The sequence below is a fragment of the Pseudoduganella sp. GW821-FHT12E03 genome (genome assembly GCF_058807115.1).
This window is the reverse complement of record NZ_JBXAQJ010000014.1, coordinates 84,212-141,031: the sequence shown is the minus strand read 5'-3', so window position 1 is coordinate 141,031 and position 56,820 is coordinate 84,212. Positions and strand designations below refer to the sequence as shown.

Sequence of the window (56,820 nt, the reverse complement as noted above, 5' to 3'; positions counted from 1 at the left end):
GACCCGGGCCGCCGCGGCGCGCACGCTGTCGTCGAGCGCGGTGCGCGCTGCCGCATCGCGCACCGCGTCGCGGCCACTGGACTCTTGCGCGCGGCGCTGCAACTGGCCTTTCAATATGGGCGCGATATTCGATTCTTGCCCGGCGCGCCGGTTGCGCGCGGTCCGTGCCTGGCGGCGGTCGTGCTGGTCGCGCAACTCGCGCAGGCCGCGTTCGCGCGTGGTGCGGGCGTGGTCGAGCGCCGCCTGCGCGGCGGCCTGGCCCGCATCGCGCATCGCCGCGTAATGGGTGTAATTGCCGGCATGAACCACCAGCGTTCCCGCTTCCAGCGCGGCGATCGCCTCCATCCGGTCCAGCAAATCACGGTCATGGCTGATGACGAGGGCGCCGCCGCGCCAGGCGGCGAGTTGGCGCCGCAGCCAGCCGCGCCCGGCGTCATCGAGGTGGTTGCTCGGCTCGTCAAGCACCAGCCACGGCGCGCCGGACAGAAAGGCCCCAGCCAGCGCCACCCGCATCAACTGGCCGCCGCTCAGCGCTTCGGCCGGATGGTCCAAGGCATAGCCCGGCATGCCGGCCTCGGCCAATGCGTCGCGCAATGCGTCGGCAACATGCCAGCGGCCGTCGAGCAGGTCGAAATCGCTGTCGCCGGCATCGCCGCTGGCGACCCGCGCCAGCGCCCTGGCCAGCGGCGCCAACCCGGCCACGCCGGCCACGGTGGCGCCGGGCAGGGGGCGGATTTCCTGCGGCGTCCAGGCGCACCGGCCCGGCCGCAGCACGGCGCCGGCGGATGGCGGCAGCAAGCCGGCCAGCAGGCGGCCCAGCATGCTTTTACCGGCGCCGTTCGGGCCGACGACGCCGGTTTTGACGGCGGAGAATACCGCATCGAGGCCGCTGAACAGCGGGCGGCCGGACGGCAGCACACAGGCAACCGCGCGCAAGGTCAGCGGCATGCCGGACGTATTGCCGTCGGTAATAACAAGGGAAGCCGCGCCAGCGGCGGGCAGCAAGGAATCTCGCACAAGTCAGCTCCGGAATTCGGTGGGCGGGCACAGCGCACGGCTGTGGACACGATCGAATCGGCTTACTTGGTCATCGGCGAAGACTCCGTTGGAGAAAGAGGTGAAAAAGTGAAAAACGCCGCCAGTTGATCAGGCGGCGTGCGCAGTATAACGAAAGTCCAGGGCAATTGCAGCGCTTTCGCCACGTCCGGCCACGGCACGTACTTGGCGTTCCGCGGGCCTGACGCGCAGCCGATGTGGCCGCGCCGCAGAACCTTTCACGCCACGCCGATCTTGCATTGCCGGCAACAAGCGGTAAAATGGGCCTTCCGCATCCATCCCTCGGCGATGAAACTACGTACACATTACTGGTTGCTGGCGTTCTGTATCGTGTTTCCGATCGCCGTGTTTTTCAGCATCGCCCTGGATATGCTGCTGACCGCGCAGCGCGAAGTGGCGATGCGACACATCGAGGAAAGCGCGCGCTCGGCGCGCCAGGAACTCGATGCGGAAATCCGCCGCGCGCAGTCGGTGCTGCGCGCGCTGGCTTATTCGCAGGCGCTCGACAGCGCCGACTATGCGCGCTTTTACCGTGAAGCGCTGGCCGCCAACGCGGGCCAGGGCGCCTGGATGATCCTGTACGACGAGGAAGGCCAGCAACTGCTCAACACCCGGCTGGCCCATGGCGACGTCTTGCCGAAGCGGCCCGATGTGAATGTCTTGAAAGGGATGCTGGCGACCGACAAGGGCCTGGTGTCCAGCGTCAAGTGGGGCCCGGCGCTGAAACAGCATTTCGTGACGGTGGAACAGCCGGTGACCACGGCGTCGGGCCGGCGCCACGTGTTGTCGCAGGCGTTCACGCCTTCGTACTTTACCCGCACCTATGTCGGCCGGGTGATCCCGGATTCATGGTCGGTGTGGGTGATCGATGGCAAAGGCACGATGATTTCGCGGCGCGACCTGGGCGAAGCGAAAACCGGCAATCCGGTGCCGTCCGACGTCCTGATGGCGATCCGCGCCGCGCCATCGGGCACCCTGCGCCATACCACGGTGGAAGGCACGGACATCCACGGCTACTTTGTGCATTCTGCGTTGTCGGACTGGTCCGTCGTGGTGGGCGCGCCGGTGTCGGAAGTCAATGACGCCGTGCTGCGCGGCATGTCAGTCGCGGTGGCGGGCTTCCTGCTGGCGATTGCCGCCGCCGTGGGGCTCGGCGTGCACACCGGCAAGCGGCTGGTGCGTTTCGTGTCGAACGCGTCGCGGGCGGCGCGGGCGCTGGGCGGCGAATCGGCGGTGACGGTGCTGCGCAAGTCGAACATCGGTGAGATGGAAGCGCTCAATGACGCCATCCGTGAAGCCGATGCGCGCTTGCGGCGGGAAATGGAGTCGCGCGCCCAGGCCGAGCGCGAACGCAATACATTGCTGGACCGGGAGCGTTCCGCGCGCACCCACGCGGAAGAACAAAATGCGGCCAAGGATGAATTCCTTGCCATGCTGGGCCACGAACTGCGCAACCCGCTGGGCGCCATCACCAGCGCGGTGGCGGTGCTGGACCACGCGTGCATGCCAGGCATGCCGGCCGAAGCGTCGGACCGCGCGCGCGACGTGCTGCGCCGCCAGTCCGCGCATTTGCGTTCGCTGGTCGATGATTTGCTGGAAGTGAACCGCGCGCTGATGGGCAAGCTGGCGCTGAACCGCCAGCGCATGGACCTGGGCGAAGCCGTGCGCAGTTGCGTGGAAATGGCGCAATCGAGCGGCAAGCTGAAAACCCACACGATCGATACCGAACTGTCCCCGGCGCCGGTGCTGGCGGACGGCACCCGGCTGGCGCAAGTCATCGACAACATCCTCGACAACGCCGTCAAATACAGCCCGCCCGGCACCCGCATCGCGATCTCGGTGCGGCAGGAAGGCGACGAGGCGGTGATGTCGGTGCACGATGAAGGAGTCGGCATCACCCCGGACTTGCTGCCGCACGTGTTCAAGGTCTTCGTGCAGGGTAAGCAGACCTTGCAGCGGGTGCAGGGCGGCCTGGGAATCGGCCTGACCCTGGTGCGGCGGCTGGTGGAAATGCATGGCGGCGTGATTGCCGTCATGAGCGACGGCGCCGACCAGGGCGCCACGGTCACGGTGCGCCTGCCGCTGGCGGACACGCCGCAAAAGGCGCTGCCGGTGATGGCGGGCGACGATGCGGGGGCGTGGTGGCGGTAGGGCGCTTGGCGGTTATTGATAAGAAATCTGCGGGGTGTAACCATGCAGATATTGCGTCAGCGGATGGACCCGCTGGCGCGATATCTTGGTGCATTTGGCGGTGATTTCCGCCACGGTGTCTTCAAACGACAGCACATAACCGCCATTGACGTAGATGTCGATATTCTGGCGCGCGCCCCCGTAAGTAATACCGATATAAGTAATGTCGTCATGCTGGTTGGGACCGGTCGTCGCCACATGGATATGCGGGTATTCGACGGCGACATCGCGCCGGATGTCGGTGTCCTGGTCATCCAGGTCGTCGTCGCAGCGGATATAAAAATTGGTGGCGTTGCCACGTAACATACTTGCACCGAGCTGGCGAACTTTTGGCATGCTTTTTCTCCTTCACGAAATAAGAAATACTGCTTGACCGTCACAACCTGAATAGCTGGCTGAATATCCGCGCCGCCATCAACCCCACCGGCGTATGCTGTTCGCCCGGGGTCATCAGCCGCGCCAGAATTTGCATGGCTTCCTCTTTGCTTTCCGAACCGGCCAGCCGCGCTTCGAGCAAGCGCAATTCACTGCCGATGGCTTCCCACGCGTGCTCATCGTCCGGGAACGCGTGGCGGATCACCGGGCGTTCCGGCTGGCGCAGCGGCGCCGGCGTGTAGTTGGCGGTACGTGGCGGCGGCGCGTCCAGCGCATCGCGCGGCGGCATCACGGCCTGCGGCCCTGGCGCGGCGTTGGGCAGCGCCAGGCGGCCGGCCAGCGCGTGCAGCCGGTAGCCATTGTCGACGCGGCGGTAAAAGCCCGCCGGGTCGGTGACCCGCGCCATCACGCCGCGCAGGGTAAACAGCGCGGAAGGGGTACTGCCGGCCGCGTCGGCGGCTTGTGCAAAAGCGTCCGCATCGGCGCCCAGCTCATTCAATTCGTGGCGCGCCGCCAGCAGGGCGGCGGATGGCTGCTGGCGTCCGATGTTATAGCCGATCAGTTCGGCCAGATGGACGTCCGCGTGCCGGGCCAGGGCCAGTTCAATGGCCGCGCCGCGCCGCAAGGTGGCATCGTCGGCGTGCCGCGCCAGTGCCTGCTCGATGGCCGCGCCATCCTGCGGCGCCTGCGGCAGCGCGCCATGGGCTTCCAGCAGCGCCAGGTAGCGCAGGTACTGGTTGTGGCCGGGGATGCCATGGCCCGTGTAATCGAGATAGCTGGCCACCATCGGCTGGAAATCCTCATCGTCCCAGCGTTGCAACACCCCGTACAGCGAGGCGCCCGCCGCCAGCCGGGCCGGTGCGGCGCTGGTGAGAAATTGCCGCATTTGCGCGAGATTGGCGAAGTGGCGGCGTGGCGCGCCGTCGGCGCGCTGGTGCTGGTAACCGTGGTGGGCGGCGAGCGCCTGTTCCGCCTGCTGGCCCAGCCAGTCGCCCAGCAAATCGTAATGCGGCGGCAAGCCGTCCGGCAGGGCGCTGGCCAGGTCCAGTTGCAGGCGCAAATACTGTTCAGCATCGTCCGGCCACGCGAGGTGGTCCGACAGTGTGGCGAAAATGCGGCACGTGGTGTCTTGTGCCGGTGCGGCGGAAGGCAACATTGGGTCTCCTCTCCCTATAGTTTTTTCCAGTATGCAATTTCGGCAATCAACTGCGTAGCAGAGTGTGGCGCGTTATGCTGTAAGACTACGCCGACAGTAGTTAAAAATCATGTAAAAAGGTTATTCACTGATGCGGCGGTGGTACACTGTCATGATCGCAGTCAATATTCGTATATCTAGTTCAAGTACTGCGAATTCATGCAGCACATACGACCAACGTTTCAGGTGTCATTATGGATCTTCAGCCACTCGCCGTGCCCGGCGCCACCGTCCTGTGTCCCGAGGGACGGATTGACCACACCCACGCGGATTCCTTCAAGACCGCGCTCGATGCGCACCTGGGCGCCTGTACCGCTGGTGGTCCGCTGCTGGTGCTGGACTTTGCCCAGGTCAGTTACATTTCCAGCATCGGCCTGCGGGCGCTGATGCTGGCGATCAAGCAGGTCAAGGCGCAGGGCGGACGGATGGTGCTGGCAGGCTTGTCGCCACTGGTGCTGGAAGTGTTCAAGATCAGCCGGTTCGACATGCTGTTCCAGATCTTTGCCGACCGTGAAGCGGCGCTGGCTGGGCTGGCGGCCGCATGAAAGCCATCATTTGGGGCGCGCGCGGTTCGCTGCCGGTGGCGCTGACCCACAAGCAGATCCGCGCCAAGCTGGTGGCGGCGCTGGAGGGCGCCATTGGCCGCGACCTCGACAGCAGCGACAAGATCGCGCACTACGTCGACAACGAGCTGGGCTTCGATGTGCGCGGCACCTTTGGCGGCCACTCCAGCTGCGTGGAAGTCCAGGCCTGGGACCAGGCCACCACCACCGAACACGTGATCCTCGACATGGGCAGCGGCCTGCGTCCGCTGGGCGGCGCGAAAATGGCGCGCTATGGTCCGGCCAAGCCGCAGACGTACCACATCTTCATGTCGCACCTGCACTGGGACCACATCATGGGGTTCCCGTTCTTCACGCCGGCCTACATCCCCGGCAACCGCATCATTATCTATGGTTGCCACGAACAGCTGGAAACCGCGTTCCGCCGCCAGCAAGAGCCCATCAGCTTTCCGGTCTCGTTCGACCAGCTGGGCGCGACCATCGAATTCCGCCACATGACGCCGGGCCAGCCGATCGAGATCAATGGCTTGAAAGTCACGGCCAAGCTGCAGCTGCATGCGGGCGATTCATATGGCTACCGCCTGGAACATGGCGGCCAGACCCTGATTTACAGCACCGATTCCGAACACAAGCTTGACAATGAAGCGGAGCGCCAGGCGTTCGTCGATTTTTTCCACGAAGCGGACCTGGTGATCTTCGACGCCATGTATTCGCTGGCCGACGCGATTTCCGTCAAGGCCGACTGGGGCCACTCCAGCAACGTGGTCGGCGTGGAACTGTGCCAGCTGGCCCGGGCGCGCCGCCTGTGCCTGTTCCACCACGAACCGATCTACGATGACGCGCAAATTGCCCGCGTGCTGGCGGAAACCCGCCGCTATGCGGAAATCACCGGCGAAGCGCCGCTCGAGGTGGTGGCCGCCTATGACGGCATGGAAGTCGACCTGACGGCGCCATGAGGACCCGATGCCGCGCCTGCTGACCCGTTTTGTCGCCGGGCTGCGCCGGCGCGGCCGTCCCACCGCCACGGTGCTGGCGCTGGGCTTTGTGGCGCTGTTGCTGTGGTTGCCGGAAGGGCCGGTGCCGGGCCTGCAATCAACCCTATTCGACGGCTACCAGAAACTCATGCCGCGCGAGCGCAAGAACACCGCCGTGCAAATCGTCGCCATTGATGAAGCGTCGCTGAAGCGCTATGGCCAGTGGCCGTGGCCGCGCGACCGGCTGGCGGCATTGCTGGACAAGATGGCCGAGCAGCAGCCGCTGGCCATCGGCCTCGATATCTTCATGCCGGAATCGGACCTGACGTCGCCCGAAGCGCTGGCCGCGCGCTTGCCCGGCGCGGACGCCGCGGTGATTTCCGCCTTGAAAGCCATGCCGCGCCATGATGTGCAGCTGGCGAAATCGATGCGCCGCATCCCGGTGGTGCTGGGGGCGGCGGGGTTGCGCACGCCGATTCCCGGTTCCACCCCGGTGCTGCGCGCGTGGCCGGTGCAAGCCCAGGGGGGCGATCCGCTGCCGTTCCTGCGCACCTATCCGGAAGCGCTGGCCAGCCTGCCGATGCTGCAAGGCGCCGCCAGCGGCCAGGGGCTATTGACGGCGGAACCGGAAAACGGTGTGCTGCGCCGGGTGCCGCTGGTGGCGGCGGTGGGCGGCACCATGCTGCCATCGCTGTCGATTGAACTGATCCGGGTGGCGGTCGGCTTGCCGGCCGTGACGGTGGACGTCACGCCGCAGGGCGTGCGCAGCGTGGAACTGGGGGATTTGAAGGTGCCGACCCAGCCCGGCGGCGAAGTGCTGGTGCATTTCGGCCGCCATGCCAATGACCGCTATGCGTCGGCGCTGGATATCATGGATGGCAAGGCGCCATCGGACTTGCTGACCAACCGGATCGCCATCGTGGCGTTGACCGGCCTGGGCCTGGTCGACATGCAAACCAATGCGCGCGGCGAGTTGCTGCCGGGCGCCGACGTGCATGCACAGTTGACGGAAAGCCTGTTTGACGAGCGCTGGCTGCAGCGCCCGCAAGCGCTGCACCATGTGGAAGCGGGGGCGCTGGCCGTGTCCAGCCTGTTCCTGATCTGGTTGCTGCCGCGGGTCAGCCTGCGGGTCGCCGTGCTGGCTTGGATGACCTTGTCGGCGCTGCTGTTTGGCGGCGGCGCGGCGGCCTTTGCCCGTGGCGGCATGCTGTTCGATGCGGCGTCGGTATGGCTGGGCATGACGGCGGCCAGCCTGTCGCTGCTGGCCAGCCTGTTCGTGCATGAAGCCAGCGAGCGGCGCCGCAGCGACCGCGCGCTGCAGGTGGCGCGGGAATCGGCCGCCAAGGCGGCCGGTGAATTGTCCGCCGCGCGCCGGATCCAGATGGCGACCTTGCCATTGCCGGCCACGGCATTCCCCACCGAACAGCGGTTTACCGTGGCGGCGCTGCTGGAACCGGCGCGCGAAGTCGGGGGCGACTTGTACGATTTCTATATGCTGGACCAGCGCCGTATGCTGTTCATGATCGGCGACGTCTCCGGCAAAGGATTGCCCGCCAGCCTGTTCATGGTGGTGGCCAAGGCGCTGTCGAAGAGCGTGGCGCTGGGCCAGGCGTCGCAGCCGGACATGGCCGCGATCCTGAACCGCGCCAACCGCGAACTGTCGCGGGAAAACCCGGAAATGCTGTTCGTCACTTGTATCGCCGGTATCCTCGACGCCGACACCGGTGAAGTCACCCTGTGTAACGCCGGACACGACGCGCCGCGCAAGGTCAACGCGGGCGGCGCGCTGGAACGCATGCAGCCGGCCGATGGGCCGCCGCTGTGCGTGCTGGAGGATTTCGAGTATCCGGTGCAGCACTACCGCATGCTGCCGGGCGACAGCCTGTGCCTGACCACCGATGGCATTTCCGAAGCCATGAACGAGCAGGGCGACCTGTACGGCGTCGAACGGCTCGATGCGCTGCTGGCGCAGACCCATGGACTGGGGCCGGAAGCGCTGGTGGCGGCGGTGCGGGAAGATGTGCGGCGCCATGTCGGCACGGCGGAACCGTCGGATGACCTGACCCTGCTGGTGGTGCGCTGGAACGGACCGCTGTAACGGACCGCTTTAGCGCCGCGCGGCGTCAGGGCAGCGGCGGCATGGCTTCGCCCAGGACCTGGCGCTGGATGCGCTCCATGACTTTTTCCTTTTGCATCTGCTGCAGCACGGCGGTCAGGCGCGGCACCAGCGCTTCATGCTTGCGGTGCACGTAGTGATAGACCGGGAACGCGGCCAGCGCGGGCGCGAGCACGCGCAAGTCGTCGATTTTCAGGGCTTTGGCGGCGGCCAGGCCGGACGCGCGGTTGCCGACCACGACGTCGGTACGGCCCATCGTCATTTTTTGCAGCGCTTGCTGCATGGTGGGTACGGCTTCGGTGCGCATACCGACCGTGGACGCCTCGACGATCTTGATGCCCCGCACGAAGCCGATGGTAAACGGCCGCAAGCTTTCCCAGCCGTTGACGATGAAAGTGGTATCGCGCGTAAAGATCACGATTTCATAGATTTGCAGCGGGACCGGCACAATGATCAGGTTCGGATAATCGCGTTCCATGCCGACCTTGCGGTATAACTCGCCGTCCATCAGGCCATCATTGGCGCTGACCAGCGACCGTTCGCCCGGGTATTTGTGCACTTCCAGTCCCATGCCGAGGCGCTTGTAGGCTTCGGCCACCACCAGTTCCGCAATCTGGGTCGCGGGGTCTTGTTCCAGCAGGGTGGAAATATGCATGACGGCGGCGGCCGAGGCCGCGCCGAGGAAGTCCGGCGTCAAGGCATACAGCGGACGCGGCAGCATGGCGGCCAGTCCGGCCAGGGTCAACAGGCGGCGTTGCATGATTTCTCCTTCAATGTGTCAGCGGCGCAATTCCCGTTCGGCGATTTGCGCCAGTTCTCCGCTGCGCCGCAATTCTTCCAGGACCAGGTTGAATTGGCGGATAAAGTCAGTGCGAAAAGCCCAGCGCCCGCCCTGCTGGCGCGTAAAGCCCAGGTGGCCATGTTCCTGGCTGACCACGGTGGTTTCCACGATGCGCGCCGCGCGCTGGTACGCATCCTCGGCGAGGGCGCGAAACAGCGCGTGCCGGATCGCATAGCGGTCATTCATATAACAGTCGATACGGCCGAGCAGCAGCTTTTTCAGGTTTTCATCGGTGCCGCGCGCTTCTTCCACCGTGAGCTTGCCGCCGCGCCGGGCCGCTTCAAAGGCGGGGCCGCCCAGGATAAAACCGGTATTGACGCCAATGCGCAAACCATAATAATCGTCCGGCCAGCGTGGCGAGACGATGCGGGAGGCCACGGTTTCATTGCAATACATGACCACGCTTTCAAGCATGATGGGCGCGGAATAATCCATCCACGGCCGCTCGTCGGGGCGGAAATACGGCGGCGCCAGGGCAAAGCCTTCGCCCTGTTCCAGCAGCCGCAAGCCACGCTTCCATGGCACCGGCTGCAAGTCGATCTGATAGCCGGGCATGCCGGCAAAAATACGCGCCAGCACGGCGGGATAGACCCCGAACGCCACGCCGTTGACGGCGTAGGAATAGGGGGGATAGGCATCGTCGACGTAAATCGTGACCCGCTGCGGGATGGGGGATGCCGCATGCGCCGCCGCCAACCGGCCCAAGGCGCCCAGCGCGGCAAGGAGGACCAGAATAGCCGCGCGGCGCATGGCGTGCTCCGCTAGCGGACGCGGATTTCCACGCGCCGGTTGCGCAATTCCGCCTTGCCGTCGGAGGTTTGCACGGCGGGTTCGCGCTCGCCCCGTCCGGCCACGGCAATGCTGTCGGCGGGAATGCCCGCTTCCACCAGCAACAGTTTCACCCGTTCCGCCCGTTTCAGCGACAGCGCATCGTTGTAGGCGGTGGTATCGACGCGGTCGGTGTGGCCGATGACGATGACTTCCGGCGCCGGACGCTGCGCCAGTTCGTCGCGGATTTGCGCGAAGCGGGCCGCCGATTCCGGCACCAGGTCTTCGGTATTGGTCTCGAAATACACGGTAAACACCGCCGCCCCTTTCGGCAGCGCGGCCAAGAGCGGCGCATAGCGCTGGCGCACCGCGCTTTCCTGTTCCGTCACCATGGCGACGGCGGCATTGCCGCCCACCTGGGCGCTGCGGTAAGGCTGGTCCAGCACGGTTTCGCCTTTGGCGGTGGCCACCACCACGGCGCTGGGTTTGCCATCCGGGCTGGGCAGCAGGGTAATCCGTTCACGCGGCGCGGCATTGTGCTGGGCGATGGCCGCCGCCAGGCAGGCAATAAAAATCAGCGGACCAATCATTCCCCGTTACCTTCCACTTCAATCACGAATTCCGTGCCGCGCACGCCGAGCACGGTCGATGGCGTGGAAAATTTCACGGCGGTCGGCGATTGCTTGGCGATTTTGCCGGACACCACGGCCAGGGTGCCGCGCCGGACGGTGGCGTCCAGCCGGCCTTCGTGCGTGGTGGTGTTGAACGCGAAATGCTCCATGGACACAGTGGTGTTCGGGCCCAGCGCCATCCGCGTTTCATCGCGCAGGGTAATGCCGGCGCTGCCATCGGCGCCGGTGATGATGCGGTCCGACGCCTTGATGATGGCGCCTTCGGCGCCGGCGGACTTTCGCCCGGCGCGTTCTATGGTTACACTGCCTTTGGCGGTCTTGATCATGCCGGCCGCGTCATCCGGGACTGGAGCGGCGTGGGCGGCGGGGGAAATCAGGGCGGTCAGGGGGGCGGCGAGGGGGGCCAGCGCCAGCAGCATTGCTGCGACACTAGTCAACTTTATTCGGTTCATGTTCACCTCTGCAATAGACAATCCGATAATATGCTCTAATGGAACAAAAAGGAACCAGTACCGGGGCAGGGGGTTGCAAAACGGGGACGCGTTTTGAAGCCCGGCTTGCGCTCGTTCCGGTGGTGATGGAGCTGGTGGCGGCGCAGATGCGCCACGCCGGCGCGGAGCCGGACGCTGTCATGCGCGCCGAACTGATCCTGGAAGAGTTGTTCCGTAACAGCGTGCTGCACGGCTATGGCGGCGACAGCGACCGCCCGGTGTGGATCTTCGCGCAGGCCGCGGGGTTTTGCTACGAAGATGAAGCCCCCGCCTTCAACCCGCTGGCCGACCGCCAGACCCACAAGGAACCCAATCCGGATTTGCCGATCGAAGACCAGCCGATCGGCGGCGCCGGTCTGATGCTGATCCGGCAACTGGCGAAACGCGCCGAATATGTGCGGCACGACAAGCGCAACTGCCTGCTGATCGAAGTGTGACGGCGGGCCGGCAGGCGCCGCCCGGCGCCTGCCGTATCAATCCCCTAGAATTTCGTGAAATGCGTTTCGTCCACCTGGGCGGCGCGCGGTACGGGCGTAGGCCGCGCGGCTTTGGACTTCACCAGGACCGGGTGGCCCGGCGCGGGACGCGACGGTGCGGCGCCGGGCGCCGCGTCGCCGGCGCTAAAGCGCTTGAACATGTCCATCAATTGCGCCAGGTGGTCGGCCTGGGCGCTCATTTCCTCGGAGGTCGCGGCCAGTTCTTCGGAGCTGGCGGCATTGAGCTGGGTGGCCTGGCTCAGCTGGCTGACCGCGCTGTTAATCTGGCGCACGCCGGCGGCCTGTTCTTCCGACGCGGCGGCGATTTCCTGCACCAGGTCGGACGTTTTGCGGATATTCGGCACCATGGTGTCGAGCAAGGTGCCGGCCTGGTCCGCCAGTTCCACGCTGTTGGTGGCGACTTCGGCGATTTCCTGGGCGGCAACCTGGCTGCGTTCGGCGAGTTTGCGCACTTCGGCCGCCACCACGGCAAAGCCCTTGCCATGTTCATGGGCGCGCGCCGCTTCGATCGCGGCATTCAACGCCAGCAAGTTGGTCTGGTACGCGATGTCGTCAATGATCGAGACTTTTTTCGCGATCTGGCGCATCGCGGCCGCCGTGGCTTTCACCACTTCACCGCCCTTGGCGGCTTCCCGCGCCGCCTGGGTCGCGATGGCGTCGGTGACGCGGGCATTTTCCGCATTGGCCGTGATCGACGCCGTCATTTCCTCGATCGAGGCGCTGGTTTCCTCCACGCTGGCGGCCTGTTCGCTGGAAGCTTGTGACAGGGACCCGGCCGTGGCCGACACTTCCCCGGAGGCGCCCGCCAGGGTTTGCACCACGCGCTGCACTTCCTGCACCACCAGGCTGATCGAACGGGAAATCCAGATCGCCAGGCCGCAGCCAAGCACCGCGATCACCACGGCAAAGCCGAGGATGATTTGCTTGGCGGTTTCCGTGATGCCGCGCATGGCGTCCGACTCCGCCTTGGTTTCCGTATTGTTCAGCGCCAGCAGTTTTTTCGTGGCATTGGTGATGGCGGCATCGGCGCCCTTGGCGGCCTTGTCGAGTTCGGGGATGGTGGCGCCTTTTTCGCGCAAGCCTTCCAGGGTGGCGAGCTGGTTGCCATATTCCTTGGTGGCGGCATTGATGTCATTGAGCAGCGCCTGTTCTTCGCGGTCGATGGAACCGGTGGCCTGGTAGCTGGCCACGGCCTTGTCGATATCGGCCAGGTCGGCGCGGAACTTCGCGGCGTAGTCGCCGCCGCGCAAGATATAGTTCTTGAAATGGTGCACCGCGTGGCCATTGGCCGTCACCACGGCCACCACCGCATCCTTGCGGACCAGGGTGGCGGATTCAAAGGTGGTCCAGTGTGACAACAGCGAAGCCAGGTTCATGAATGCTGTAAAACCCAGCAAGATCACCAGCGCGACGATACTGCCCAATCCGACATGCAGCCGGGTCTCCATCCGCATCGTTTTCAACATGGCCATACCCCCTTGATTGTGATGTGCAAGCAGGACCATTTTGACGGATTTATTTTAGGAAATTCTCTCCAATACTCACAGCTTTATGACCAGCCGTGTATTTACACGGACATTGTCTCCATTTCGTAACAGTTGCGTCCCCGCCGTTTTGCCGCATACAACGCGCGGTCGGCGCGGGCAATGAATTCCTGTTGCGATTCCTTGCCACCGGAATAACAGGCGATGCCAAGACTGGTTGTAATTTGCATCACGCCACCGGGCAACACCAGCGCTTCGCGCACCGCGCCGACGACTTTCGCGGCCAGCGCGGCGGCCTCGGCGGCATGGCTGATGTTTTCAAACACGATCACGAATTCATCCCCGGCCAGGCGCGCCACCGTGTCGATCGCGCGCACCGTGTGCAGCAGGCGGTCGGCAAACGCCTTGAGCACTTCATCGCCGGCGCCGTGGCCCAGCGTATCGTTGATGGTCTTGAAATTATCGATGTCGAGGTAGGCCAGCGCCATGGTGCTGCGCTGGCGGCGGCAGCGCTCCATCGCCTGCCACAGCACTTCATCGAACTTGCGGCGGTTGGCAATGCCGGTGAGCGTGTCGATGCGGGCCAGCTCGATCAATTGCTCTTCCACCGCCTTCACCCGCGTCATGTCATGGCTCAGCGCATACACCCCGGCCACGCTACCGTCCGGTTGCAGGTCCGGCACGAAGGTGGTATCGAGGGTGCGCACGTCGCCGTGCAGCAGGGTGCGCAATTCAAACGACACCACTTCGCCACGGTAGGCGCGGTCCAGGTAAGGCGCGCATTTGCTGTACTGGTGAATGCCGATGATGTCGATCAGGGTATTGCCCAGCACCGCGTTCGGATCGATGTTCATCCAGCGCTGGTAGGTCGCATTGCCGAAGCGCAGCTTGCGGTCCTTGTCGAGGTAGGAAATCAGCGCCGGCAAGTTGTCGGTAATCAGGCGCAAGCGTTTTTCGCTGGCCGCCTGGGTGAGCTCGGCTTCCTTGCGCTGCGTGATATCCATCGCCATCAGGTAAAAGCCCGCCACCACGCCGTCATCGCCGATGTCGGGCACCAGGTCCACCATCATGTGCATGGCCAGGCCCAGTTCGTTGGAATGGCGTTCGATGTGGACCCGTTCACCGCGCAGGGCCTTGGCGATCTGGTCTTCCCACAGCTTGACCAGGTCAGCGCCAAACACTTCGCCGATGGTTTTGCCGAGCATGCTGCGGGGATCGAGCCCCAGCAGGTACTGGTAGTGGTCATTGGTGAAGCGGTAGCGCAAATCGCGGTCGATATACGCCACCAGTGCCGGCATGCTGTCGGCAATCATGCGCGCGCGGCGCTCGCCGGCGGCGATTTTTTCTTCAAACGCCACCCGCTCCGAGATGTCATGCAGGAAGGCGGTCGCCATGTGCTGGTCGCCATGGCGCAGCGCGCCGACCGACAGTTCAATCGGGATTTCCACGCCGTCGCGGCGCAGCGCATGCACCCGCACGCGGCTGTTGATGATGGGGCCGCCGCCGGTGTGGGCAAAGCGCTGCATGCCGGCGTTGTGGGCGTGGCGCATGGCGGGCGGCACGATCAGTTCGGCAATGGTGCGGCCCAGCGCTTCGTCGCGGGTCCAGCCAAACGTGCGCTCCGCCTGCGCGTTCCATTCGACGACGCGGCCTTCCTGGTCGCTGCTGATAAAGGCGTCCGGCGCGTGCTGCAGGATATTGCGCACCAGGGTTTCACTGTCGCGCGCCTGGTCCAGCGCCTGGGCCCGCTCCGCCGTCAAGCCGTAGACCGCATCGGCCAGGTCGCCGATTTCATCCTTGCGGTTCTGGCGCAGCAGCGCGATGTCGGCATCGTCGTGGCGGATCTTCGACAACCCGGTGCGCAACCGTTGCAGTGGCGCCAGCAGGCGGCTGATGGCAAACCACGACAGCAGGCCGGCAACAAAGGCGAAGATGGTGGCGGCGACGACCGCACGGCGCCGCAATTCAATCAGCGGTTCAAACGCCTCGGCGGTGGGATAGCGGGCGCCCACGATCCAGCCGGTGGCGCGCAGCCGCTTATACGCGTAGATGCCTTCCTGTCCATCCTTGTTCTTGGCTTCGGTCCAGCCTTCAAAGCCGGCCAGCGCCATTTCAGTGGCGCGGTTATAGCCGGGGCGGGCATTGATATGGTGCAGCAGCCGGGTTTGCGTGGGGTGGTGGATCAGGATGCCGCCGGCGGTCATGATGAACATGAAGCCGGTCTTGCCGGGTTTTAAGGCATTGATGGGGCCAAAGAAATCGGATTTCTGCAAATCGATGCTGCCGACGATGACGAAGGCGACCTCGCCGGCCTTGTCCAGCACGGGCTGCGTCAATACCACTACCGGCCGGCCGGACAGGCGCGACAGGAATGGTTCGGACACCAGGCCCTTGCGGCTGGCGATGGTGTTTTCAAAATAGGGCTGGGTGTTGGCCGAGATGCGGCTTTCATTGAAATCCGGGCGCAGGGTGGCGACCAGGTTGCCGCCACGGTCGAACACGACAATATTGAAAAATTCGCCACGGGCGATCGGGCGCGATTCCAGCAATTTTTGCATGGCGCCCGGCGCGGCATGGTCGCCCGGCGCCAGGCCTTCGGGCAGGGTGGCCAGGATGGCGCGCTTGTTTTCCAGCTGTTCATCGACATAGGCGGCGGCCGTTGACAGGACCGCGTATTGTTGCGAGCCGATCACACTTTTCATGTCGCGCTCGGCGAGCAGCAGGGCGCCCATGGTGACGAGGATGGTGGCGCCCAGCACCAGCAGGATGACGACGGTCGCCATCCGTACCTTGAGTGTCAGGGGGAAGATGCGGGCGGCAAGGCGGGAGCCTTTAACGGGCATGCGGAAGGTCACTTGGTTCGGTTGGTTTGAGTGCGTGGAGTATTGCATACCATGCGGCTCGGGGGGAAGGTTTCTTGTAGGCAAACTCATCAGTATTGACAAGGTGACAGCGGCGGTGGCGGTTGGCATCGCCTACAATGGCGGCCTGGTGGAAGGTGTTTTATTGGCGTGACGAATTGGAGCAGTACATGGCGCTGGCGGGTGTGTTGTGGGATAACGATGGTGTGCTGGTCGATACCGAGCGCCTGTTTTACCAGGCGAACCGTGAATTGTTCCAGCGGATGGGCGTGGAGCTATCTGAACAGCAATTCTTTGACTGGTACCTGGCCGACAATTGCGGAGCCTGGCACTTGGTCACTTCTTTGCAATTAACGAACCAGCAAATCGAGGATTTGCGGACCGGGCGCAACGTGCGCTATGCGCAATTGCTGGCGGCGGCGGACGTGCGGCCGGTGGCCGGGGTGGCGGCGGTGCTGGCGGACCTGGGGGCGCGCTTGCCGATGGGCGTGGTGACCAGTTCGAATGGCGACCACTTCCGGCAAATTCACGCCGGGCTGGATTTGCTGCGGCACTTCCGCTTTGCGCTGACGTCGGAACACTATGTCCACAGCAAGCCGTCGCCGGAACCCTATCTGTTGGGGCTGCAACGGCTGGGCGTGGCGGCGCGGCAGTGCGTGGTGGTGGAAGATTCCCCGCGCGGCTTGCAGGCGGCGCTGGCGGCGGGACTGCGCTGCATCGTGGTGCGCCACCCGTTGACGCGGCATTATGGTTTCCCCGGGGCCTGGAAAGTGGTGGATGGCATGGCGCAATTGCACGAAGAACTGACCGCGCTGGAGCATTGAACGATGGCGCATGTGCACCTGTGCTGGGAACTCGGCGGCGGGATGGGCCATGCCGGCCGCCTCAAGCTGCTGGCGCAAGGCTTGCTGGCGGCCGGCCATGCGGTTTCCCTGAGCCTGCGCGACCTGGCCGTGACCCAAACCGTGCTGGCGGAGTTGCCGGCGCCGGTGTTGCAGGCGCCGGTGTGGGGCCACCGCACCGTGGGCTTGCCGGAAAACCGGGGCAACCTGGCGGAAATCCTGCTGGAATACGGCTACCTGGAGCCCAACGGGTTGGCCGGGCTGGTGCAGGGATGGCGTGCGCTGTTCACCCTGACCGGCGCCGATGTCGTGGTGGGCGATTACGCGCCCACCGCGCTGCTGGCGGCCCGCACGCTGGGCTTGCGCAGCGCCTCGGTGGGAATCGGCTTTACGTTGCCGCCGCCGGGGCGGGCGCTGCCTTGCCTGCGCGACTGGGATGCGATCCCGCCACAGCGGCTGGAGCAGGCCGAGGCGCGCGTGCTCGACGTCGCCAACGCCGTGCTGGGGCGCCACGGGGCGGCGCCGCTGGCCTGGGCGGCGGATTTGTTCCTGGGCGATGTGCCGTTGATGACGGCCTGGCCGGAGATGGACCATTACGGCAGGGACGCCGGCGTGGAATGGCTGGGCCCGATGTTTGCCGCCGGCGCGGGGATGGCGCCGAAATGGCCGGACGGCGCGGGACCCCGGGTCTTTGCCTACCTGAAAACCGAGCATGCGGACCACGCCGCCGTGCTGGCCGCGCTGGCGCGGGCGGGCTGCCGGGTGCTGTGCTATATCCCGGAAGTCGCCAACGGCAAGCCGCCGCCGGTACCGTTGCCGGGCATCCTGTATGCGCGCAAGCCGGTGGACCTGTCGCGGGCGCTGGCCGAGGCCGACTGGTGCGTGTGCCACGGCGGTGAAGCCACGGTGGCGCAGTCGCTGCTGGCAGGGGTGCCGCTGTTGCTGTTGCCGATGCAGGTCGAGCAATTCCTGCTGTCGCGCCGCATGGCGGCGTCCGGCCTGGCCCTCAACATCGCCACCCCGCCCCCCGACTGGCCCGAACTGATCCGCACCATGCTGGCCACCCCATCCTTCGCCACCCAGGCCAGCGCCTTCGCCGCCACCCACGCCGCCTTCTCACCCACCAGTGGGGTCAGGCGTGCAATCATGCGTTTATAGGCTGGGGTCAGGCGTGCATTCGTGCATTCATTTTGTCCGTCTTGCGCGCGGCAGCCTGCAACCACGGGCCGCGCGGGAGCGGGGCGCCTGGCAGGCCAGGGTAACGCGGCGGCTAAGGGGAGCTGACGGTTAACTGGGGCTCGCTCCACCAATGCGCCAACCGGCGTGCTATGCCCTGTCCTGCAAGGCCGGCGGCGGTTGGCGAGCCACGCGAATGCACGATTGCACGCCTGACCCCACCAGAAAAACGCATCAATGCACGCCTGACCCCACGGGTTACTTGGGGCGGGGCGGGACCAGGCCTTCGTCGCCTTCGTGGTGCCCCCCGGCGCGGATGCGGTGGATGGTGGCGGCGACGGCGCGCGCCACGTTGCGCAATTCCTGCTGGAAGGCGGTGTCGCGGTCCAGTTCTTCGTGGCTGGTGGCATAGGGCTGGTAGTAGCCAAGGAAGCGGTCCAGCTCGGCCTGGCCGCCGGACGGGATCAGCCCCATCCAGTTGAGCCAGTCCGACAGGCTGCGCCGCAAGCCTTCGATTCCCGCCACGTCGCCATGCACCACCAGCCCATAGGCGCGTCCCGCCAGGTGTTTGGGATAGGGCCAGCCCGCCTGCTCCAGCTGTTTCGCCAGTGCCGCTTTTTTGCCCTGGGTGGAGGTGGGGTCGGGATTGCCGCCATCGGCGCACACCAGCCGGTCGATCATGAGTTTTAACGGCGACGGCGCCTGGTACCAATAGACCGGCGTGACGATGATGACGCCGTGCGCCGCCACCCATTCTTCGTAGATCTGCGCCATCCAGTCATTGACCTGGCGCGCCGCATGGTTCGGGTAGCAGCTGCACGGCCAGTGGCACAGCGGCATGGCGGTCGACACGCACCCTTTACAGGGGTGGATATGCAAGTCGTAGTCCGACGTCACCATGCTGAGATCGAGCACCCGCACATCGAGTGCGCTGGTGGGCGACGGTTCCTGCAGCGTTTCCCGCATCCACTGCACCATGCGCCACGACTTCGACATTTCGCCCGGGCAGGTCCCGTCATTGCGGGCCGAGCCATTGATCAGCAAGATGCGCGATGGGGTGGCCGGGTCTTTTTGGACCTGTTCCGCCTGTTGCAGCCGGTCACGGGTGGCGCGCCACTCATCGGACAACGCATAGTCGGGATCGGCAAAGCCGGGGCCGGCCGGATGGGTATGAGGCGCCTTGCGGCCCGCGTCATAGGCTTGCCACGCCACGTTTTCGACCTGCGCCAGCGCGTCCGCGATGGGCCGGTACGCCGGGTCGGCAAAGGCGCGGTGAAATTGCAGGCGGAATTCGTTACGTTCGAGTTTTGCGGGCGCCTGGCCCTTGCGGATGGTAGTCATGGCGGCCTCCGGTGGTTGGCGCCAGCATGCACCGGAGCTGGTTATTGTTCCGTACGCCACCGAACGTTGCGGCGGCAGTGAGCGGGAATCCACCGTTCCACGGGCAGGCGCCCGCCCGCCAGCGCGCAGGCGGCAAGGTCGCCTGATAATCCGGCGCCCAAGGGTTCGGGCGCCCTTACTTTGAAGGCCGCGTCATGGCGCCGCCCATGCGTCAAGTTCCCGTGGCGCGTTCACCGTCGCCCGCTCCGGTGGGCGCGGGCAGGCCGCGTGCACCGGAGCGGCTGGCAATGCGGGTCACGGACGCCGTCCGGACTAGCGCGTGCGGGGGAGCGGCGGCCACGCCGTCCGCAAACGCGGCGGCCCCCAGCCGGAACACTCCCACCGTGGCCGACAGCGCCAGCGCCTGTTCACGCATGGCGTCGGCCGCGCTGGCGGCCTGTTCCACCAGCGCCGCGTTGCGTTGGGTGCTGTCATCCATGCCGGCAATGGCGGCATTGACTTGCTCGATCCCGGTCAATTGCTCGCCGCTGGCGCGGGCAATATCGGCAATGATGTCGGCCACCCGCGCCACGCTGGCGACGATCTGTTCCATGGTCTGGCCCGCTTCATCAACCAGTTTCGCGCCCGCATCCACCCGTTCGACGGAATCGTCGATCAGCGATTTGATTTCATGGGCCGCCGCTTTCGAACGGCCCGCCAGGTTGCGCACTTCCGTGGCGACCACCGCGAAACCGCGCCCTTGTTCACCGGCGCGCGCCGCTTCGACGGCGGCGTTCAGCGCCAGGATATTGGTCTGGAAGGCGATCGAATCAATCACGCCGATGATGTCGGCAATGCGGCGCGACGAGGTATTGATCGACGCCATGGTTTGCACCACTTGCGACACCACGGCGCCGCCCTGGCCGGCCACGCTGGACGCCGATTGCGCCAGCGCATTGGCCTGGTGCGCGCTGGCCGTGTTTTGTTTGACGGTGGCGGTCAGTTGCGCCATGGCCGACGCGGTTTCTTCCAGCGCCCCGGCTTGCTGTTCGGTACGTTCCGACAAATCCGCATTGCCGGCCGCGATTTCCGACGAGGCGCGGCGAATCGCATCGGTACCCACCCGCACTTCGGACACGATGCGCACCAGGCTGGTATTCATATCCTTCAAGGCCGCCGACAGCACGCCGACCTCATCGGTGGAGCGCACGGTGATGGTGGAACCGAGGTCGCCATCGGCCACGGTGCGGGCGACTTTGACGGCGTGGCCAATCGGCCCGACGATGCCGCGCGTGATGAACCAGGCGGTCGCCAGGCTCAGCATGCCGCCCAGCACGCCCATGATGACCATGGCCAGGCTGGCGGTATGCGCCGTGGCGCGCGCCGCGTTGCCGGAGTCGTGCATTTGCCTGACCTGGTACGTGATCAGTTGTTCAATCGCATCGAACTGGGCTTGCTGCAATGCTTTGACGTGTTCCGCCATCCACTGGCTGGCGCCGTCGCGATCGCCGCTTTGCAGTTTTTGTATCAGCGGTTGCAACGCGGCGGCGTAGGCGCCGCGCGCGTCGACGATCGCGCCCATCAAGGCCCTGGCCTGGTCCGCCATGCCCATCGCTTGCAGTTTGGCAATGTATTGGTCGCCTTCGCGGCCGGTTTGGGAAATGCCGCGCACTTCGGCGGCTTCCGGATGGTCTTGCATCAGGGCATTGCGCACGTCGCGCGCCTGGCGGTTCGAGGCATCTTTTAAATCGTTGAGCAGGCTGATCTTGGCGTAACGGTCGTTGATGGTGACGTCGATTTCGTCGCTGACGGCGTCCAGCCGGGTCGCGCCGACGGCGACCACCGTTGCCAGTAAAACAATGGTAAGGGAGAAGGCGACAGTCAGGCGCCGCCCGATAGATAAATTGGCGATAGTCATAGTTGATGATTCCGTATGGAAACATCAGTCTACCAGTCTATCAGCCATGGCGTTTTCAAGAAAGCAATACAGCTTATACATATGGACACATCCCGAATGTGTCGTAAAAGTGTAAAAGATAGGCTGGGGAAATGTTGCATATCACGCTACTCGTCTATACACTCGCCCGTGACTTGCAGTCGCCACAGGCCGCTGCGCCAACCTCGGAGTGTGCCTGGACGTGTATCCGCAAACGCAAATCGATCCCGTAGTCAGTTTCGTCAACGCGCAGGGCGAAGCGGTGCGCGGCACCATCGTCAACCTCGAGCGCCGCGCGCTGGTGCTGGAAGTCTACAATCCCCATTCCATCGTGCAGGTCAGCGAAGTGCTGACCGACCTGACCATCCGCATGGGCGCGGCCAACGCGTACGCCGGCAAGGCGGTGGTCATCAGCCTGGTCAATACCGGGCTGACGGCGATGGTGTCGCTGCGGCTGATTGATGGCTGGCGCGAACTGGCGGTGGTGAAACCGGCGCCTGGCGCGGTTGGCAAGGCGGCGCTGGAGTTCGTGCGGGACTGGGACGAAAGAGTCAAGCTCCGCAGCGATTACCAGATTGCAATTAACGAAACCAGGGCCTACCTGGCGGACATGGCGCGCTGGGTCGAGCAGGCCGATTTGTCGGATACCTTGCCGAAAGATCCGGACGGCCGCCTGCGGGCCGATGTGTTTGCGGAATTGTCGGCGCCGTTTGCCGCCCGCGTGCGGCGCTGCCTGGAAGAGATCGATGGCGAGGCGGCGCGGGTCGATGAACACCAGGCGGTGGCGTACCGCGCCTTTGCGCAGAGTTCGCTGCATCCGCTGGTGCTGCGCGCACCATTCGTGTTCCGCACGTTTACCAAGCCGCTCGGCTACGCGGGCGATTACCAGATGGTCAACCAGTTGCTGGACGACCCGCGCCAGGGCCCCAGCACATATTTCCAGATCGTGAACGCCGCGTTCCTGGCCACGCCGGTGGCGCAGGCGCACCGCGACCGCATCGACCGGCTGGTGGCCTTCCTGACCGACGAAGCCGATGCGGCGCGGGCGGTCGGGCGGCCATACAAGATCCTGAACCTGGGGTGCGGCCCGGCCATCGAAGTGCAGCGCTTCCTGCAGGAGTATCCGGAACCGCACTGGCTGCAATTTGAACTGGTCGATTTCAGCGATGCGACGCTGGACTGGACCCGCGCGCAACTGGCGGCGCGCAATGCGGCCTTGCCCCGCCCGGCTGCCATCACCTACGTGAATGACACTGTGCACCGCCTGTTGAAACGTCCGCTCGACGAAGGCGCCAGCTCCGGGGAATTCGACGCGGTGTACTGTTCCGGGCTGTTCGATTACCTGCCGGACAAGGTTTGTGCCCGCTTGCTGATGTATTTCGCGTCGCGCCTGCGGCGCCGGGGCCGGGTGCTGGTGACCAACGTGCATGCGCGCACCCCGGGACGGTATGCGATGGAACATATCCTCGAGTGGTACCTGATTTACCGCGACGAAGCCTGCATGCGCCGGCTGCTCCCGTCCGATGCGGCCGTGGTGCAGCTGGCGGCCGATGACGCCGGTGGCTACGTGGTGGCGGAAGCCGTCTTGCCGTGACCGCGGCCGCCTGCGAATTCAGCGACAGCTATGCCGCGCTGTTGCACGGCTACCGGCTGCGGTTTTCGCGCGGCGGCGCGTATACCTGCATCGCCCTGGTGATGCTGGGGGCGGGGCTCGACGTGGCCCTGTACCCGGAACACCAGTTGCCGTTCGTGGCGCTGCGCTCGGCGGTGTCGGCGCTGTTGCTGGGGATGGCCATGCTGTTGCGCGTCCAATGGGCCCAGCGCCACGTGGAACACATCACGTTTGCCTGGCTGCTGCTGCCGCAAATGATGATCAGCTGGATGATCCACGTGACGGAAGGTCCGGTGTCGATGTACTACGAGGGCTTGATCCTGGCGGTGTTCGCGTCCGGCATCGCCCTGCAATTTTCCGTGCTGCAGTGCCTGGCGCTGGGTGGTACGACCTACCTGATGTATTTCGTCGCCTGCTATACCCATCCGGCCGGGGCCGCGTGGCAGGGCGCGTATGCCGTCAATTCCCTGCTGCTGCTGTTTTGCGTGATTGCCAGCGCGGTGTGCGCGTTTTATAACGGGCAGGCGCGCCGCATGATGCTGCGCCTGAAGGGCGAATTATTGGAAACCAACCTGCGCCTGCGCCAAAGCAACCGCGACCTGGCCGACATCAAGGGGCAAATGCTGCAGCAGGAAAAGATGGCCGCCACCGGCACCCTGGCGGCGGGCCTGCTGCATGAAGTCAGCAATCCCGTCAATTACTGCCTGATGGCGATCGACCTGGCCAGTGAAGACCCGGTGGCGCGCGCCAGCCCGGTCTTGACAGAATACCTGGCCGATGCGAAGGAAGGAATGCGGCGCGTGCAATACATCGTGTCGGACTTAAAAACCTTCGCGCACCGGCGCCACGGGCATGCCGACGACCTGGCCCCGTTCCAGTTCGTGCGCGCGCTGGAATCGGCGATCCGGCTGGTTGGCCACGAAATCAAGGACGTCAAGGTGGAGCGCGACTTGCGCGGCGACACCATGGTGCTGGGTGACGAAGCCGACATCATCGGCGTGCTGATCAACCTGTTCAGCAATGCGGCGCTGGCCATGCGCAAGTCGCCCGGGCGCAAGCCGCAACTGTTCGTGGGCGCGGTGGCGGACGGTACGCGCCTGCGCGTGACGGTGCGCGACAACGGTCCCGGCATCGCGCGCGAACACCTGGGCCGCGTGTTCGAACCCTTTTTCACCACGCGCGAAGTGGGGCAGGGCCTGGGACTGGGCCTGTCGATCAGTTACGGCGTGATCCAGCGCCACGGCAGTACGCTGGTGGCCGACAGCGTGTTGGGCGAGTGGACCCGTTTCAGTTTTGATTTGCCGCGCGCCGCGCCCGCGCACACCTGACAAGGAGTACCCATGAGTGAACCATTGATCCCGGCGATCCTGTATGTCGATGATGAAACCACGGCCCTGAAATACTTTCAGCGCGCGCTGGCGCCGCTGGCGCCGGTGTTGACGGCCGATTCGGTGGAAGCGGGCCGGCAACTGCTTGACGAACACGCCGGCAGGATCGCCGTGCTGGTGTCGGACCAGCGCATGCCGGGCGCCTATGGCTATGAATTGCTGGCCTACGCGCGGGAACGTTATCCGGCGATCGTGCGCGTGCTGACCACGGCATATTCGGAACTGGAGCACACCGTGGAAGCGGTCAACCAGGGGCAAATCCACCGCTATATCCAGAAACCCTGGGACATCGCCGCGCTGCGCATGGAGTTGAGCCAGGCGCTGGACCTGGCGCGGCTGCGCTCGGAACACGCGCAATTGTTGCGGGAAAAACTGGTGGTGCGGCAAAAACAGGTGATCGCGGCGCGTATCGGCATGGTGTATACGCTGTGCGCGGGGATAGCGGGCCAGGTCTCGACCATGGCGGTGGAATCGTACCTGGCGGCCGCGCAACTGGCCGGCGTGACGGCGCCGGAACCGGACTGGCTGCTGATCGACCACTCGGATCTCACCAGCGCGGAAGCGTTTCGCAATGCCGCCTTTGCGTTGTCGGTGCGGGAGCAGCTCGATGAGATCGACAGCCGCTACAGTGGCTATGGCGGCGCGCAGCCGGAACGTATCCTGGCCATGATGGAAGAAAACTTCGGCATCGCTTGCAGCTTGCTGGGGACCACGGGCGTGCTGTTCCACCACGGCGCGGACCTGGCTGAATTCCTGGCGTCGCCGAGCGGCGACGTGATTTCATCGCAGCACGCGTTCTGGATGGCGGCGCTGCTGTGGCTCGGACGCCATGGCTGGATGCTGGAGATCGCGGCGGGCGAAGGCGGCGGCGTCCAGTGCCGGCTGGGCCGGGGCGATACGATGCTGACGCCGATGCAGCTGGCGGCTTGGGTGGAACGGTTTTAACGGCGCCAGCGTGCGACAGGCGAAATGTCGTGCGCGTATGATCGGTTCACCGCATACCATGAGGAGAACTGCCATGCCCAGAGGAGCCAGCCCTAAGCGGGAGCGCGAATACAAGGAACTGAAGCAGGAGTTCAAGCAGGAAGGCCGCTACGGTGGCCGCGAAGACGAAGTCGCCGCCCGCATCGTCAACAAACAGCGCCGTGAACACGGTGAGACCAAAGCCAAGAAAGGCGCCGGGAAATCCGCCAGCCGCGCCAGCGCCAGCAAGGCGTCCGCACCAGGCGGGGGCAAACAGGCCGCGAAACCTGCTGCGAAACAGGCTGCGAAATCGGTCGCGAAATCCGCTGGCAAGCCGGCAGCAACCTCCGGAAGCAGGACGGAGCAGAAATCTGGCGCAAAACCAGCCGCGAAACCAGCCGCGAAAACAGCCACGAAACCAGCCGTGAAATCAGCCACGAAATCAGCCACCAAATCAGCCGCGAAGCCGGCTGAGAAGCCAGCCGCGAAAGCGGTTGCAACGCCGGCTGCGAAATCAACCGGGAAACCAGCCGCGAGACCAGCCCCGAAATCAGCTGCAAAATCAGCCGCGAAGCCGGCGGCGAAAGCCACTGTAAAAGCCGCAAAGCATGCAGCGACATCATCAGCAAAATCAGCCGCGAAGCCGGCCGCGAAAGCCCCTGTAAAAGCCGCAAAACCTGCGGCGACATCATCGGCAAAACCAGCGCGGAAATCCCCGGCAAAATCAGCCGTCAAATCAACGGCAAGCGGCGCGGCGAAACCGGCAGCGAAAAAAGCCGCCGCCAAGTCCACGGCCAAGCCCGCCGTAAAGCACGCCGCGGCCAAATCCGCCGCTTCGCGCAAGGACAACAGCCATGGGCGTGACGGCATGCACCGCTTGATGAACGATGGCTTGCCGATCAAGGATTACCAGAAACTGACGGTGCCGCAGATCCGCAGCCACGTGCATGAACTGACGGCGGCCCAGCGCCGCAAGGTGCGCGCATATGAAGCGTCGCACAAGAACCGCAAGGGCGTGCTGGACGCGTTGTCCGCACGGCTGCACTGATTTAGACTGCACGTTCGATCAACCAACCAGCGGAGGTGCGGCATGTTATACAAGGGCAGCTGCCATTGCGGCAATGTGAAATTCGAAATCGAAGGTGAGATCAAGGGCGCCATATCGTGCAATTGCTCGATTTGCCGTCGCAAAGGCACGGCGCTGGCGTTCTTCCCGCGCACCAGCATGACGTTGCTGACGCCGGACGACGCGCTGGACACCTACACCTTCAACAAGCACGTGATCAAGCACCGTTTCTGCAAAACCTGCGGCATCCACCCGTTCGGCGAAGGGGTGGACCCGAAAGGCAACGCCACGGTGGCGGTCAGCCTGAATTGCCTGGAGGATTTCGACCTGGCGTCGGTGCCGGTGCAGCAGTACGACGGCCGCTCGCTGTAAGCTTAGCGGACCATGTGGCCGCCGACCACGAAGGTGACGTCGGCCGCCTGCATGGCGCTTGACACCCCTTGCCATGCCTGTGCCGCGCTGGCGCAGGCGGTGGCAAGCAACAGGACGCCCATCACCTTCGCCGTCAGTGCGGACGCGCGCGGGTGCTGTGCAAACCAGTCCGTCGCGTGGCTTGACGCCAGCGCCAGGGCGCCATACACCGCAAGTTGCGTGGCGGCCGTGATCGCGCCCAGCACGCTGGACTGCAGCCACAGCGGTCCTTCATCGGCGCGCAGGAACTGGGGGAAGATCGCGAGCATGAACAGGTAAGCCTTGGGATTGAGCAGGCTGGTCAGCATGGCGCGCCGGAAAATCACCGCCGGCGCCAGGACTTCGCGGCTGTGCGATGGCAGGAACACGCTGTCGCTGCGCAGGAATGTCCAACCCATCCACGCGATATAGGCGGCGCCCGCCAGCAACAGCGTATTGAACAGGCCGGGCCAGAGTTGCAACAGCACGGCGATGCCCAGTGTCGCCATCGCCAGGTGGCAAAAGCCGCCGGCCACGATGCCGCCGACCGCCGCCATGCCGGCGCGCTTGCCGCCCAGCAGGGAACTGGCCATGACAAAGGCCATGTCCAGGCCAGGCAGGATGATGATGCCGAACACGACGGCGAAATACAGCCACAGGTGGTGATGCATGAAGGTCTCCTTGTTGTGTCCGGAGAGTATCGCCTTCAATCAGGACAGATTTCGCCCTGATTCGGTGCTACAGTGGCGTCATGTACCATCCCACCACCCGCGTGCTGGCAGTGCTGGAACTGCTGCAAACCCATGGCCGCATGAGCGGCGCGGACATGGCCACCCGGCTGCAGGTCGATGGCCGGACCTTGCGCCGCTATATCGTGATGCTGGAACAGATCGGCATCCCGATCCTCAGTGAGCGGGGGCGCTACGGCGGCTATGCGCTGATGCCTGGGTTTAAGTTGCCGCCGATGATGTTTACCGATGACGAAGCGCTGGCGCTTTCGCTGGGACTGCTGGCGGCGCGCAGCCTGGGGCTGGCGGAAGCGGCGCCCGCCGTCGCCAGCGCCCAGGCCAAGCTGGAACGCATCATGCCGGACGGCTTGAAACGCCGGGTCGGCGCCATCGATGAAACCGTGCGGCTGGACCTGGAGCGCGCGCGCAACACCGCGCCGCAAGACAATGCCGCGCTGGTGACCTTGAGCGCGGCGGCGCAGCGCGGCCAGCGCGTGCACCTGCGCTACCACACGATGGACGTGGACAGCGAGCGGGCCATCGATCCGTATGGCCTCGCTTACTACGGCGGCTGGTGGTATGCGGTGGGGTTTTGCCACTTGCGGCAAGACATGCGGACGTTCCGGCTGGACCGTATCCTGTCGGCCGCGCCGCTGCCGCAATCGTTCCTGCGGCCGCAGGGCTTTGACGCGCTGGCGCACTTGCGGACATCGTTTGCCGCGATGCCGCGCGCGTTTGCGACCCGGGTCTTGCTGAAAACCGACCTGGCCTCGGCCCGGCGCTACCTGCCGGATGCGATCGGCCTGTTCGAACAAACGCCGGATGGCGTGCTGCTGCATAACCAGGCGGACAGCCTGGACTGGTTTGCGCGCGAGTTGGCCAGCCTGCCGTTCGACTTCGACATCCTCTCGCCCGATGCGTTGCGCGGGGAACTGGCGGCCATCGCCGCGCGCCTGTCACGCGTTTGTCATGGTTAGCCGCGCTCCGCTAGAATGCGGGCGCAGGCCTATTGAATCATTGAGCAAGGAATCAAGTTGAAGAAGCACTTATTTGCGGCGGCGTTGATGACGCTGGCCACTTCGCTGGCGCTGGCCAGCTGTCCGACCCATTACGTGGATGGCAAAGCGCCGGAATTCCGCAACCAGAAGCTGGCGGCCAATACCCAGGAATTGTGTTACGGCGTCTTCGGCATCATGCATTCGGGCGTCACCCGCACGCCGCTGTGGGCCGCCGAGCACCTGACGGCGGAGAATGTCGAACTGGCGCGCGACCTGGACCGCGAAAATTCCTTCCACCCGGAAGAGCGGCTGCCGCGCCAGCACCGCGCGGAATTGTCCGACTACGCGCGCAGCGGCTTTGACCGGGGCCACATGGTGCCGAACGGCGACATGCCGGACCGCCAGGCCCAGCGCGAAAGTTTCACGCTGGCGAATATGGTGCCGCAAAACGGCGACAATAACCGCCATGTGTGGGCCGGCATCGAACAGGCGGTACGCAAGCTGGCCAAGAAGGAAGGGGACTTATATGTGATTACCGGCCCGGCCTTCCTCGGCACGGATTTGCGCAAGATCGGCAATGTGCTGGTGCCGAGCCATTTATATAAAGTCGTGTACAGCCCGCGCCAGCGCGCCGGCGGCGCCTATTTCGTGGAAAACCAGCCGGACGTGCCGTATGTGACGATGACGGTGGCCGAGCTGGAACAAAAGATCGGCATCAACCTGTTGCCATCGCTGACGGCGCAGCAAAAGCAGAGCATGCTGAAGCTGCCCGTCGTGAAATCCCGCAAACGTTAAGGAGCACCCCATGGCCAAGAAGTTCGTTCCCTACGCCAATGAAGCCGACGTGCTGCACATCGGCGGCCTGACGGTGGAAAACCGCGTGGACCGCATCACGATCACCGGCGACATCGACCTCACGCTGGACAAGGCTGGCCTGGCCGACACCCGCGCGCTGCACAAGTTGCTGGCCGACGTGCTGGCAAAACTCGAAAGCGCCAACCTGCCGGACCACCTGCCGCCCCCCGCCGTGGGCACCGTCGCCAACCCCTTCGGCTAAAAATGGGGTCAGGCGTGCATTGATGCGTTCCGCCCGTGGGGTCAGGCGTGCGTTCGTGCATTCGTTTTTGCTGCATCGCCCGTAGGTAAAGGCTAGCCGGTATTTCCCCCCGGGACTGGCGCCGCCTCCTCCGGCGGTTGGGGCCGGCTTATTTGCATGCCGGATTTCGCAGAGCGCCCGTAACGGCGGGCTTTCTGGCAATGCGAAACGCACGATTGCACGCCTGACCCCACCGTGCGAGTGCATCAACGCACGCCTGACCCCATGGTTTAGTTGGCGAGGAGGGTGGGCAGGAGGGTGTCGAGGGCGTCGGCCCACATCGTGTAGCCTTGTTCGGTCAGGTGCAGCTTGTCGCGGGACAGGCCTTTCCAGTTGTCGCCTTCGGGGGTGAAGCGGGAGGCCAGGTCAAGGTAGTGCACTTGCTTGCCGTCGGCCAGGGGCGCCAGCAGGCGGTTGACGGCGGCCATTTTTGCGTTGGCCCGTTCATTGGGCAAGATGCTCATCAAGACCACCCGCACGCCGGGGAATTTCTTTTGCGTGGCGGCGATCACGGCTTGTACGCCGCTGGCGATGTCTTCCGGCTGGTCGGACACGTTGTTGGTGCCGATCATGACCACGGCGGCCTTGGGCTTCAGGAAGGACAGGTCGAATTGCTGCAGGCGCCACAGCACGTGCTGGGTGCGGTCCGCGCCGAGGCCAAAGTCGAACGCGCGGTGCTCGAAGCGGGCGCGCCAGACCGCGCCGCCCGCGCCCCAGCGCCACTGTTCGGTAATCGAGTCGCCGATAAACACAATGTCCGCCGGCCGGTCGCGGCGCAACGCCAGGTAGTCGGCAAAATACGTCTGGTAAGGCACCCGCTGCAGGTAATTGCTGTCGCTGGCGACGGTGGTGGCCGCGGCTGCGGCTTGATCCGCCCACGCGGGCAAGGTTCCCGGTAAAGTGGCGGCCAGCAGCGCGGCCGCGATCCAGTGTTTCATGGTGTCTCCTTGGTGTGATTGAGTGTGTCCAGCAGCGCCGCCGGGACCGCGAACGCGGTGCCATGGCGCATGCGCCGTGCAGTGCCCTCGTCGGGAAAGCGCATGCGGGCGGTCACGTCTTCCCAATGCACCAGGTCGCGCGAGCGCAGCGCGCCATAGTGCTTGGTGGTGTAGGCGTCGTAATACACCACCGCATCGCCGCCGATTTGCAGCGCGGTCGGCCCCTCCACCCACTTCCCGGCCGGCGTGAACGGCGCGCCTGGTGGTCCGAACGGCCCCTGCACCCCGGAAGCGGGCGCCAGTTGCAGGTATTTGCGCGGCGGGTGGCGGGTTTCATCCTTGACCAGCAAATGGCGCCGGCCCTGGAATTCCAGGAACGTCGCGTCAATCACGCTGAAGCCCGGATCATAAAACAGCCGCGTCGGCGTAAAGCTCTTGAAGTCCTTGGTGGTGGTGGCATACAGCCGGTGGTTGTAGCGCTCTTCCGATGAACCGTCGGTGTCCGGGAACTTGCCCGGCACCGTCGACGCCCAGAACAGGACGAATTCCCCGCGTTCCCGGTCATAGGTGATTTCCGGCGCCCACGCATTCATCACGCCGGCTTCATGCGCCATCACCGGCAACGCCTGCTGCGGCGACCAGTGCAGCAAGTCTTTCGACGAGGCATAGCCGATGTTGTTTTCCTTCCAGCCCGAGGTCCACACCATGTGGTACGTGCCGTCCGGGCCTTGCACGATACACGGATCACGCATCAGCTTCGCGTTGCCGACCGCCGGCTTCAGGTAGCTGCGGCCGCCACCCAGCGTGTCCCACTGGTAGCCGTCGCGGCTGGCGGCCAGGTGCAGGCCATCTTCGCCATTGCCGATGAAATAGGCAAACAGGTAGGCCGTGTCCGGCGCGGCGGCGGGCCGGGACGCCGCGCAGCCGCCCAGCAGCGCCAGGGCCGTGATCGCTGTCCATACCCGCTTCATGGGTTGGCCTCGTCGCCCAGCGGGCGTTCATTCGCGTAGTTCGGGCTGGGGGGGACGGCAAACGCGGTGACAGGGTCCGGTTTCAATGGATCGTACACGCCATAGCCATCGGCCAGCCAGTAGGCGGCCGCCAGCCCCTGCTGGCGCATGCCGGCCGCGACCAGTTGCGCCAGCTGATAGGCGCCGTAATTGTTGTGGTGCGTATTGTCGACCTTGCCCTGCGGCTGGGCAAACGCCGCCTTCGATTCTTCGGCGCCGAGGGTTTCATACAACGGCTTGCTGAGCGCATTCAAGTCGATAAAGGGCGTGCCGAGTTCTGTCGCGGCCTGGCGCGCGGCACGGGCGTAATCGATCAGCGAGGGCACGACTTTGCCGCTGGCGTCGAATGCGCGCCGTTCCATGGACGACAGGATCACGGGGACGCCGCCGTGCGCGCGGATGGCCACGACGTGCTGGCGGATTTCATCGAGGTAAGTGGTGAACGGTCCGCCTTTGCCTTCCCTGATCTGCTTCTGGTCGTTGTGGCCGAACTGCATCAGCACGGTATCGCCGGGTTTCAAGGACGACAGCACCTTGTCGAGCCGCCGCCGCTGCAGTGAATCGCGGTAGGTTTCCCCCGATTCCGCGTGGTTGGCGATGGCGATGCCGGGCTTGAAAAAGCGCGGCAGCATTTGCCCCCAGCTGGCATACGGTTCGCCCGGCTGGTCGCTGACGGTGGAATCGCCCAGCAGGAACACGGTGGGGGTTTGCACCGGCGTGATGGCGATGGTGCGCACCACCGGATGGCCGCCATTGAATTCCAGGGTCAGGCGCGGGTCCCAGTTCCATGCTTCCTGCACGGTTTCGCGCGGCGCCTTGAGCCGGACGGCGCCCGCCGCCACGGTGTTTGATGCCGGGATGCGCGGCGTGCGGACATTGACGGTGAAGGTGCGCTGCTCAACCGCGCCCGGCGCCGTGCGGACATTCTCCACCATCAGGCGGCGCAATTCGGATTTGATGGTGGTGACGCCGGCTTGCGGCCCGCCCAGCGTCACGGTGACGTTGTAATTGCCTTCAGGGAGGTCGACGGAAAAGTAGGCGGGCTTGCCCGGCTGCGCGGCGGTGTCGTAGCCGTAGCCGCGCGCCTTGTCATAGGCCGCGTCGGGTGCGACATGGGTAAAGCCGGCCTGCGGCGCGCCGTCGGTGAAATCGAAGCGCTGGGGGGCGGCGGCATGGGCCTGGCCCAGGCCGGCCAGCAGCGCGGCTGCCAGCAATAAAGGGATGGGATGTGGTGTCATGTGATTATTGTAGGAGCGTGTCGGCCCCGGCCGCGTGGCGCGCCGGGAAAGAATCAACAACATGAGCGGGCGCGCTCAGCCGCCGATCTGGTCGCCAACCAGTGCCAGATTCTGGATCGCCGCCAGGCACCACTGCGCCGTGTCGTTGGTGCTGGCGTCGGCAATTTCCACGCCCGGGTTCATGACAGCCGGACCGCCGATGCGGACCGGCCGCGAACCGGCCGTGCGGCCATAAAATTCCTTCCAGGCGCGGCGCGCCAGCGCGGCGTCGCCGGTGCGCCAGGCGGCATACGCGGTCAGGCGCGAATGGCCGATGGTCAGCGCGGAGGTGCCGCCATGTACCGCGCCCAGTTCGCGTTTCTGTTCTTCTTTCGGCGCGTTATACATCCTGCAGTACTGCAGCCAGGCCCGTTCAAATTCCTGTTTGCCGGTCAGGGCAATCAGTTCAGCGAAGATTTCCACCGCGCCGAAGACGGCATTCAAATGGCTGGCCGCCACGCCGCCATTGGTGGTGTCGTACAGCCGCCCGGTGGCGGGTTCATAGCCGGCGCGGCTGGCGCTGAAGAATCCTTTTGGTAATGCGGCAATGTCGCGCATGCCCGTCAATAGCTTCTCGCGGCTGCGCCGGGCGGCGGGGCCGCGCCGTTCCCACTCGGTCAGCCAGTTGCCCGCCAGCGAACCCCAGTCGGTACCAAAGCTGATGCGGGCAGGGTAGCTGCCTTTTTCCGGCTCTTCCGCACGCTTGCGCACCGGATCGACTTCCGCCAGCTTGGCATCCGCGTCGAGCAATTCGCGCATCACGTCGCCGATGCGTTCGTCGCCGGTCAGGTAATAATAAAACCTGCGGTAGATGGCGGCGCTGATGCGCACCTGCTTGGCGCTGCAGCCCCAGTGCTGCACGTTGTGGCGCGAGCCCAGTCCGGCAAAGCGGCCCAGGTGGTGGATGTCGGTTTCGCTGGTATGGCGCACCATCGCCTCGGCAAAGCGGAAGATGTCGGCGCGGCCACTGCGCAGGAACGCATACCACAGCCACATATCCGGCGACAGTTCCGAATTGTCCCACGCATAGCCGCCGACATCGTAGCGCCATACGTGGCGGTCCGCGTCATAGGTATGCATCACATCGCCGTAATTCCAGAAGCCATACCAGTGGTGCTGTTCGACCTGGCCTTTGTAGAAATCAAAGCGGCGCTCCAGTTCATCTTCAATCGCCGCCTTGGCCGGATGCGAACGGTCCGGCAGGCTCCACAAGCCGCCGAATATGCCGCAGGCCAGGTAGTGCTCCGGTGGCGCCACCAGTTGCGGCGGCGTGCACACGGTGGCCGCCATCCGCGCCAGGCCGGTGCGCGACGGTGTCGTGTCGAGCGCCCACAAGGTGAGCTCGCTGCTGCGCGCCACACCGTAGGGCGATCCAAAGCCCTTTTCATAATCCTCGTAGGTGATTTCGAGGCCGTCGAGTTCCTGTTCATGGGTTTCCATGCCCATGCCGTCATGGTAGAAGCGGATATCCATGGCCGGCGCATCGGGCGACCACATCCAGACCGTGACTTCGGCCGCATCGGTGTGGGCGTTGCGGATATCAAGCTGGGTGGGATGGCGCTGCCAGAAGTCCCGCAAGCCAAAGGCCGCGCCGCCCGACGCGCCGCCGATATAGCCACAGCCAGGCGCCCGCTTGCCCCAGGACGCATCGATCCAGCCGTGTCCCGCCTTGGTGCGCTTGCGTACCTGGAAGCCGTCGGCCGACAGTTGCGACAGCGTGTAATCACCCCATGGCGGCACCAGGTGCATCAGCTTGCGCACTTGCGGGTTCATGGTGTCCAGAGCCGGCAGCGCTTTTCCCTCGACCTGCGCCTGGCGGAACGGCGCGCCCGGGTCGCGCCGCAAGCCTGTCAGGTTGCGCACGCCTTCACCCCAGATGCCATCGGCATCGCCGGCAAAGCGTACGTGGCGGTCATACAGCGGGTCGGTCAGGGGCACGGCAAAGCGCAGGCCGATGCCGCGCAAATAATCCTTGTTTTCATCGCCATCGAAAATAAACGTGTGCATCACGCGCACCGCGTCGCCACCCGCGTGGAAATACAGGCGCAGTGTAAACGGCAGCCAGTCCCTGCCCGCGGCACGGTGGCGTCCTTCTATGCGCACCACGGCGCGCACCGGGCCGCGCTGTTCGATGGTGGCGTGCTGCACCACGCTTTCATAGCGGGTCTGCGCCACGGTGGCGGCTTCGGTTGCCGGGCCGTCGTCGGCCAGCACCACCAGCCGCCCCTGCGCCAGGGTGGTGCGCCCATTGCGGACGATGGATTTGATCACGTCGCGGCCCTGGCGCGCGATGGTGCAGCGGATGATGCCGGTATCGATTTCTATGTCTCCGCCAAGGTCGCGGACCGCCACGCCGTGTATGGCGGCCGCCTTGGGCGTACCCGCCCGCAGCGTCAGCGCCGGCGACAATCCGCTCCCCGCCGGCAATGCATGCGCGGTCCATTTCAGCGAACCGTCCGGCCACCACGCCAGTGGCCAGGTTTGCATCGGCACTTCCTTGCCGTCCGCGCCCGCCAACACGAAGGCCTGGCCTTCCTTGTGCACGCCCTGCGGCCATGGCACGCCAACCGTCGTGCCAGGCGAGATGGCGGGCACGGCGCCTTCCAGCCAGTGCAGCGCGGCGCTGCGGGCGGTTGCCGGATCGGGACGGGCGGGCGGCTTGCCGGCGGCGGCCGGCGTGGCCGGCGTGGCGGAAGTCGGCGGTGTGGCGGCGCTGGCCGCCAGCGGCAAGGCAACCAGTGCGGAGGTTTTCAGGAAATTGCGGCGGGATGGGTGAGCCATGGCGTCAGGTACGGGAAGTCATCGGGGCGCCACGGCGCAGGACCGTGGCGCAAGGGTTGATCGGTGGCGATGGCGCCTTGCTTACTGCGCGCCGGACACCTTGACGGTCACGGGCGTGCGCAGGCGCGCCGCCTCCAGCGCAATCAGCTTGCGCCAGTCGTCCTGTGTTTTATACGGGCTGGCGCGGTCCCAGGCGGCGCCGGTGTAATAGCGCAGCGGCTGGCCGGACGTCACCGGCGCGATAATTAACTGGTTGAGCGCGTCGTCGGCAAAGCCGGTGGACGTGGGCACGATCACGGCCGTGCCGAAGGCGCCGTTGCTTTTTTGCGTGACCCACTGCGCAAGCGAGGCGCCCGCGGCATCGGTCATGAGCGCAATGGCGGGATCCTGTCCCTTGTCGGTCGGCGTTTTATTCAAGCCAACCGCCACGTTCAGCTGGCTCGGACCGGCAAAGGTGAACGTGCTGTCGATCTGGTCAAAGTAGCGGCCCGCATCGACGGTGAAGCGTTTAACTTCCGATACCTGCACGCCGGCCGCGTCCCAGCGGTCGTAGTGCAATTCAAAGATCGCGCGCAGCGGGCCGTTGGCCAGCACTTTCCACGTGGCGTAATTGCGGCCCGTGTGCAACACCTTGCCATCCCAGACGCCGGTGCCGCCCGCGCCGCGCGACTTGCCGACGTTGTACATGTCCATGCCTTCACCCTCGTCGTGGTGGTAATGGTCATGTCCCTTGTTGTACCAGCGGTCGACGATCGGATAGTCGACGCGCTTGAACCAGATATCGAGCCCGCTGGTGAGCAGCACTTCCTTGCCGCTGCCGGCTGGCGCGGGGGCGGCCAGCGCGGGACCGTACGTGCGGTGCGCCACCTTGTCGTTTTCCCACGCGAAGTCGTCCAGCCGTTCCTGCACATAGCGGGCCGACACTTTCGACGGGAAGGGCGGCGCCACGGTTTCCGTGGTGTCGATGGTGAACACCGCGCTGGCTTCGCCCGCCGCGAAATCGTGCTGGAACAGCAGTTCGCCATAGGCGATACCCTTGTTGTCCGGGTCCTTCGCCTGCGGCGCCACATTGGTGACCTGGTACGGTAAAACCTTGCCTTTGGCATCGCGCACGGCGATGCGCTGCAACAGGGCGCCGGGCAGCAGGCGGTTGACTTCACTCCATGGAATGGCGATGGTTTCCGCCGGGCGCGCCTGCTTTAAAGTATGCGAGACGGTGACCTTCATGGTCGCGGCGTGTGCGGCGCCCAAAGCGCCAATTGCGCCGAACAGTACGGTGAACGTTGCGGCAAGCCGGGCCTTGGCGGCCTTGGTGGATGCGGTGGACATCGCTGGGCGGATGCGGGGAATAGTAACGGCAGGCATGGTGTTTTTCATCAGGGAGTGTGAACAGGTTGCAGGACTGGCGGCGCCATGCCGTCGCCCAGGTGGAAACTCGGATGTGGCGGCTGGTTGTAACCGGCGTTTTGCGCGGCCACCTGCACCCGGTATTGGGTATCGTGCATCAAGGTGGGCAGGCGGATCGCGGTCGGCGCGGTGGTGGAAAACACCAGCAAGCTGCGGTTATCCCGGCTGCGCCACACGACTTCCTCGCGCCAGTCGCCCAGCAAGTCCGCCGACAGCACCGGCGTGGCCTTGGTGCCATTGTTGGAGGCGGCGCCCAACTGGCCGCCATCGACCAGGGTGTCCAGGGTTCCAGTGGCGGGGCGCCACTTGGCGATGCGGACTCCATCGAGCGATTCACGCAACGCATCGCCATCCCACCACAGGCCGAAATTCATGGCGCGCGGACGGACCGCCGATATTTCCTTGCCCGCCGCGCTCATCAAGCCGCCGATGGCGCCCCAGCATTCCTCGCCGGGCGACGCCGAGTCGATATCCATGCACACGCCGCGCCCGATATCCTTGCCTTGCCCGTCGATACTCCAGAGGATCGCCCCGGTGGCGGCATCGTGCATTTCCACCCCGTGTTTGCCATAGCAGGACGGTGTTTCGTGCACCATGAAGATTTGCAGTCCGGGCCGGCTTGGGTCGAGTTTGCCGACGTGCAGCGCGTCGCCGTGGCACAGGCCCGTGCTGTATAGCAGCGCGCCTTTGCCGGAGACCGTGGCGGCGCCATACACGATGTCATCGAGGCCGTCGCCATCGGCATCGGCCACCGACAGCCAGTGCGCACCCTGGTGGTACAGGCCCGGCCTGCCCTTTGGGTCATCCCGGTCGGTGTCATACACCCAGCGGCTGGTCAGCTTGCCGCCGCGCCAGTCCCACGCGGCAATGACGGCCCGGGTGTAATAGCCCCGGGTAAACACCGCGCTGGGGCGTGCGCCATCGAGGTAGGCCACGCCGCCCAGGAACCGGTCGACCCGGTTGCCATAGGCATCGCCCCAGGCCGCAACCACGCCGCGCGACGGCAGGTAGGGCGCGCTTGCCATGGCGGCGCCGGTCACGCCATGGAAGACGGTGATGAATTCCGGGCCATCGAGGACATAACCGCGCGCATTGCGGTAATCCTTGGCGCCGTCGCCCAGCACGGCGCCCAAACCGTCGACCGTGCCATCGGCGGTCTTGGCCATCACTTCGGCCTTGCCGTCGCCATCGAAGTCGTACGCCAGATACGTGGTGTAGTGCGCGCCGGCGCGGATGTTCCTGCCAAGGTCGATACGCCACAGGCGCTTGCCATCGAGGCGGTAGGCGTCCAGGTAGGTGTTGCCGGTATAGCCCGCGTGCGAATTGTCGTGCGCATTGGAGGGCTGCCATTTCACCAGCAATTCGTATTGGCCGTCGCCATCGAGATCGGCCGCCGAGCCATCGTTGACTTCATACGTGTACGGCTGCCCGTCCGGCGTTACGCCATCCTGCGGCTTTTGCAGCGGCACGGCCAGGAACGGCTGTTGCCACACCGCGCCGGCGCCGGCGTCCGGCCCTTCCTTGCCATCGGCGATGGTGCGCACCGTGTAGCGGGCGCCCGGCGTGCCATGGGCGTCGGTGAAATTCGATACCGCCAGCGGCGCGGGATTGAGTTTTTTGCCGTCGCGGTACAGGTTGAAGGCGACGCCCGGCGCATCGGTGGCCAGCACGCGCCAGCTGATCAACACCCCGCTGCCGCTGGTGATCGCGACCGCGCCCCGGTCCAGTTTTTCCACCTGGCGGCTGGCGCCGGCCGGCGCGATCACCGCGCAAACGGACAGCAGCGACAGGGCGGCAGGCAACCATCGTTTCATCGTGCACCTCACATGAATAGTGACTGCCGAGTATCAGGATTGCCCTTACGGGTGTCAACGGCGCCACCCTAATCACTCACGGGGATGAGCATGGCCAGGGTGGCCTGGGAATTGCTTTATGGAACTATGCAATACGATTTCCGACGGAAGTTGCTTGCATGATGCGATTTCCAGCTTTCCTGCACGGTTTGTGGGCCGTCACTTGGTGCAGGGCTCCCTTATTTGGACGGCCGGGTGGACGGGTATGAGCAAAATGTTAGACGTCGGCAGGCTGCTGCCGTACATGCACGATGTGGGCCATTGCAAGCGTTCCCTGCATGAACTGAACCTGATGTGGCGCATGATCGAAGCGTCGGCCAAGATGAATTGCGCGGCGGAAGCCCGCTCCATCCTGCCGACCATCGCGGCGACGCGCCAGGGCTTTGGTGAACTGGAAGGGGAACTGGTGGCCAGCCTGGCGCATGAAAAGATGAGCAATGCGCTGGCCGAGTTGAACACCAAGGCGCATTACGTGATTGAAATCGTGGTGCGCAACCTGTATGAGCGCACGGCCGACGTGGGCTTCCTGGCCACCGATTCGGAAATCTGTGAATTCGTCGCCGGCCTGTCCGGCAGCCCCGGTGCGTTGCGCCGCCGGCTGCGCGCCTACAGCCGCAAATACACGGTGTATGACGAAATCATGCTGCTCGATACCGAGGGCAATGTGCTGGTGCAGATCGATGAGGCGACGCCGGTCGAAGGCAGCCGCGACCCGCTGATCGCCCAGACCCTGGCCACCGACGGCTATGTCGAAACCTTCCGCGCCAGCGAACTGCGGCCGGACAAGCGTTCGGCGCTGATTTACTCGCGCCGCATCCATCACCCGCGCACCGGCGCCGTGGTGGGCTTGCTGTGCCTGTGCTTCTCCTTTGAAGAGGAAATGGCGCGCATTTTCGCGACGCACCGCGACCGCCTGCAGCGCTCCAACATGCTGCTGCTCGACGACAGCGGCCAGGTGATCGCCAGCGCGGACCCGGTGTGGATACCGGTCGGCGCGCAGGTGCCCATGAATCCGGCCGGATCGCCGGAACCGATGATGTACGCGGGACGCGAATACCTGGTGCGCACGTTTGCCTCGCCCGGCTACCAGGGCTATCCGGGACCAAGGGGCTGGCAGGGGCAGGTCATGATCCCGCTCGACGTGGCGTTCCACGGCGCGTCCACGGCGGTGCTGGCGGGGCTGGACCAGGCCTGGGCCGACGGCTTGCTGTCGCATGCGCGTTCATTCTGTCCGCCGCTGTTTGAAATCATGAACGCCGCCAACATGATCCGGCGCGTGGTGTGGAACGGGCAGGTGATGTCGGCCGGGCAGGAGGGCGATTTCCTGCGCCTGCAGGCGATCCTGGAACAGATCAGTGAAACCGGGGCGCGCAGCAATGCGCTGTTCCTGGAGTCGATCCGCGACCTGTTTGAAACCGTGCTGTCGTCCGGCTTGCGCAACAGTGAATTCGTGTCGCACCTGCTGGTGGACCTGGCCGACCGCAACCTGTATGAGCGCGTGGCCGATTGCCGCTGGTGGGCGCTGTCGCCGGCGTTGCGCGCGCTGGTGGCCGGATTGCGGGACGGGCCCGATGCGGTGAAAACCAGCGCCATGGAACGCATCCTTGCGCACATCAATTCGCTGTACACGGTGTACACCACCATTGTGGTATATGACGCCGCCGGACGCATCCTGGCCAGCTCGCGCGGCCACGCGGTCGACACCATCGGCGACGCGGCGCTGCAGCGCGTGCTGGCGCTGCGCAGCGACCAGGAATATTACGTGTCGCCATTTGAAGCCAGTCCGCTGTATGGGGACCGGCCGACCTATATTTACCACGCGGCGATCCGCGATCCGCACGATGACGCCACGGTGGTTGGCGGGGTCGGCATCGTGTTCGATGCGGCGGTGGAATTGCGCGCCATGCTGCAGGGGGTGCTGGGCGATACCGAGGCGGGCGGCATGCAGGCGTATTTCGTCGACCGCGCCGGCACGGTGCTGTGCAGCACGGACGCGGCGCGGCCGGTCGGCGGCACGTTGTCACTGGCGCCCGCGATGCTGGCGCTGGACGGCGGCGACAGCCGTTCCGGCTTCATGGCGCATGACGGCCAGTACGCCATCGTGGGGGCGACCGCCTCGCACGGCTACCGGGAGTTCACCGGCGCCGGCGTGGTGGCGGTGGTGATTGAAACCCTGGGCGCCCTGCGCAGCGGCGTACCGCGCCTGCGCCAAAGCGCGGCCTTGCCCGGCGCCACGTCGATGACGGCGTCCGGCGCGGAATTTGCCACCTTTTATGTCGATGCCGGCCAGTTCGCGATTGCCGCCACCGATGTGCAGGAAGCCCAGTGCGCGTCGAAAATCCGTCCCGTCACCATGGGCGGCGGCGCGGCCTGTGTCGGCGTGATTCCACTCGATGCGGCCGATGACCTGTGCTGGGTCTACGATCTTGGCGTGCTGCTGCATGGCCGTCCGACGCCGCTCACCCAGCGCTCGCAAGTGATCGTGGCGCGCAATGAGGGCAAGACGGTGGGTTTGCTGGTCGATGACCTCGACGTGGTGGCCAAGTTCGACGAGGCGCAAATCACCCCGGTGCCACTGTTCCATACCGACCAGGCCGCGCTGGTCAAGCGGGTCGTCAACCCGGGCAGCGGTGCGGGGCTGATCCAGATTATCGATGCGGCGCAGGTGTTTGCCGCTGTTTGACGTGTGTCGCTGAAGAAAAAAAGCCTGCCGCATGACGCGGCAGGCTTTTTTATCGCAGGCGCCGGACCATCAGGCCGGGTGCCTTCTTCCCGGGAATTACTTCACCGGCGCCGCATTGGCGGGCGGCAGACCGGCTTGCGCCTTGTTCAGCAGCGAGTGGTGGCGCGCATAGCCGAAGTACACGGCCAAGCCGATCGCCAGCCAGATGCCGAAGGCGATCCAGGTGGTGACGGTCAGGAAGGCCATCAGCGAGATGCAGAAGCCGATCGCCAGCATTGGCACCACCGGCACGCCAGGGCAGCGGAATGCGCGGTGCAGGTCGGGGCGCTTCTTGCGCAGCACCATCACGGCGATCGACACCAGGCAGAAGGCCGCCAGAGTGCCGATGTTGATCAGCTCGGCCAGCACGTCCAGCGGCACCACGGAACCAATCAGGCCGAACACGATGCCAACGATCCAGGTGCACAGGAACGGGGTGCCGAAGCGCGGGTGGATTTTCGACAGGCGCTGCGGCAGCAGGCCGTCGCGCGACATGGCGAAGATGATGCGGGTCTGGCCGTAGGCCATCACCAGGATCACCGTGGTCATGCCCATGATGGCGCCCAGCGACACGAAGCCGGCGAACCAGTTTTGTCCGGTCTTGGACAGCGCCAGCGCGACCGGCTTGTCCAGCGCGGAAGCGAATTCGCGGAACGGCACGATGCCGGTCATGATGGCCGACACGATCACATACAGGACGGTGCAGATCGCCAGCGAACCGATAATGCCGATCGGCAGGTCACGCGCGGGGTTCTTGACTTCCTCGGCCGCCGACGTCACCGCGTCGAAGCCGATGAAGGCAAAGAACACGATGGCCGCAGCGCCCATGATGCCGCTGACGCCGAATGGCATGAACGGTTCCCAGTTGGCGGTTTGAACGTGGCCGGCGCCGGTGGCGATGAACAGCAGCACCACGGCAATCTTGATCACCACCATGATGCCATTGACGCGGGTCGATTCACGCACGCCCCAGCTCAGCATGGCGGTAATGATCAGCATGATCAGCATGGCCGGCAGATTGAAGTAGGTTTTCACGCCGGGCAGAGCGCCGGGCGCGGCGGATAATTCCACCGGGATGTGCAAACCAATGCCGCCAATCAAATGCTGGAAGTAGCCGGACCAGCCGACCGCCACGGCGGACGTGGCCAAGCCGTATTCGAGCAGCAAGTCCCAGCCGATCATCCAGGCCACCAGTTCGCCCATGGTGGCGTAACTGTAGGTATAAATCGAGCCGGCCACCGGCACGGTCGAGGCGAACTCCGCATAGCACAGGGCGGCGAAACCGCAAGCCAGGGCCGCCACCACGAACGCCAGCGGCAGTGCCGGACCGGCTTTCAGCGCGCCGGTGCCGGTCAACACGAAAATACCGGTACCAACAATGGCGCCAATACCCATCATGATCAGGTCGAACGGGCCCAGTACTTTCTTCAGGCCGCCAGGCTTGCGGCCATCGGCCAGCATCTGGTCCAGGTTCTTGGTTCTAAAAATACTCACTTCTTCTCCAATCGGTCTCTTTATTGAGTTTCTGTCTTGTTCCGGCTGGCCCTGGATAAGGAACCGGAATGCACCTCATACGCCTGTGTCGTTTGGCGCTGCCGGATACTAGCACAGGCTGCACTGCGGAAGCTCAAAAACTGTATCAAATCCTTAACTTTTGCCGATGAAAAAAACCTGCCGAAGCAGGTTTTTTAATAGGGTGTTTCAAAGTGCCCATCCAAGATGCAATCAATGCAACAACTTGCCCGTGCGCGGATGAACATAGCGGCTGCCGGCATAGGCGCCGACGGCGGGCGCCTGGCGGTCCAGCCGCGCCTGCACCAGCTTTTGCCAGGCGCTGACCCAGCGCGAAGCGACCATGCATTCTTCCGTTGATCGGGCGCCCAGCGTGCGTTCCACTGCCATCTTTTGGCGTTTCAGGGCATACAGGGCTTGTGCAAAGTTGTCCATTTTTAATTCATTGTGAGTTGAGGGTGGCTGCCCCTGGAGATTCCTATTATCCCGGCTTGTGTGCGGGCTGAATGTTCGTTACCTCACGTAGGACAAAGATGACACCGCATGATGCTTTTGTACTACATCAGGGGAACACGTATTCCGATACAGCCGAGTAGCAAACAGCAATACAGTGTAAGCATGCAATAGCGACAACGTCCGCCCCCAAATCAGAATAACGAGGTGCTCACATGTTCAACACACAATCCATCGCCGCTCCCGCCCGCGCCGCACTGCCAGTCAGCCTGACGGGCGCCCAGCAAAACGAATTGCTGCGTGCATTGGAGCGCGCCGAACTGGAAAGCCTGTTCCCGCACCTGGAACTGGTGCAGTTGCCTGCCGGTAAGGAATTGTTTGGCTTTGGCGACCGCCTGGACTACGCTTACCTGCCGACCAACGCGATTATTTCGCTGCAATACATTAATGAGGACGGCGCCACCACGGAAATCGCCATGGTCGGCCGTGAAGGGATTGCCGGCGCGGCCATGTATCCGGACGAGCGCGCCACCCATACCGCGATCGTGCAATGCGCCGGCTATGCCTACCGCCTGCACACCGACGTGCTGCGGGCCGCGTTCCGCGATGGCGGCACCCTGGCGCAACAATTGATGCGGCATACCAGCATCATGTTTGCGCAACTGGCGCAAAGCGTGGTCAGTAGCCGTCACAGCAGCATCGACCAGAAGCTGTGCCGCTGGCTGCTGGACCGCCTCGACCGTTCGCTGTCGGCTGAACTGGCCGTCACGCAAGAGTCGATTGCCAACTTGCTGGGCGTGCGCCGCGAAAGCATCACGGCGGCCTGTGGCAAGCTGCAACAGGATGGCATGATCGAATGCCGCCGGGGCAAGATCGTGGTGCTGGACCGGGAAGGGCTGGAACTGGGCGCCGGGGCCTGCTATTTTGCCGCGCGCGGCAAACCGGAACAATTTGCCGCCGCCGCATCGTAAAACCCGCCGCCAGGCGGGGCGCCCTCCCTTGCGGGCGCCCGCCGCGTGGCCGATAATGCGCTGCCTTCATTACGAGACAGCCGCCCATGACCGCCACGCCACCGATTGATGTCCCTTTTGACTTGCCCTTTGATCCCCCCTTTAAGTGCCGCCTGGCGGGAGAGGGCGCGGAGCGCTGGGTGGAAGTGCGGGCCGACGGTTCCACGGTGGACTGCGCGGCGCCGGTGATCGTGGTCCCCGCGGCGTCGGCCGCCGCAACGCGCGCACCGTCCAAGCCGTCGGCGAAAGCCGTCACCACCCTGAAAGTGCCGTACGCGGAAAAAGACGAAGCCAAGCAGCTTGGCGCGCGCTGGGATCCGAAACGCAAGAAGTGGTACGTGCCGGCCGGGGCCGACACGGCGCTGTTCGAGCGCTGGCTGGAAGCCTGAGCCCGGGGCGGCTTATTCCGCCAGCCCCGCCTTGCGCCACAGCGGCAGGTATTTTTCTTCGTAATACTTTTTATAGACCGCCGGGCTCGATGGTTGCGGCTTGGAAAATTCCGGGATGCGGTATTGCGGCGCGACCCGTTTTAGCTCCGCCAGCGCGGCTTGCTGGCGCGGCGTGTCGCTCTTGTCCGCATACACCATGGCCAGGATCGCGTAGCAATTCGGGTAGGCGGGATGGGCTTGCGTGCCTTTCAGGCACCAGTCGCGCGCGGCATCGTTGTCCCCCAGTTCCATGTGGGCCCGGGCCAGATTCGTGAAAATGGTTTCCGGCGGATGTTTCGGATCCAGGGTGAGGGCTTGGTGCAAACGGGCGATCGCTTCTTTAGGTTCGCCCAGCGCAATATGCATGTTGGCCAGGCCGATATACGGCAGCAGGCTTTTCGGCCGCGCCGCGAGATAGGCGTCGGCCGCGCTGCGCCAGCCGGGGAAGTCGTCGTGTTTCGACGCATAAAAGCCCTGCGCATACAAGATATCGGCATTGTTCGGGTCCAGGCTCCGGACCCGGGCGCAAATGTCGCGCACCTCGGCCCACTGTTTTTCCCGCACGTCGTCCGGGGTCTGGTTGCCGAAGTTATAGGCTTGCCGGAACAGGGAAACCGCCAGGTCGGTCAGCGCGTAGACATTGTCCGGCTCCAGCGCCAGCGCCTGCCGGTTCAGCGCTTCGCTTTGCCGCAGCACCGGCAGGGTCTGCGACTTCAGGCGCAGCGCCGCCGCGCGTAGCAGCAAGTCCGCGGCTTTCGGGCTGCTGCCGCGTTTTTCCGCTTCGCTGGCCGCCACGATGACCATTTGCCGGCCGATGCTGTTGCCGATCTGGTTCGTCACCTGGTCTTGCAGCGCAAACAAATTCGTCAAGTCGCCATCGAGCGTGTACGCCCACAGGGTGGCGCCGCTTTGCGCATCGGTCAGGGTGACGCTGATGCGCACCTTGTCGCCGCTCGACAGCACATTGCCTTGCAAGATAAAGCGCACCCCGGCATCCTTGCCGATCTGCTGCGCGCTTAAATTCTTGTCGCGGTAGCTTTGCGCGGTGGCGGGGGAGCTGACATAGGCGTCGCGGATGCGCGCCAGGTCGGCCGTGATGCTGCTGGTCAGCGCGTCGGCGACATAGGCTTTTTGCGCGTCGCCGGTCTGGTTGGCAAACGGTAGCACGATAATCGACAGCGGCGCGGCCGACACCGCCGCTGCCGGTACGGTTGCCGGCGTCAGCGGCCCGCTCAGCCACCAGGCGCTTGCTCCCGCCAGTACCGCGATCACGGCCCCGGCGGCCAGCAGCGGTTTGCCGGAGCGTGGTTTGACCGGCCCCTTGCGGGTGGCCGGGGCATTGGCCAGGTTGATGCGGTAGGCGCGGATCGGGCGCGTGATGTTCTTGATGGTCAAGTCGCCCAGGTCTTCAAACAGCACGTCGAGGTCATTGCGGACCTGGTCGCGCACGGCGCCGGACACGCAAATGCCGTCTTGCGGCGCAAACGGTTCCAGCCGCGCCGCGACATTGACACCGTCGCCGGACACGTCGTCGCCATCGATGATGATGTCGCCCAGGTTGATACCGATGCGCATCAGCATCTTGTCTTTTTCATCGGAGCTGGCTTGCGCGGCATGGTTTTGCCGCTGCATGTCGACCGCGCAATTCAAGGCGGCGCTGCCGGTCGGGAATTCGGCCAGGAAGCCGTCGCCGGTGGTCTTGATGATGCGCCCGCCATATTGGCTGACAAAGGGATTGAACAAATTTTCCCGCAAGGCGCGCACCCGCGCGAACGTGCGCGATTCATCGCGCTCCATCATGGCGCTGTAGCCGACGATGTCGGCCACCATGATGGCCGCCAGTTTGCGTTCAATTTCCGGCACGGTTCCTCGCTCTGTCGCTGATGGGGATGTTGACTCTGGAATAGCGGAACCATTATCGCATGCGCGAGTTAGCGAAATGCAAGTGTTGTTATTCAGGCGTTCAGGATGGCGTCAGGCAAAAAAAATGCCCGCCGGGAGGCGGGCAAAATCCAATTCTTTTGAAGAGCTGGAGGAGACAAGTGCAATGATGCGGCAATTTTCGCCCCAATGCAAATTTCCATTTGCCATATGACATATATGCGAAATTAATATCTCTACCTGAAAGCGGGCCCGCCAATGACCGCGCGATTACCTGCGACGTAATTGGCCAGCCTGCGCGGACGGGCGACACTGGCGTCACTTCAACGCACCATCAACGCACCATCAACCGCCAAGGAGCCACACCATGAACGCCATCCAATCGTCCCGTTTCCTGAAAAACGCTTTCCTGGCCGATGCCGCCGCCACCGGCATGCTGGCCGTGCTGCACCTGGCGCGCCCGCAAGGCGTCACCGGGTTGCTGAACTTGCCGGAACCGCTGTTGCAGGGCACGGGGCTGTTCATGACCGGTTATGTGCTGATGCTGCTGGGACTGGCGGCCAGCCGCACCTTGTGGCGGCCACTGGTGCTGTTGGTGGTGGTGGGCAATGTGCTGTGGGCGCTGGCCAGCATCGATATCGTCGTGCTGGGGCTGGTGGAGCCGAGCGGACTGGGCGCCGCCTATGTGGTGCTGCAAGCGCTGGGGACGCTGGGGCTGGCGTGGCTGCAATACCTGGGCTTGAAAAAATCGCCGCTGGCGGCGCCCGTACGCGCGGCAGCGGCAATGTGAGAAGGTGTCAGTCAAACAGTTGCGGCAATCGTCGAAGGCGGCGGCAGGCTACGCCGCCGCCAACTGAGCGGCCCCGCTTACTTTTGCACGGTCAGCGTGTAATTGCCCGCGCCGCTGTAGGAATACACGGTGATCCGGTAATACGCGTTGGCCGCCGCGTACGTGATCGCCTCGGTGGACGTCGGGGTGGTGGATTCCGCGACTTTGACCCACGCGCTGCCATCCCACTTTTCCAGCTTCAGTTCGAAGTCCGCGTTCGTCGGGCCGGTCAGGTTGAGGCGCAGGGTGCCGCCCGCATACAGGAAGTACGGTGACGGCTGGATCACCGACGCGCCGCTGGCCAGGTAGCCGGTGTAGACATCGCCGGTCGGGCCGACGTCAAACGAAATGGTTTGCGCGGGCGTGCTGATGTTGGTGACCGACAGGCCCGAGGCATAGCCATTCCACCATTTCGAATTGGTGCCACGGTTGGTGGACGCGTTCGGCAGGGTGTCGGTGAAGGCGCGCGTGGTGGTGCCGTTATACAGGTCGGTGGCGTCGCTGCGGTTGACCTTGTATTCCGGATCGCGCCGTCCGTCCGCATGTTCCATCTGCACGTACGGGTGCCATTCGTCGGAATTGTTGCCGGCCGGGTCCACGTGCCACACCGCCAGGCCCTGGCCGGGCTGGTACAGGTTTTGGCCGCTCTGGTGGATCGCTTCCAGGTAGAACGCTTCCTGCTGGTTGGCCGGATTGGACCAGCGGTACAGCGCATGGGAACCGGACGTGTGGCTCAGGCGCCCCTTGGGTGCGGTGGCGTTGATGGCGGGATTCAGTTCCGTCACGGTATCCCAGCCCACCAGGTAGCGGAAGAAGCCGACCGGCGGGGTCGGGCGGAATTTGCTTTGCGCGCCGATGCCGCCATAGCCCATCAGGCAATAGCTGGCCACCGAGCCTTCCGACGTGCCATCGTAATCGTACAGGTCGGGCCAGCCCATCACCAGGTGGCCGGTTTCGTGCGAGAAGGTGCCGATCGACATGCTGTTGCCCATGTTGGTGATCTGGTAGCTGCCGGTGCACACGTTATTCGAACAGAACTGGTTGCTCAGCCAGCCCATATGGGGCCACAAGCCTTTCGACCAGGCGCTGTCCGATTCGCCCGCGTAGAAGAAATTCAGGCCGCGGATACGTTTATTGGCGTCGACCGACAGGGTGGAAAAGTCGAAGCCCTGGGTGGTTTTCAACCAGTTCAGCGCTTCGGAAATCAATTCCTGCGAGCGCACCGAGGAACTGAGGCTGCTGTCGGCGTAATACGATTTGTTGTATTTCGCGCGGTAGTAGCGCGTGACGGTATTGGTGTAGTCGAGCTTGTTGCCGGACACGGTCTGGAAATAGCCGCGCACCGATTGCGCATTGCCGAAGCCGGTGTAGGGCACGTCGTTCAGGAAGGAATTGACTTGCGCCTGCGTGATGGTGCCGGCCAGGTCCGGGAAATCGATAATCACGGTCAAGCCTTTGACCGGGCCCGAGACGGCGGCCAGCGCGGGGGCGGCGGCCAATTTCGCGGTGGTCGTGCTGGCCGATTCCGGCGCCTTGCCATGCATTTGCTGGTACTTTTCCTTGGCCTTGCGCGCCCGCGCTTCGGCGCCCAGGCCTTGCTGCTGTTTGTTCGCGGTGGCGAAGCTGCGCAGCTTGGCATTGGTGGCCAGCACGCCGGTCGAGACCAGGTCGTCGCCCGCCGCGTTGAGTTCGGCGTAGCACAAGCCTTTCTTTTTCGCGTCGAACACCACCAGCGAACCGTCGTCGGTGCGTTGCTCCGCGTAGTAATCATTACCGTCAAGGTGAACGCGCAGCTTTTCGCCATTGGGCTGCTTGTATTCAAAAACATGGTCCTGGTAGGGCATGCCGGCGTGGGCGAACAGGCTGGCCAGTAACAAAGTGAGGCCGGCCGCCGCGCGGCGGCCGTGGTGCGCGAATGTCATGTAAGTCTCCTGGTTCTTGTTGTGGAACCGGAAAGCTTATGCAGATTTCATCGCCGGGTCTTGATGGATTTGCACAGTGTGCGCCACCAAATCGGCACAGCAGGCCGGGCGCGGAAATGACAATAATCGGTCTGGACTTTGACCCGGACCGTGGTTGCCGATATATTGAACCGGTCCCGCCACAGTTTTCATTCACTACGATGCCGACCAAATCCGCTGTCCTGATGCTGGCCGCCTTGCTGGCCGCGCCCGCCGTTTTTGCCGCCAACAGTCCCCATGTGATCCAGGGCATGCGGGTCGGCGACAACAAATACAAGATCATCAGCATTACCAACATGAAGTGCGCCGAGGCGCGCAAGCAGACCTTGCCCTACGAGCCGCGCAGCGAAGTCGATGCGCTGGTGTGCAACTGGAGTTCGAACGGCAAGGCGTTTATCGTGCTGAACACGGTCGCGCCGGAGACCCTGGCGGTGAAGTTTTATGCGCCGGCGGTGCGGGTCGGTGAAATCACCGCCAATTACGCGCAGGGGGTGACGTACGACCAGTTGCGCGCCGAGTTCAACGCCAAGCCGTTTTCCGAAGTCACACCGGGCAAAGGGCAGTTTGGCGAAGCGTACTGGATCGATGGCGAATTGCTGACGCGGCTGTCGTGCAGCAAAACCGCGTGCACGGTGACCTCGGGCAGCCATTACGGCAAAGCCAAGCAAATGACGGACGAGCGGCTCAAGGCGGACAAGATCGCGCGGCTGGCCGCGGCGGAAAAGGTGTCCGCCAGCGAGAAGGCGTCGGCCAGCGGGAAGGCGTCGGCTAAGTAAGCCTGCGCCGCCTGCCCATGCCTTAAACACGCGCCACTGAGCCGCGCCACCGAGCCGCACCTTCGATCCGCGCTGCGGGTCCGCGCACCCGGCGGTAACGGGCGCCGGCCATGCCAGCGGGTTATTGCATCCGTTCGTACTCCCGGATCAGCGCGGTCAACTGGCCGCGCCCATGGGCGCCGACCCATTGCCACATGGCCTCCACCCGCGCCGTGTGCGCCGCGTAGTATTGCCTGCTGGCGGCCAGGAAGGTACGGGAACTGCGGATCGGGCGCTCCAGCCGCCGCACCTTGTCGCCATAGCGTATGCGCAGCACCGCATCGAGGTCGGTCGGCGTGGTGACGGTCGCCGCATAAGCGTCGACCCGGCCCATCAGCAGCTTTTCAATGTTGCGGTCCAGGTCCGTCGCGCCGGCGTCCACCAGGTATCCCTCGGCGCGCAATTGCGCGGCATAGGCGATGCCCTGGATGATGCCCAGGCGCTTGCCCTTGAAATGCGCTACCGTGTCGACGTCGGCGGGGATGCTGTCCGCGCCACGCACGAACAGGTAGGTGGTGGCTTCGATCGAGCGGCGCGGATCGGGCTTGCCGTCCTGGCCGAGCGGCATCGCGGTGATCGTCACGTCGCTGGGCGTGGCGTTCAGCGGCGCCATATCGACGCTGCCTTCGGCCAGCGCCACGCGGATGCGCGCCACCGGCACCCGCACGAACGTCACCGTGCAGCCGGCGCTGGCAATCATTTTCCGGATCAGTTCCACCCCGGCGCCCGGCTTGTCGGGCACGGTGTCGCCCGCGCCGAAATAAAACGGCGGCGCGTGGCGGTCGGTGTAGGCGACCCGGATCGGGGCGCAGGGTTCCGCTGCGCGCACCGGGGCGGCGGCCCCCAGCAGCACGGCCAGCGCCAGGCTTGCCAATGGCAGAGGGAACGCCAATGGCGGCGCTGGCGTTCCAGGGAATTGGGGGGCGGCAGGCGTCATGGCGGCCGGCGCGCCTAAAAACTATGCTGCAAGCCGATCGCCGCCGTGCGGCGGGTGTCGGCGCCGTCGGGCGCATAGGCGGCCTGCGACGCGGCGCTGGAACCCCAATAACCGCGCCAGCCGCCGCTCCAGTGGTTCCAGTCCATGCTGAGCAGCAGGGCGGTGCGGCGCGACAGGTCATAGGACAGTACCACGTAGGCCGCGCGCTGGATGCCGCCTTCGCGCGCGGAAAACAGGGTGGTATCGGGGCTGTGCGCATAAAACACGGCGCTGCGCAGGCGCCACAGCGGCGACAGCGCCGGCAGCGGCAGGGTCAATCCCAGCAGTGCGAAACGCACCTGGTGGTCGGCCGGCGCGGGGATGCCGACGTAGCTGAAATCCATGTTGCCGAGCGCCTGGCCGGCCGCACCGACCGTGAAGCCCTTGTCGCGGCGGGCGGCCAGGACCGCCGCATGGAGCAGCGTGCCGTCCGGCCCCCAGCCGGGCACGGGCCACGCGATCCCGGCCGTGCACACGCTGGCGCGCAAGCCGTTGCCGTCGTGCGCCACCTGGCAGGCGGCCATGGCCACGCGGGGCGCATCCATGTAGCCCGCCACCACGGCGGTCAGGTCGCCCCGGTTGCCGGCCCGTTCCCCCATCGACACCATGGCCCCGGCAAACCACGGTCCGGCTTCATACCGGTAGCGCACCGCGTTGTCGAAGCGCGCCCCGGTCCAGATGCCGGGCCACACGGTTTCCAGCTGGCCCGCGCCTTTGGCGGGATCGACCCGCACCAGGGTTTCCACCGCACCGCCGATGATTTGCAGCCGTCCCGCATCGAGCTTGCCCCAGCGGCCATCGAGCCCCACCGACGCTTCGCGCCCGAACAGGGTGCCATGGCGCATGGCGCCGGTGTCGGTCAGGAAGCCCGCATCGAGCCGCGCGCGCACCTGCACGCCATCGGCCAGTGCTTCCTGCGAGCGGAAGCTGATGAACAGCGGGGACATATTGGTTGGCGTCATTTCCACCTTGCCGCGTCCGGCCGGATCGGTGTGGGTGGAACTGCGCACCGCGGCGGCGATGCCGCCTTGGATGCTGAGTTGGGCGTGGCAGCCGGCGGCGCACAGGGCCAGGGCCAGGCCAACGGGGACAGCGCGGTGCAGGGGTGTTTTCATGGGAATGAAAGTTGTCCGGCGTCACACCACTGTAGCACCTGCGCTTTGCTGCTCATATGCAAGCCGCGTCGCCGCCGGCGCTTTTTCACCTTTCGGTGCGCGCCGACAACGTTATATATTGCGATATATAACGGACCGGTCAGCCCTTGGCCGGACGCAGCTTGTAGCCGATGCCGAGCACCGCCAGCCAGGCGGGAATCAGGTACACGGAGAGGCGCAAGTCCGGCGTCAGGTACATCACCACCAGGATCGCGGCCAGGAAGGCCAGGCAAATGTAATTGGTCAGCGGATAGCCCAGGCTGCGGAAGGCCGTCATCTTGCCGGTGGCGGCTTTTTGCTGGCGGAAGCGCAGGTGGATCCAGCTGATCATGCCCCAGTTGATGATCAGCGCCGATACCACCAGCCCCATCAGCAAGCCAAAGGCTTCACCCGGCAGGAAGTAGTTGACCAGCACGGCAATCCCGGTCGATGCGGCCGAGACGCCCAGCGCGGCCAGCGGCACGCCGCGCTGGTTGACCTTCAGCAGCGCGCGTGGCGCATTGCCTTGCTGCGCCAGGCCGAACAGCATGCGGCTGTTGCAGTAGACGCCGCTGTTATACACCGACAGCGCCGCGGTCAATACCACCACGTTCAGGATATGGGCGACGAATTCCGCGTTGAGCGCGTGGAAAATCAGCACGAACGGGCTGCCGCCGGTGACGACTTTTTGCCATGGGTACAGCGACAGCAGCACGCCCAGCGCGCCGACATAGAAAATCAGGATGCGGTAAATCGCCTGGTTGGTGGCTTTCGGGATCGTCACGGAAGGATTGTCCGCTTCGGCCGCGGTAATGCCGACCAGTTCCAGCCCGCCAAAGGAAAACATGATGACTGCCATCGCCATCACCAGGCCCGAGACGCCGTTCGGGAAAAAGCCGCCATGCTGCCACAGGTTGGCCACGGTGGCTTCAGGGCCGGCCGTGCCGGACGCCAGCAGGTAGCCGCCGTAACCGATCATGCCGACAATCGCCACCACCTTGATGATGGCAAACCAGAATTCCATTTCGCCGAACGCTTTCACGTTCAACAGGCTGATGGCGTTGATGATGACGAAGAACCCTAGCGCCGAGGCCCAGGTTGGCACCTCGGGCCACCAGTACTGGACATAGATGCCGACCGCCGTCAGTTCCGCCATCGATACCAGGATGTACAGAACCCAGTAATTCCAGCCCGACATGAAACCGGCCAGGTTGCCGCAATACTTATCGGCAAAATACGAGAACGAACCGGCCACCGGTTCATCGACCACCATTTCACCCAGCTGGCGCATGATGAGGAAGGCTATCGCCCCGGCCACCGCATAGCCCAGCAGCACGGACGGGCCGGCCATCTTGATGGTTTGTGCAATGCCGAGGAACAGCCCGGTCCCGATCGCGCCGCCGAGGGCAATCAGCTGGATATGCCGGGCTTTCAAGCCCCGTTTCAATTCGTGATTCCCGTCCTGCATCTTCAGTTCTTCCTTGTCGTTGTTATTCGGCGCATTTGTATGCATCCGGCGCCGTGATCATAAAAGAAAAAAGCCCACCAGTGGTGGGCTTCGTTGTCAGGAATGCAGGGTTCAGCGGGCCGGGTCGGGAATCTGTTGTTTGCGCTCCGCCATCTGGATGCCCAGGGCGACCAGGTCGAGGCGCGATTTGCGCACTTTCGGGAACATGTCCGTTTCCTCTTCTTCCACGTGGTGCTCGATCTGTTCGGACAGCACGGTGACCTTGGCGTCATACAAATCGTCGCCCGCATCCATCGTCAGCAACTGGGCAATCAATTGTTTGGCCGATGCGTGTTCGACGATGGCCTCATCGATGGTGTCTTCGAATTCCTTGCCCAGCGTGCGCACGGCGGGATAAAACAGCTCTTCTTCGATCATGGTGTGCTTGGTCAGTTCATTACAGATTTCATCGACCAGCTTCTTTTTGCTGACCATGGCGCGGTCGCCCAATCCGTCGAACTGTTCAAACAGGTCCTTGACGTGTTCATGGTCTTCCATCAACAGCGCGATGGCGTCGTTGGGCTGGGATTCCGTTGCAATCGATTTCGGGATCGCTTTGCTCTTGCCGGTATGGGTACGCATGGTGACTCCTTGGTGGTTGGATGATGCAGGCTCACAGTGTGGGGGCTGCGCCGGCGCGGTTCGGTGCGGCAGCTAACGGATTGACCGAGCGGGCATCGTTTCCCGGTGTGCGACATGTGTCGCATATTGATATTGCAAGGTATGCGACATGTGTCGTATGATGGCGTCGTTAGTCGCTTAAAGGAGTTTGTATGACCCCGTCCGTCACTGAATTGAGTTTATTGAAGTGCCTGTGGAAGCAGCAGCCGTTGAGCGCGCGTGAAATCCATGGCGCGGTGGAACAGGAACTGGGCTGGTCGTCTTCCTCGACCCGCAAGACGCTCGAGCGCATGCTGGAAAAAGGCATGGTGGAGCAGCACACCGCCCACGGCGTGCAAGTGTATACGGCGGCGCTGGACAAGGTGGAAACCCTGGCCGCGTTTGCCCACGATTTTGGCAAGCGGGTCATGGAAATGGATGCCCCGCTGCCGGTCAATATGTTTACTGGCAGCAAACTGGTCGACCAGCATGAATTGGCGGAACTCGAACAATTGCTGCAGGACTGGCCTGCGGGCAAGGTGTAACCATGGGGGCGCTGATGTCTTTTACGCTGGCGTTCCTGCAAGCCAGTGTGACGTGTGTGGTGGCGGCCGCCGTACTGCTGGCGGTGCTGGCGCTGCTGCGGCGCCGCTGGCCCGGTGTGGCGTCGCAGCGCCTGGTGTGGCTGCTGGCCATGGCCGCCGCCGCCGGGGCTTTCATGCTGGCGTTGTCACCGGCCAGCGCCGGCTGGCGGGTGTTGCCGTCGATTGAAATTGCCCGTCCCGCCGCGGGCGCGTTGCCTTCCTTGGCGCTCGATGGGGAAGAAGGCGGCGAGGGCGGCAATGGCGGCGACGATGGCGGATTGGTGCTGGCGGCCACGCCGGCGCCGCGCTGGCTGCTGGTGCTGTCCGGCGGCTGGCTGCTGTGCTACGGCGCCGGCCTGGGGGTGGGCGTGGTGAGGCTGGTGCGCGCCCGCCGCGCGCTGCGGGGCTTGCTGGCGTGCGCCACGCCGCTCGATGCCCGGGCGCTGGCCGGCCACGCCGGGTTTGATGGTGCGCCGTGCGGCACGCCCGCCGTGCTGGAATCCTGCGCGCCGGTGTCGCCAATGCTGGCCGGCTTGCTGCGTCCGGTTTTGCTGTTGCCGCGCCACCTGCGCACGTTTGATCCGGCGCAGCAGCGATTGATGATTGCCCACGAACTGGCGCATTGGCAGCGGCGTGACCACTGGTGGCTGCATGCGAGCCTGCTGCTGCAGACGGTGTTCTGGTTCAATCCTGCGCTGAAGGCGCTGGCGGGCCGCTTGTCCCATGCGCAGGAGCTGGGCTGCGACCGCCATGTGCTGGCGCACCGTCCGGTGGCCGCGCGGCGCGACTATGCGGCGGCCCTGGTGGCTCAGCTGAAGGTGCAATTGACGGCGCGCCACACCGGCGCCATCGGCCTGGCGGCGCCCTTTGCCGGTGCGGGAACCGGCGCCGCCGCGGCGGTGCATGAACGGCTCGGCCAGTTGCGCTTGCCGGATCTCGGTGGGTCGACCCGGTTGGCCGCCACCGGTAAAACCGCGCTGGGCGCCTGCTGTGTTGCCGTGATCGGCGCCGCGATGCTGCTGCAGCCAGCGTTTGCGTGGCGGGCGCCGGTGCTGTCGGTGACGGGGACGGCGGACGCCGGCGCGCAATCCTCGCCGCACACCGCGCGTGGCGACGCCATGCTGCCGGTGTGGCAAGCGCCGCTGGCCCGCGTCAAAGTCAACAGCGCCTATGGCCCGCGCCCGGTGCGGCCGACCACGCAAGCGAACCCGTTCCACCACGGCGTGGACTTGAACGCGCGGCGCGGCACCGCGCTGCTGGCCCCGGCCGATGGCATTGTTGCGGAGTCGACCGACCTGTACCAGGGCCAGGAGAAATTCGGCAAGGTGATTGTGATCGACCATGGCGGCGGCCTGCGTTCCATGTATGCCCACCTCGACCAGCGCACCGTCAGTGCCGGCGACGCCGTGACGGCCGGCCAGGCCATCGGCAAGACCGGCAATACCGGCAAGACCACCGGGCCGCACCTGCACTTTGAAGTCGTGCGGGATGGCGAGCGCATCGACCCGCAGCGGCTGATTGCCGCGCTGCGCGCCCGGTAATTCCCCCGTCGGGGGGGGGGGGGGGGGGGGGGGGGGGGGGGGTA

The 56,820-nt window shown here is 64.8% G+C and carries 49 protein-coding genes (1 of these 49 running past the window's edge); 22 read left to right on the top strand and 27 right to left on the bottom strand.

What is annotated here, in order from left to right; translation table 11 throughout:
- On the bottom strand, window positions 1-948 hold the 5' portion of the coding sequence (locus AC1RRC_RS29120; RefSeq protein WP_493059218.1) for an ABC-F family ATP-binding cassette domain-containing protein. 726 nt of this gene lie to the left of the window's left edge; 948 of the gene's 1,674 nt are visible here — the first part of the coding sequence; its start codon is at window positions 946-948; its stop codon lies beyond the left edge, outside the window.
- Window positions 949-1,344: 396 nt separating this feature from the next.
- On the opposite strand from AC1RRC_RS29120, the gene AC1RRC_RS29115 reads away from it, so the two are divergent.
- Window positions 1,345-3,207, top strand: a complete 1,863-nt coding sequence (locus tag AC1RRC_RS29115) for a sensor histidine kinase (protein ID WP_493059171.1) — start codon at window positions 1,345-1,347, stop codon at window positions 3,205-3,207.
- 12 nt (window positions 3,208-3,219) lie between these two features.
- Here the strand turns inward: AC1RRC_RS29115 and AC1RRC_RS29110 are convergent, their stop codons facing one another.
- Together AC1RRC_RS29110 and AC1RRC_RS29105 are read right to left on the bottom strand one after the other, a co-directional pair.
- Window positions 3,220-3,582: a hypothetical protein gene (locus tag AC1RRC_RS29110; protein ID WP_493059170.1), complete on the bottom strand. Its 363-nt coding sequence runs from the start codon at window positions 3,580-3,582 to the stop codon at window positions 3,220-3,222.
- 40 nt (window positions 3,583-3,622) lie between these two features.
- A complete protein-coding gene (locus tag AC1RRC_RS29105) occupies window positions 3,623-4,777 on the bottom strand; it encodes a hypothetical protein (RefSeq protein ID WP_493059169.1) in 1,155 nt (384 codons plus the stop codon).
- 233 nt (window positions 4,778-5,010) lie between these two features.
- Between AC1RRC_RS29105 and AC1RRC_RS29100 the strand changes: the two genes are divergently transcribed.
- Genes AC1RRC_RS29100 through AC1RRC_RS29090 form a run of 3 tightly spaced genes read left to right on the top strand, consistent with a single transcriptional unit; the run spans window position 5,011 to window position 8,451 of the window.
- Window positions 5,011-5,361, top strand: coding sequence for an STAS domain-containing protein (locus tag AC1RRC_RS29100; protein WP_493059167.1), 351 nt, complete (start codon window positions 5,011-5,013; stop codon window positions 5,359-5,361).
- On the top strand, window positions 5,358-6,335 hold the full coding sequence (locus AC1RRC_RS29095) for an MBL fold metallo-hydrolase (protein ID WP_493059166.1): 978 nt from the start codon (window positions 5,358-5,360) through the stop codon (window positions 6,333-6,335). The genes AC1RRC_RS29100 and AC1RRC_RS29095 overlap by 4 nt, the downstream gene beginning before the upstream one ends.
- 7 nt (window positions 6,336-6,342) lie before the next feature.
- On the top strand, window positions 6,343-8,451 hold the full coding sequence (locus AC1RRC_RS29090; RefSeq protein WP_493059165.1) for a SpoIIE family protein phosphatase: 2,109 nt from the start codon (window positions 6,343-6,345) through the stop codon (window positions 8,449-8,451).
- A gap of 25 nt (window positions 8,452-8,476) precedes the next feature.
- Here the strand turns inward: AC1RRC_RS29090 and AC1RRC_RS29085 are convergent, their stop codons facing one another.
- Genes AC1RRC_RS29085 through AC1RRC_RS29070 form a run of 4 tightly spaced genes read right to left on the bottom strand, consistent with a single transcriptional unit; the run spans window position 8,477 to window position 11,162 of the window.
- Complete coding sequence (locus AC1RRC_RS29085; RefSeq protein ID WP_493059164.1) at window positions 8,477-9,229, bottom strand: substrate-binding periplasmic protein; 753 nt, start codon at window positions 9,227-9,229, stop codon at window positions 8,477-8,479.
- A gap of 18 nt (window positions 9,230-9,247) precedes the next feature.
- On the bottom strand, window positions 9,248-10,060 hold the full coding sequence (locus tag AC1RRC_RS29080) for a substrate-binding periplasmic protein (protein ID WP_493059163.1): 813 nt from the start codon (window positions 10,058-10,060) through the stop codon (window positions 9,248-9,250).
- A gap of 11 nt (window positions 10,061-10,071) precedes the next feature.
- Window positions 10,072-10,668, bottom strand: a complete 597-nt coding sequence (locus AC1RRC_RS29075) for an OmpA family protein (RefSeq protein ID WP_493059162.1) — start codon at window positions 10,666-10,668, stop codon at window positions 10,072-10,074.
- Window positions 10,665-11,162, bottom strand: coding sequence for a FecR family protein (locus AC1RRC_RS29070; RefSeq protein ID WP_493059161.1), 498 nt, complete (start codon window positions 11,160-11,162; stop codon window positions 10,665-10,667). Before AC1RRC_RS29070 ends, AC1RRC_RS29075 begins: the two co-directional genes overlap by 4 nt.
- Before the next feature lie 38 nt (window positions 11,163-11,200).
- On the opposite strand from AC1RRC_RS29070, the gene AC1RRC_RS29065 reads away from it, so the two are divergent.
- Window positions 11,201-11,638: an ATP-binding protein gene (locus AC1RRC_RS29065; RefSeq protein WP_493059159.1), complete on the top strand. Its 438-nt coding sequence runs from the start codon at window positions 11,201-11,203 to the stop codon at window positions 11,636-11,638.
- Window positions 11,639-11,682: 44 nt separating this feature from the next.
- On the opposite strand, the gene AC1RRC_RS29060 is transcribed toward AC1RRC_RS29065, so the two are convergent.
- Entirely contained in the window at window positions 11,683-13,164 is a 1,482-nt protein-coding gene (locus AC1RRC_RS29060; protein ID WP_493059158.1) for a methyl-accepting chemotaxis protein, read from the bottom strand.
- Between the two features lie 101 nt (window positions 13,165-13,265).
- On the bottom strand, window positions 13,266-16,025 hold the full coding sequence (locus AC1RRC_RS29055) for a sensor domain-containing diguanylate cyclase (RefSeq protein ID WP_493059157.1): 2,760 nt from the start codon (window positions 16,023-16,025) through the stop codon (window positions 13,266-13,268).
- Window positions 16,026-16,147: 122 nt separating this feature from the next.
- Here AC1RRC_RS29055 and AC1RRC_RS29050 point away from each other — a divergent pair, with 122 nt between their 5' ends.
- Both AC1RRC_RS29050 and AC1RRC_RS29045 read left to right on the top strand, forming a co-directional pair.
- The gene (locus tag AC1RRC_RS29050) at window positions 16,148-16,867 is read left to right on the top strand and encodes an HAD family hydrolase (RefSeq protein WP_493059155.1); all 720 of its coding nucleotides are present in this window, start codon (window positions 16,148-16,150) and stop codon (window positions 16,865-16,867) included.
- Between the two features lie 3 nt (window positions 16,868-16,870).
- Window positions 16,871-18,043: a glycosyltransferase gene (locus tag AC1RRC_RS29045; protein WP_493059154.1), complete on the top strand. Its 1,173-nt coding sequence runs from the start codon at window positions 16,871-16,873 to the stop codon at window positions 18,041-18,043.
- 276 nt (window positions 18,044-18,319) lie between these two features.
- Here the strand turns inward: AC1RRC_RS29045 and AC1RRC_RS29040 are convergent, their stop codons facing one another.
- Both AC1RRC_RS29040 and AC1RRC_RS29035 read right to left on the bottom strand, forming a co-directional pair.
- Window positions 18,320-19,402: a flavodoxin family protein gene (locus AC1RRC_RS29040; RefSeq protein ID WP_493059152.1), complete on the bottom strand. Its 1,083-nt coding sequence runs from the start codon at window positions 19,400-19,402 to the stop codon at window positions 18,320-18,322.
- A gap of 211 nt (window positions 19,403-19,613) precedes the next feature.
- Entirely contained in the window at window positions 19,614-21,299 is a 1,686-nt protein-coding gene (locus AC1RRC_RS29035; RefSeq protein ID WP_493059151.1) for a methyl-accepting chemotaxis protein, read from the bottom strand.
- 220 nt (window positions 21,300-21,519) lie between these two features.
- Here AC1RRC_RS29035 and AC1RRC_RS29030 point away from each other — a divergent pair, with 220 nt between their 5' ends.
- Genes AC1RRC_RS29030 through AC1RRC_RS29020 form a run of 3 tightly spaced genes read left to right on the top strand, consistent with a single transcriptional unit; the run spans window position 21,520 to window position 25,262 of the window.
- Window positions 21,520-22,911: a class I SAM-dependent methyltransferase gene (locus AC1RRC_RS29030; protein WP_493059149.1), complete on the top strand. Its 1,392-nt coding sequence runs from the start codon at window positions 21,520-21,522 to the stop codon at window positions 22,909-22,911.
- Window positions 22,908-24,257, top strand: coding sequence for a sensor histidine kinase (locus tag AC1RRC_RS29025; protein WP_493059148.1), 1,350 nt, complete (start codon window positions 22,908-22,910; stop codon window positions 24,255-24,257). The genes AC1RRC_RS29030 and AC1RRC_RS29025 overlap by 4 nt, the downstream gene beginning before the upstream one ends.
- A gap of 12 nt (window positions 24,258-24,269) precedes the next feature.
- A complete protein-coding gene (locus AC1RRC_RS29020; RefSeq protein WP_493059146.1) occupies window positions 24,270-25,262 on the top strand; it encodes a response regulator in 993 nt (330 codons plus the stop codon).
- 147 nt (window positions 25,263-25,409) lie between these two features.
- Here AC1RRC_RS29020 and AC1RRC_RS29015 read toward each other — a convergent pair whose 3' ends face one another.
- On the bottom strand, window positions 25,410-26,150 hold the full coding sequence (locus AC1RRC_RS29015) for a hypothetical protein (protein ID WP_493059144.1): 741 nt from the start codon (window positions 26,148-26,150) through the stop codon (window positions 25,410-25,412).
- Between AC1RRC_RS29015 and AC1RRC_RS29010 the strand changes: the two genes are divergently transcribed.
- Window positions 26,149-26,328 carry a DUF8129 domain-containing protein gene (locus tag AC1RRC_RS29010; RefSeq protein WP_493059143.1) on the top strand — a complete coding sequence of 60 codons (180 nt, stop codon included), beginning with the start codon at window positions 26,149-26,151 and terminating at the stop codon, window positions 26,326-26,328. The two genes, AC1RRC_RS29015 and AC1RRC_RS29010, sit on opposite strands and share 2 nt — an antisense overlap.
- Before the next feature lie 42 nt (window positions 26,329-26,370).
- Window positions 26,371-26,718 (top strand): GFA family protein, encoded by a 348-nt coding sequence (locus tag AC1RRC_RS29005; protein WP_493059142.1) that lies wholly within the window; start codon window positions 26,371-26,373, stop codon window positions 26,716-26,718.
- Window positions 26,719-26,720: 2 nt separating this feature from the next.
- Here the strand turns inward: AC1RRC_RS29005 and AC1RRC_RS29000 are convergent, their stop codons facing one another.
- On the bottom strand, window positions 26,721-27,407 hold the full coding sequence (locus AC1RRC_RS29000; protein WP_493059141.1) for a LysE family translocator: 687 nt from the start codon (window positions 27,405-27,407) through the stop codon (window positions 26,721-26,723).
- Between the two features lie 80 nt (window positions 27,408-27,487).
- Between AC1RRC_RS29000 and AC1RRC_RS28995 the strand changes: the two genes are divergently transcribed.
- The 3 genes from AC1RRC_RS28995 to AC1RRC_RS28985 all read left to right on the top strand — a co-directional run bounded on the left by AC1RRC_RS28995 (window position 27,488) and on the right by AC1RRC_RS28985 (window position 29,519).
- Window positions 27,488-28,441 (top strand): helix-turn-helix transcriptional regulator, encoded by a 954-nt coding sequence (locus AC1RRC_RS28995; RefSeq protein WP_493059139.1) that lies wholly within the window; start codon window positions 27,488-27,490, stop codon window positions 28,439-28,441.
- A gap of 87 nt (window positions 28,442-28,528) precedes the next feature.
- Window positions 28,529-29,257, top strand: coding sequence for a DNA/RNA non-specific endonuclease (locus AC1RRC_RS28990; RefSeq protein WP_493059216.1), 729 nt, complete (start codon window positions 28,529-28,531; stop codon window positions 29,255-29,257).
- A 10-nt stretch (window positions 29,258-29,267) separates the two neighbouring features.
- Complete coding sequence (locus AC1RRC_RS28985) at window positions 29,268-29,519, top strand: hypothetical protein (protein ID WP_493059137.1); 252 nt, start codon at window positions 29,268-29,270, stop codon at window positions 29,517-29,519.
- Between the two features lie 269 nt (window positions 29,520-29,788).
- On the opposite strand, the gene AC1RRC_RS28980 is transcribed toward AC1RRC_RS28985, so the two are convergent.
- The 6 genes from AC1RRC_RS28980 to AC1RRC_RS28955 form a co-directional block, all read right to left on the bottom strand.
- Window positions 29,789-30,496 (bottom strand): GDSL-type esterase/lipase family protein, encoded by a 708-nt coding sequence (locus tag AC1RRC_RS28980; RefSeq protein WP_493059136.1) that lies wholly within the window; start codon window positions 30,494-30,496, stop codon window positions 29,789-29,791.
- Window positions 30,493-31,467, bottom strand: coding sequence for a glycoside hydrolase family 43 protein (locus AC1RRC_RS28975; RefSeq protein ID WP_493059133.1), 975 nt, complete (start codon window positions 31,465-31,467; stop codon window positions 30,493-30,495). The genes AC1RRC_RS28980 and AC1RRC_RS28975 overlap by 4 nt, the downstream gene beginning before the upstream one ends.
- Complete coding sequence (locus tag AC1RRC_RS28970) at window positions 31,464-32,744, bottom strand: rhamnogalacturonan acetylesterase (RefSeq protein ID WP_493059131.1); 1,281 nt, start codon at window positions 32,742-32,744, stop codon at window positions 31,464-31,466. Before AC1RRC_RS28970 ends, AC1RRC_RS28975 begins: the two co-directional genes overlap by 4 nt.
- A 75-nt stretch (window positions 32,745-32,819) precedes the next feature.
- Window positions 32,820-35,564, bottom strand: a complete 2,745-nt coding sequence (locus tag AC1RRC_RS28965; protein WP_493059130.1) for an exo-rhamnogalacturonan lyase family protein — start codon at window positions 35,562-35,564, stop codon at window positions 32,820-32,822.
- Window positions 35,565-35,645: 81 nt separating this feature from the next.
- Window positions 35,646-36,929 carry a DUF4861 family protein gene (locus tag AC1RRC_RS28960; RefSeq protein WP_493059129.1) on the bottom strand — a complete coding sequence of 428 codons (1,284 nt, stop codon included), beginning with the start codon at window positions 36,927-36,929 and terminating at the stop codon, window positions 35,646-35,648.
- A gap of 11 nt (window positions 36,930-36,940) precedes the next feature.
- Window positions 36,941-38,785 (bottom strand): rhamnogalacturonan lyase, encoded by a 1,845-nt coding sequence (locus tag AC1RRC_RS28955; protein ID WP_493059128.1) that lies wholly within the window; start codon window positions 38,783-38,785, stop codon window positions 36,941-36,943.
- A gap of 244 nt (window positions 38,786-39,029) precedes the next feature.
- On the opposite strand from AC1RRC_RS28955, the gene AC1RRC_RS28950 reads away from it, so the two are divergent.
- Window positions 39,030-41,507, top strand: coding sequence for a chemotaxis protein CheW (locus AC1RRC_RS28950; RefSeq protein ID WP_493059127.1), 2,478 nt, complete (start codon window positions 39,030-39,032; stop codon window positions 41,505-41,507).
- A gap of 96 nt (window positions 41,508-41,603) precedes the next feature.
- On the opposite strand, the gene bcaP is transcribed toward AC1RRC_RS28950, so the two are convergent.
- Window positions 41,604-43,040 (bottom strand): branched-chain amino acid transporter BcaP, encoded by a 1,437-nt coding sequence (gene bcaP / locus AC1RRC_RS28945; protein WP_493059126.1) that lies wholly within the window; start codon window positions 43,038-43,040, stop codon window positions 41,604-41,606.
- A gap of 231 nt (window positions 43,041-43,271) precedes the next feature.
- Window positions 43,272-43,493, bottom strand: coding sequence for a hypothetical protein (locus AC1RRC_RS28940; protein WP_493059124.1), 222 nt, complete (start codon window positions 43,491-43,493; stop codon window positions 43,272-43,274).
- A 233-nt stretch (window positions 43,494-43,726) separates the two neighbouring features.
- On the opposite strand from AC1RRC_RS28940, the gene AC1RRC_RS28935 reads away from it, so the two are divergent.
- Together AC1RRC_RS28935 and AC1RRC_RS28930 are read left to right on the top strand one after the other, a co-directional pair.
- Complete coding sequence (locus tag AC1RRC_RS28935; RefSeq protein WP_493059123.1) at window positions 43,727-44,482, top strand: Crp/Fnr family transcriptional regulator; 756 nt, start codon at window positions 43,727-43,729, stop codon at window positions 44,480-44,482.
- Between the two features lie 86 nt (window positions 44,483-44,568).
- Window positions 44,569-44,910: a DUF5710 domain-containing protein gene (locus AC1RRC_RS28930; RefSeq protein WP_493059122.1), complete on the top strand. Its 342-nt coding sequence runs from the start codon at window positions 44,569-44,571 to the stop codon at window positions 44,908-44,910.
- Window positions 44,911-44,922: 12 nt separating this feature from the next.
- On the opposite strand, the gene AC1RRC_RS28925 is transcribed toward AC1RRC_RS28930, so the two are convergent.
- The gene (locus AC1RRC_RS28925) at window positions 44,923-46,812 is read right to left on the bottom strand and encodes an adenylate/guanylate cyclase domain-containing protein (RefSeq protein WP_493059121.1); all 1,890 of its coding nucleotides are present in this window, start codon (window positions 46,810-46,812) and stop codon (window positions 44,923-44,925) included.
- Between the two features lie 385 nt (window positions 46,813-47,197).
- Between AC1RRC_RS28925 and AC1RRC_RS28920 the strand changes: the two genes are divergently transcribed.
- On the top strand, window positions 47,198-47,620 hold the full coding sequence (locus AC1RRC_RS28920; protein WP_493059120.1) for a hypothetical protein: 423 nt from the start codon (window positions 47,198-47,200) through the stop codon (window positions 47,618-47,620).
- Between the two features lie 77 nt (window positions 47,621-47,697).
- Here AC1RRC_RS28920 and AC1RRC_RS28915 read toward each other — a convergent pair whose 3' ends face one another.
- Window positions 47,698-49,581, bottom strand: a complete 1,884-nt coding sequence (locus AC1RRC_RS28915; protein WP_493059119.1) for a M6 family metalloprotease domain-containing protein — start codon at window positions 49,579-49,581, stop codon at window positions 47,698-47,700.
- Between the two features lie 200 nt (window positions 49,582-49,781).
- On the opposite strand from AC1RRC_RS28915, the gene AC1RRC_RS28910 reads away from it, so the two are divergent.
- Window positions 49,782-50,396 carry a hypothetical protein gene (locus tag AC1RRC_RS28910; RefSeq protein WP_493059118.1) on the top strand — a complete coding sequence of 205 codons (615 nt, stop codon included), beginning with the start codon at window positions 49,782-49,784 and terminating at the stop codon, window positions 50,394-50,396.
- Between the two features lie 121 nt (window positions 50,397-50,517).
- Here the strand turns inward: AC1RRC_RS28910 and AC1RRC_RS28905 are convergent, their stop codons facing one another.
- From AC1RRC_RS28905 to AC1RRC_RS28890, 4 genes are all read right to left on the bottom strand, one after another.
- Window positions 50,518-51,372 (bottom strand): substrate-binding periplasmic protein, encoded by an 855-nt coding sequence (locus AC1RRC_RS28905; RefSeq protein WP_493059117.1) that lies wholly within the window; start codon window positions 51,370-51,372, stop codon window positions 50,518-50,520.
- Between the two features lie 14 nt (window positions 51,373-51,386).
- Window positions 51,387-52,526: a porin gene (locus AC1RRC_RS28900; RefSeq protein WP_493059116.1), complete on the bottom strand. Its 1,140-nt coding sequence runs from the start codon at window positions 52,524-52,526 to the stop codon at window positions 51,387-51,389.
- A gap of 139 nt (window positions 52,527-52,665) precedes the next feature.
- A complete protein-coding gene (locus AC1RRC_RS28895; RefSeq protein WP_493059215.1) occupies window positions 52,666-54,012 on the bottom strand; it encodes an amino acid permease in 1,347 nt (448 codons plus the stop codon).
- A gap of 111 nt (window positions 54,013-54,123) precedes the next feature.
- Window positions 54,124-54,633: a hemerythrin domain-containing protein gene (locus AC1RRC_RS28890; RefSeq protein ID WP_493059115.1), complete on the bottom strand. Its 510-nt coding sequence runs from the start codon at window positions 54,631-54,633 to the stop codon at window positions 54,124-54,126.
- 191 nt (window positions 54,634-54,824) lie between these two features.
- Between AC1RRC_RS28890 and AC1RRC_RS28885 the strand changes: the two genes are divergently transcribed.
- Both AC1RRC_RS28885 and AC1RRC_RS28880 read left to right on the top strand, forming a co-directional pair.
- Window positions 54,825-55,196, top strand: a complete 372-nt coding sequence (locus AC1RRC_RS28885) for a BlaI/MecI/CopY family transcriptional regulator (protein ID WP_493059113.1) — start codon at window positions 54,825-54,827, stop codon at window positions 55,194-55,196.
- Between the two features lie 2 nt (window positions 55,197-55,198).
- Window positions 55,199-56,776: a M23/M56 family metallopeptidase gene (locus tag AC1RRC_RS28880; RefSeq protein WP_493059111.1), complete on the top strand. Its 1,578-nt coding sequence runs from the start codon at window positions 55,199-55,201 to the stop codon at window positions 56,774-56,776.
- The last annotated feature ends 44 nt before the right edge of the window (window positions 56,777-56,820 follow it).

Coding starts and splice junctions, on each gene's coding strand:
- AC1RRC_RS29115 (WP_493059171.1), top strand. CDS start 1,345: ATGAAACTACGTACACATTACTGGTTGCTGGCGTTCTGTATCGTGTTT.
- AC1RRC_RS29110 (WP_493059170.1), bottom strand. CDS start 3,582: ATGCCAAAAGTTCGCCAGCTCGGTGCAAGTATGTTACGTGGCAACGCC.
- AC1RRC_RS29105 (WP_493059169.1), bottom strand. CDS start 4,777: ATGTTGCCTTCCGCCGCACCGGCACAAGACACCACGTGCCGCATTTTC.
- AC1RRC_RS29100 (WP_493059167.1), top strand. CDS start 5,011: ATGGATCTTCAGCCACTCGCCGTGCCCGGCGCCACCGTCCTGTGTCCC.
- AC1RRC_RS29095 (WP_493059166.1), top strand. CDS start 5,358: ATGAAAGCCATCATTTGGGGCGCGCGCGGTTCGCTGCCGGTGGCGCTG.
- AC1RRC_RS29090 (WP_493059165.1), top strand. CDS start 6,343: ATGCCGCGCCTGCTGACCCGTTTTGTCGCCGGGCTGCGCCGGCGCGGC.
- AC1RRC_RS29085 (WP_493059164.1), bottom strand. CDS start 9,229: ATGCAACGCCGCCTGTTGACCCTGGCCGGACTGGCCGCCATGCTGCCG.
- AC1RRC_RS29080 (WP_493059163.1), bottom strand. CDS start 10,060: ATGCGCCGCGCGGCTATTCTGGTCCTCCTTGCCGCGCTGGGCGCCTTG.
- AC1RRC_RS29075 (WP_493059162.1), bottom strand. CDS start 10,668: ATGATTGGTCCGCTGATTTTTATTGCCTGCCTGGCGGCGGCCATCGCC.
- AC1RRC_RS29070 (WP_493059161.1), bottom strand. CDS start 11,162: ATGAACCGAATAAAGTTGACTAGTGTCGCAGCAATGCTGCTGGCGCTG.
- AC1RRC_RS29065 (WP_493059159.1), top strand. CDS start 11,201: ATGGAACAAAAAGGAACCAGTACCGGGGCAGGGGGTTGCAAAACGGGG.
- AC1RRC_RS29060 (WP_493059158.1), bottom strand. CDS start 13,164: ATGTTGAAAACGATGCGGATGGAGACCCGGCTGCATGTCGGATTGGGC.
- AC1RRC_RS29055 (WP_493059157.1), bottom strand. CDS start 16,025: ATGCCCGTTAAAGGCTCCCGCCTTGCCGCCCGCATCTTCCCCCTGACA.
- AC1RRC_RS29045 (WP_493059154.1), top strand. CDS start 16,871: ATGGCGCATGTGCACCTGTGCTGGGAACTCGGCGGCGGGATGGGCCAT.
- AC1RRC_RS29040 (WP_493059152.1), bottom strand. CDS start 19,402: ATGACTACCATCCGCAAGGGCCAGGCGCCCGCAAAACTCGAACGTAAC.
- AC1RRC_RS29035 (WP_493059151.1), bottom strand. CDS start 21,299: ATGACTATCGCCAATTTATCTATCGGGCGGCGCCTGACTGTCGCCTTC.
- AC1RRC_RS29020 (WP_493059146.1), top strand. CDS start 24,270: ATGAGTGAACCATTGATCCCGGCGATCCTGTATGTCGATGATGAAACC.
- AC1RRC_RS29010 (WP_493059143.1), top strand. CDS start 26,149: ATGCACCGCTTGATGAACGATGGCTTGCCGATCAAGGATTACCAGAAA.
- AC1RRC_RS29015 (WP_493059144.1), bottom strand. CDS start 26,150: ATGCCGTCACGCCCATGGCTGTTGTCCTTGCGCGAAGCGGCGGATTTG.
- AC1RRC_RS29005 (WP_493059142.1), top strand. CDS start 26,371: ATGTTATACAAGGGCAGCTGCCATTGCGGCAATGTGAAATTCGAAATC.
- AC1RRC_RS29000 (WP_493059141.1), bottom strand. CDS start 27,407: ATGCATCACCACCTGTGGCTGTATTTCGCCGTCGTGTTCGGCATCATC.
- AC1RRC_RS28995 (WP_493059139.1), top strand. CDS start 27,488: ATGTACCATCCCACCACCCGCGTGCTGGCAGTGCTGGAACTGCTGCAA.
- AC1RRC_RS28990 (WP_493059216.1), top strand. CDS start 28,529: ATGACGCTGGCCACTTCGCTGGCGCTGGCCAGCTGTCCGACCCATTAC.
- AC1RRC_RS28985 (WP_493059137.1), top strand. CDS start 29,268: ATGGCCAAGAAGTTCGTTCCCTACGCCAATGAAGCCGACGTGCTGCAC.
- AC1RRC_RS28980 (WP_493059136.1), bottom strand. CDS start 30,496: ATGAAACACTGGATCGCGGCCGCGCTGCTGGCCGCCACTTTACCGGGA.
- AC1RRC_RS28975 (WP_493059133.1), bottom strand. CDS start 31,467: ATGAAGCGGGTATGGACAGCGATCACGGCCCTGGCGCTGCTGGGCGGC.
- AC1RRC_RS28970 (WP_493059131.1), bottom strand. CDS start 32,744: ATGACACCACATCCCATCCCTTTATTGCTGGCAGCCGCGCTGCTGGCC.
- AC1RRC_RS28965 (WP_493059130.1), bottom strand. CDS start 35,564: ATGGCTCACCCATCCCGCCGCAATTTCCTGAAAACCTCCGCACTGGTT.
- AC1RRC_RS28960 (WP_493059129.1), bottom strand. CDS start 36,929: ATGCCTGCCGTTACTATTCCCCGCATCCGCCCAGCGATGTCCACCGCA.
- AC1RRC_RS28955 (WP_493059128.1), bottom strand. CDS start 38,785: ATGAAACGATGGTTGCCTGCCGCCCTGTCGCTGCTGTCCGTTTGCGCG.
- AC1RRC_RS28950 (WP_493059127.1), top strand. CDS start 39,030: ATGAGCAAAATGTTAGACGTCGGCAGGCTGCTGCCGTACATGCACGAT.
- AC1RRC_RS28940 (WP_493059124.1), bottom strand. CDS start 43,493: ATGGACAACTTTGCACAAGCCCTGTATGCCCTGAAACGCCAAAAGATG.
- AC1RRC_RS28935 (WP_493059123.1), top strand. CDS start 43,727: ATGTTCAACACACAATCCATCGCCGCTCCCGCCCGCGCCGCACTGCCA.
- AC1RRC_RS28930 (WP_493059122.1), top strand. CDS start 44,569: ATGACCGCCACGCCACCGATTGATGTCCCTTTTGACTTGCCCTTTGAT.
- AC1RRC_RS28920 (WP_493059120.1), top strand. CDS start 47,198: ATGAACGCCATCCAATCGTCCCGTTTCCTGAAAAACGCTTTCCTGGCC.
- AC1RRC_RS28915 (WP_493059119.1), bottom strand. CDS start 49,581: ATGACATTCGCGCACCACGGCCGCCGCGCGGCGGCCGGCCTCACTTTG.
- AC1RRC_RS28910 (WP_493059118.1), top strand. CDS start 49,782: ATGCCGACCAAATCCGCTGTCCTGATGCTGGCCGCCTTGCTGGCCGCG.
- AC1RRC_RS28905 (WP_493059117.1), bottom strand. CDS start 51,372: ATGACGCCTGCCGCCCCCCAATTCCCTGGAACGCCAGCGCCGCCATTG.
- AC1RRC_RS28900 (WP_493059116.1), bottom strand. CDS start 52,526: ATGAAAACACCCCTGCACCGCGCTGTCCCCGTTGGCCTGGCCCTGGCC.
- AC1RRC_RS28895 (WP_493059215.1), bottom strand. CDS start 54,012: ATGCAGGACGGGAATCACGAATTGAAACGGGGCTTGAAAGCCCGGCAT.
- AC1RRC_RS28890 (WP_493059115.1), bottom strand. CDS start 54,633: ATGCGTACCCATACCGGCAAGAGCAAAGCGATCCCGAAATCGATTGCA.
- AC1RRC_RS28885 (WP_493059113.1), top strand. CDS start 54,825: ATGACCCCGTCCGTCACTGAATTGAGTTTATTGAAGTGCCTGTGGAAG.
- AC1RRC_RS28880 (WP_493059111.1), top strand. CDS start 55,199: ATGGGGGCGCTGATGTCTTTTACGCTGGCGTTCCTGCAAGCCAGTGTG.